Genomic DNA, 55,267 nt, shown 5'->3' on the forward strand with positions numbered 1-55,267 from the left:
GCGGCATCTTGCGCACCATTGGCTGAGCTTTTGATCGCCCGCAAGGCCGTCATCTGCGTTTCGGAGAAGATGAATTTCGCGACATGTAAAAAAAACGGTGACCGCCGTAAGCAAATGTAAGGCTTAATCAATCGTTAAGGATCGCTGGCTATAGTCCTTCTCGTGATTCAACTTCTCCCCTCCCCATTTGCCAAAATGGGTTTGCCCACGGCGCCAACGCGTCGTGGGTTTTTCTTTGTCGGTCGGGTTTATCGTCCGCCGACATCAGCCGAAATCAGCTGCGTTCGGCCAGCGCCGTCAGGCTTTCGCCAGTCACGCGGCAGATGCGCCACTCGGGCATCACGTCCGCACCCATCGCCTTGTAGAAATTGATTGCAGGCTCGTTCCAGTCCAATACCGACCATTCGAAACGCCCGCAGCCGCGCTCGACCGCCAGCTGCGCCAGCCGTTGCAGCATGCGCGTGCCGATGTTCTTGCCGCGATGCGCTTGCTTCACATACAGGTCTTCAAGGTACAAACCTTTCTTGGTCAGGAAGGTCGAGAAGTTATGGAAGAACAGCGCGAAGGTGACGACCTCGCCGTTCTCTTCGCCAACGATGGCTTCACACGACGGGTGTGTGCCGAACAGGCCTTCGTGCAGCAGGGCTTCGGTGGCCACCACCATGTGTTCGAGTTTTTCAAAGACGGCCAGTTCCACGATCATGGCGTGGATGTGGGTGACGTCGTCCGGACGGGCAGGGCGGATGGAAAATGGGGCAGCGGTCATGGCGATTCGATGGGATTGTTCAGGTTAGCGGATTGCACGATTTTTGGTGCGGGCGCACGCACGGCCCAGGCCACGCTCGCCAGGCACACGATCATGCCGAGAAATTCAAGCGCGCCGGGGCGGTAATCTTCGAGCAGCACCGACAGCAGCACCGACAGCACGGGCGTGACGACGGTAACGTACACGGCCTTGTTGGCGCCGATGCGGGCGATCAGCGTGAAGTAGGCAAAGAAGGCGACGACCGAGCCGAAGATCGACAGGTAGAACAGGCCGGCCCAGTAGGTGCCGCTGTCGGGCAGCGTGAAGGCGTCGCCGTTCGCGAGCGACCACAGCGTGACCATCGACGCGCCCCACAGCATCGACCACGCCATCGTCAGCGGCAGGTTCGCGCACTGCTGCTTGACCTTGGTGACGACGACGCTGCCGCCCGCGCTGGCCATGGTCGCGGCCAGCGCCAGCACGACGCCGGCGATGAAGTGACCGTTGCCGCCGGCCTGGATCGCCTGCCAGGCATCGCCAATGGCGTGCCAGAACAGCAGCGCGACGCCCACCATGGCGGCCGCGCCGCAGGTCCAGGTGCGGCGGTTGATCGCTGTGCCAAAGAAGAGGCGGCTCCAGATGGGCGTCCAGAACACCATCAGCGCAAACATCACGGCCACCAGGCCTGAGACGACGTGCTGCTCCGCGTGGTAGGTGCAGATATACGAGATGCCGAAGGTCAGGCCGCCCTGCAGCGCCATCCAGCGGTGCGTGCGCCAAGGCAGGCTCAGGCGTTCGCGGCGTGCGATGCATACGGCGAACAAGGCAGCGGCAGCGAGGAAGAAGCGATAGGCCACCGACACCGCCGGTGCGGTGTGTCCCAGTTGCAGGGTGATGGCCCAGAAGGTCGAGCCCCAGATCAGGGACGCGATGGTAAACAGGATGGGGGAAGACATCGCGGGAGTATAGATGGCCTGCCAGGTTCCTGTCGGCATCACCTCATCGACCAGCATCCCCGATGTAGTAGAAATGCAACATCACCATGCGAGCCGGATACGCCGGTACAGAATGCTCAGCACGAACAGCGGCCCGATCAGCAAGAAGCGCAGATCGTCGAAAAACGAAGGCTTCTTGCCCTCGATATGGTGGCCGATGAACTGGCCGAGCCAGGCCGCCACGAACACGCCGATCGCCGTCGGCAACACGGTCCCGTCCGGCAGCATCGCCAGTACCAGCAGCATCGCGCCGACCATCACGCCCATCCCCAACGCGAAGGCGCGCGATAGCGTGACGTAATACGCCAGCGCCGCTGCCGCCACCAGCAGTGCTACCGCGGGATGGAGCGCCCACAGCATGCCCAGCAGGCTGAACACGATTGCCGGGATGCAGACGATGTGGATCAGTTCATTGACGGGATTGCGGTGGCTTTCGCCATAGCGCGCCAGCAGGACATCGATGGCGCGGGGCGTGGATGCGGTGTACATGGCGGCGTCTCCCTGTATTGTTGTAACGACGATTCTACCGCCGCTGTTCCCCGTGCGGCGGCCTATCGTGGCGGCAGCGCCGGCGTGGGCGCCGTGGTGTCGGCCGGCTGCACGCGCAGATGGGCATGGTTCGCGAACAGCTCGGCGATCCATTCGACGAATACCCGCACCTTGGCGGACAAATGGCGATTCTGCGGATAGACGACGTGGACGGGAATCGGATCGCAGCGCCAATCCGGCAGCAGCCGCACCATCTTGCCGGTCGCGAGCTGCTCGGACAAAAGATAGTCGGTCATATTGATCACACCCAGGCCGGCCAGGCCCGCCTTGATATAGGCGTTCGAATCGTTGAGTGCGATGGCGCCGGGCAGCATGACCTCGATGCGCTCGCCGTCGCGGGTGAAATCCCAGCCGCTGACCTTGCCCGACTTGGACGAGAAATAGTTGACGCAGCGATGGCGCTCCAGATCGTTCGGATGCAGCGGCATGCCGAAGCGCTCGATATATGAGGGCGCCGCGCAGGTGACGAAATTGATCACGCCAACGCGCCGCGCAATCAGGTTGTTGTCGATCAGGTCGCCACCGCGCACGGCACAGTCGACGCCTTCCTCGACCAGGTCGACCGGACGATCGGTGCTGCCCATCTCCAGCGTGATATCGGGATAGCGCGCGAAAAAATCGGGCAGGGCGGGAATCAGGATCTCGCAGGTGAGACCCGTGGGCGCATCCACCCGCAGCCGGCCACTGGGGCTGAAGCGGTGGCGCGTGAGCGATTCTTCGGCGTCGCGCACGTCCGACAGGATCCGCACGCAGCGCTCGTAATAGGCGGCGCCGTCGGATGTCACGGACACGTGGCGGGTCGTGCGATGCAACAGGCGTGAGGCGAGCGACGTTTCGAGCGCCTGGATCAGTGTCGATACCGTCGCCTTGGGCATTTGCAGCGTGTCGGCAGCGCGCGTGAAGCTGCCCGCATCGACGACTTGGACGAACACTTCCATGGCTTGCAGCTTGTTCATCTGGATTCTGACTCAAAAATAGCGCCATTGTTCAGGAATCTGAACAATCAATTCGGTATTGTCATCTTTATCCGATTGAGGATCAAGACTATTATGTGTGCATCGCAACAAAGTATTTACTTGAGAAGACGGAGCAGGACATGAGTATTCGAGATGGCATTTTTACCACGGTTGCAGTCACGCTTAGCGGCGTCGCGCTGGCGGGATTGCTTTGCACGGATGCTTATTCCCGCGCCGCCGGCGCCGAAGCACGCGGTGTGCGGGCGTTGTCGATGCAGATGCAGATGACCTGCGTGGGCGATTGCGCCGTCGTCGACGAGCGCATCGTCGAACTCGAGCTCGGGCAGGCCGCGCGATGAACACCGTGGGCGACATGCCGGACCGCGCGCTGAAAGTACGCGACCTCGAGGTCACGGGCGCTACCGGCCCGCTGCCGGCGCGCCTGTACGCCGCTGGCCCGGCCGCCAAGCGCGACATGCTGGTCGTGTTCTACCACGGCGGCGGCTTTGACAGCGGCGACCTCGACGAAGCGGACGATTTCCTGCGCTCGCTGGCCGAATGCGATCACCTGCCGCTGGTGCTGGCGCCGAGCTACACGCTGGCCACTGTCAGCCCGTTCCCGGCGGCCGTCGAGGATGCCCACGCGGTTCTGCAGTGGGCCAAGAAGAACAAGACCAAGCTTGGCTGGAACGGCAAGCTCCTGGTGACGGCCGGCATCGAAGCCGGCGCCAACCTGGCGGCTGTCTGCGCGCTGATGTCGCGTGATCGTGGTGGTCCGGCACTCGCTGGCCAGATCCTCGTCATGCCGATGCTCGACCCGGCCCTGAGTACCGGTTCGATGCGCCAGCTCACGCAATGCTCCGACCGCGAAAAGGCCGCCACGATCTGCGCCGAAGCCTATCGCGGCTATTTGCCCCACGCAGCCGACCGCTCGCATCCGTACGCGGCGCCGCTGCATTCCAGCCGTCTGAAGAACCTGGCGCCGGCGCTGATCCTGTCGGCCGAAGACGATCCGCTGCGCGACGAAGCCGAGCTGTATGGCGCAAAACTGATCAATGCGGGCATCTGCACCACGGTGCGGCGCATGGCGCCCGCTGATCTGCAAGACCCGAACGGCCGCAATGAATGCGCCTGCAAATGGCAGGCGATGGGGGAGATTGCGAATTTCCTGGCACGGCTGGAGGGGCGGCAGGGGGCTTGACTCTGTCGGGCTGTTCCGACCGTACGCCATCGTTCGTTGGACGCGTGGACGGCGTAGCCGTCCACCCTACGGATCAATACGGGTTTTCGGGTAAGTAAGAGTTCATCACAATAAGAGAGTGCGAATGAATCACAGTGCCCAATCGCAGCATCTGCCTCGCAGATAACGCACAACCACCCGCCGGACTAAGCCACCGGCTCTACATCAGATAACAGAATTTTTTCCACGCCTTGGCGCGGAAGGGGATTCGTTTTGCCTGCGTTTCGTCTGGCCGACATGCCAGCAACGCGGGACGGGGTTCTATTGTCTTTTTTTTCATCGTCGTACTTCATCGTTTCTAATAAAAGGGTTAATCATGAATAACCAATCAGGGATGGGCAAACTGCGCGTCATCATCGCCGCGCTGTCAATCGCAGGTCTCGCGGGCGCCGGTATCACCGGCTGCGCGGACGCCACCAGCGACGACGCACCGGCAGCGGCAGCACCGAGTGCGCCGCCAGTCACGAGCGCGGTCGTCATCCAGCGCGCCGTGACCGAAACGCAGGAATTCTCCGGTCGCCTGGAAGCGATCGAAGTCGTTGCAATCCGCCCCCGCGTGTCGGGCTACATCACTGCGGTGAACTTCAAGCCGGGCGCCGAAGTGAAAAAGGGCGAGGTCCTGTTCGTGATCGACCCACGGCCTTACCAGGCCGAAGCGGACCGCACGAAGGCCGTCGCCGCTGCCGCGCAGGCACGCGCCGGCCTGGCCCGCCTTGAACTGCAGCGCGCCGAACTTCTGTTGGCCGACAAGGCCATCGCCCAGCGCGAGTTCGACGAACGCGCCGCTGGCCAGAAAGAACTGGATGCGAGCGTGCGCGCCGCCCAGGCCGAGCACGAAACGGCGCGCCTGAACCTGGCCTACACCCGCGTCACGTCGCCGATCGATGGACGCGTCTCGAAGGCCGAGATCACCCTGGGCAACCTGGTGGACGCCACCGCAGTCCTGACCTCGGTGGTCTCGCTCGAACGCATCTACGCCAGCTTCGATGGCGATGAATCCACCTACCTGCGCGTGTCGCGCCGCACCAACGCCGGCCAGCCGGTGGAGGTGAAGGTGGGCCTGGCCGGCGAAGAAGGCTTCCCGCACAGCGGCAAGCTCGAATTCGTCGACAACCAGCTCGACAGCCGCAGCGGCAGCGTGCGCATGCGCGCCACGCTGGCCAACGCCGACCGCGCGCTGGCGCCGGGCCTCTTTGCCCGCGTGCAGATCGCCGGCGGTGCGCCGACCCCGCAGATCCTGATCGTCGACCGCGCCATCAACACCGACCAGGACCGCAAGTTCGTCTACGTCGTCGACAAGGACGGCAAGGCCGAATACCGCAGCGTCAAACTGGGCCCGCTGGATGACGGTTTACGCATCGTGCGCGAAGGCCTGAAACCAGGCGAAAAGATCGTCGTGAACGGTCTGCAGCGCGTGCGCCCGGGCGCCCCGATCGCAGCGCAGGTTGTGCCGATGGTGGCCACCGCAGCACCGGCAGCGGCAGCGGCCACCCCAGCGGCTGCAACGGGAGCATAAGTCACCATGAACTTTCCTAAATTCTTTGTCGACAAACCGATCTTCGCGGTCGTGCTGTCGGTGATCATCTTTGTCGCCGGCCTGATCTCGATCTTCATGCTGCCGATTTCCGAGTACCCCGAAGTCACGCCGCCATCGGTGGTGGTACGCGCCCAGTATCCGGGCGCGAACCCGAAGGTCATCGCCGAAACGGTGGCCACGCCGCTGGAAGAGCAGATCAACGGCGTCGAAGACATGCTGTACATGTCGTCGCAAAACACGTCCGACGGCGCGCTGGCGCTGACCGTCACGTTTAAAATCGGCACCGATGTCGAGCAGGCCGAGACTGCGGTGCAGAACCGGGTCCAGCGCGCGCTGCCACGGCTGCCTGAGGAAGTGCGCCAGATCGGCGTGACGACCGTGAAGTCGTCGCCGAACCTGACGATGGTGGTCCACCTGAATTCCCCGGACGGCCGCTACGACGATCTGTATCTGCGCAACTACGCGGTGCTGAACGTGAAGGATCAGCTGGCCCGGATCAAGGGCATGGGCGAAGTCCAGCTGTTCGGCTCGGGCGACTACGCGATGCGTATCTGGCTCGATCCGCAGAAGGTCGCCGCGCGTGGCCTGACTGCCGGCGACGTCATCGATGCGATCCGCGAACAGAACGTGCAGGTCGCGGCCGGCGTGATTGGCCAGGGGCCGGCCAAGGACGCTGACTTCCAGCTGACCGTGAACACGCAAGGGCGCCTGCAAAGCACTGACGAATTCGGCGACATCGTCCTGAAGACCAATGCCGAAGGCGGCACCACGCTGCTCAAGGATGTCGCGCGCATGGAACTCGGTTCGAGCTCGTATGCACTGCGCTCGCTGCTGAACAACAAGTCGGCCGTCGCGATCCCGATCTTCGCTGCCCCAGGCGCGAACGACCTGCAGCTGTCCGCCGATGTGCGCACCACGATGGAAGCGCTGTCGCAGGAATTCCCGGAAGGCGTGAAGTATTCGATCGTGTATGACCCGACCCAGTTCGTGCGCGAGTCGATCAACTCGGTCATCGTGACGCTGTTCGAAGCGGTCGTGCTGGTCGCGCTGGTGGTGATCATCTTCCTGCAGACCTGGCGCGCCTCGATCATTCCGCTGCTGGCCGTGCCGGTGTCGGTGGTCGGTACCTTTGCCGTGATGCTGGCCTTTGGCTTCTCGATCAATACGCTGTCGCTGTTCGGCCTCGTGCTGGCCATCGGTATCGTGGTCGACGATGCGATCGTGGTGGTGGAAAACGTCGAGCGCAATATCGCCGATGGCTTGAATCCGCGCGACGCAACCATCCAGGCCATGAAGGAAGTCAGCGGGCCGATCATCGCCATCGCGCTGGTGCTGTGCGCCGTGTTCGTGCCGATCGCGTTCGTGTCGGGCCTGACCGGCCAGTTCTATCGCCAGTTCGCACTGACGATCGCGATTTCGACCGTGATCTCGGCGTTTGCCTCGCTGACGCTGGCACCGGCCCTGTCGGCTGCCTTGCTGAAACCGCACAATGCACCGAAAGACCGCCTGACGCGCATGATCGACGCCGTGCTGGGTCGCTTCTTCGGCGCGTTCAACCGCTTCTTTGGCCGCTCGTCGGTGCGCTATGAGCACGGTGTGAAGGGTGTCCTGCGTCGCAAGAGCGCTTCGGTTGCTGTCTACCTGGCGCTGGCCGTGGCTGCGGTGTTCATGTTCAAGGCAGTGCCGCCGGGCTTCGTGCCACCGCAGGACAAGGCCTACCTCATCGGCTTCGCACAACTGCCGGACGCTGCATCGCTCGACCGCACCGACGCCGTGATCCGCCAGATGTCGAAGATCGCCCAGGAGATTCCCGGCGTCGAATCGTCGATCGCCTTCCCGGGCCTGTCGATCAACGGCTTTACCAATGCGCCGAACGCCGGCATCGTGTTCGTCGGCCTGAAGTCGTTCGATCAGCGCAAGGACAAGGCGAAAAGCGCCGAAGCCATCGCCGCCGAGATCAACAAGCGCATGGGCGCTGTCGAAGATGCATTCGTGATGGTGCTGTCGCCGCCGCCGGTCAATGGCCTGGGCACGACGGGCGGCTTCAAGATGATGATCGAAGACCGCGGCAACGTGGGCTACGAAGAGCTGAACAAGGCAGTGCAGGCACTGACGGCCAAAGCCGCGCAGACGCCAGAACTGGCCGGCGTGTTCTCGGGCTTCCAGATCAACGTGCCGCAGCTGTACGCGGACATCGATCGGGTGAAGGCCAAGCAGCTGGGCGTGCCGCTGGCGAGCATCAACCAGACCTTGCAGGTCAACCTTGGCTCGCTGTACGTGAACGACTTCAACCAGTTTGGTCGCACCTACCAGGTACGGGTGCAGGCTGATGCGCCGTTCCGTTCGCAGCGCGAGCAGATCGAGCAGTTCAAGGTGCGCAGCAATACGGGCGAAATGATTCCGCTGTCGTCGATGATGCGCGTGAAGGACACGTATGGTCCGGACCGCGTCACGCGCTACAACGGCTATGTCTCGGCCGAGATGAATGGCGGCGCAGCGCCCGGTGTGTCGTCCGGCCAGGCACAGGCGGCGATGGAACGCATCGCAAAAGAAGTGCTGCCGAAGGGTGTGTCGTACGAATGGACCGAGCTGACCTACCAGGACGTCCTGTCGGGTAACACGATGATCTATGTGTTCCCGCTGTGCGTGCTGCTGGTGTTCCTGGTGCTGGCGGCCCAGTACGAAAGCTGGACGCTGCCGCTGTCGGTGATCCTGATCGTGCCGATGTCGATCCTGTGCGCGCTCATCGGCGTTAAGCTCACCGGCGGCGACAACAATGTGTTCACGCAGATCGCGCTGTTCGTGCTGGTCGGCCTGGCGTCGAAGAACGCGATCCTGATCGTCGAATTTGCCCGCGAACTGGAAGACCATGGTCGCAGCGTCGTCGAAGCTGCGCTGGAAGCGAGCCGCCTGCGTCTGCGGCCGATCCTAATGACGTCGATCGCGTTCATCGCCGGCGTGGTGCCGCTGGTGTTCTCGAGCGGCGCGGGTTCCGAAATGCGCCACGCCATCGGTGTCGCCGTGTTCTGGGGCATGCTGGGCGTGACCTTCTTCGGTCTGTTCCTCACGCCGCTGTTCTATGTGTTGTTGCGCTCACTGGCCAAGCGTTTTGAAAAACCCGTGCACACCGCGCCTGCGGTGGCGCACAGCGCAGAAGGAGTGCACTGATGAATACGATGATTGCAAAGGGTGTCGCGCTCCTGCTGGCGGCGTTGCTGCTGACGGCCTGCGCCACGCCCGACTTCGTGCAGCCGCACATGGTCACGCCGGACGCCTTCCGCGAGTCGCAGGCACCAGTGCCGGCGGCCGAAGTGGCAGGGATTGACGGCGCGCGCTGGAAGCCGGCGCAGCCGGCCGAGCAGCAGCCGCGCGGCCAGTGGTGGCTGGCCTTCAACGACCCGGCGCTGACCGCGCTGATCGAGGAAGCCGCCGCCAACAACGCCAACCTGTCGGTCGCAGCCAGCCGCGTCAAGCAGGCGCGCGCGATTGCCGGCATCGCCGAAGCGGATCGTATCCCGCAAGTCGGCGTGGGAATCGGCGCCCAGCGTGCGCGCCTGTCGCCACGCGAATCGAACCTGCCGCAAGGTGTGGGGACCGACGCGTACACCAGCTACAGCGCGCGCCTGTCGGCCAGCTACGAAGTCGACCTGTTCGGCCGCGTGGCAGCCGGCGTGTCGGCAGCGCGGGGCGATGCGGCGACTTCAGAAGCTAACTTCCGCTCGGTGCTGCTGGCGTTGCAGGCCGACGTCGCGCAGACCTATTTCAGGCTGCGCGCGCTCGATGCCGAACTGGTGACGCTGGCCGACACGGTGCGCCTGCGTGAAGAAAGCATCAAGGTCACGCAACGCCGTTTCGACCTGGGCGACATCGGCGAATTCGACCTGTCGCGCGCCCGCACCGAGCTGTCCACGGCGCGCGCCGAAGCCATCGGCGTGCAGCGCCAGCGCGCCACGACAGAGCATGCACTGGCGGTCCTGCTGGGCAAGCCGGCAGCCAACTATGTGGCCGGTCCGAGCCCGTTGCTCGATGCGAGCCTGATGCCGGCAATTCCTGCCGGCCTGCCATCGTCGCTGCTCGAGCGCCGGCCCGACATCGTCGCTGCCCAGCGTGCGATGGAGGCGTCGAACGCCCGCATCGGCGTGGCGCGCGCGGCGATGTTCCCGGCCCTGACCATCAATGCCGATGGCGGCGGCGTGGGCGGCGTGTTCTCGGAAGTGTTCAAGTGGAGCAGCCGTTCGTGGGTGCTCGGGGCCCTTGCCTCGATGCCGATCATCGACGGTGGCCGCAATCGCAACAACATCGTGCGCAGCGAAGCGGTGCTCGAAGAATCGGTGGGCACCTATCGCCAGAGCGTACTGGTGGCGTTTGCCGAGGTCGAGGACAACCTGGCTGGCCTGCGCATCCTGGCAGGGCAGGCCGGTGAAATCGACGCGGCCGTGGTCTCGGCGCGCCGCTCGACCGACCTGGCGCAGAAGCTGTACGACGCGGGCCGCTCGAGCTATCTCGAACTGCTCGACGCCCAGCGCAACCTGGCCGTGGTGGAACGCACGGCGGTGCAGTTGCGCGGTGAGCGCGCGTTGACGACGGTGGCGCTGATTCGCGCACTTGGCGGAGGTTGGGATGCGACGCAGCCGGTGAATACGGCGGTGGCGCAACGTTGATTCCCGTATAAAAGTTGTTTGCCCTTTGCGGCGGTGCGTGTGAACGCACCGCCGCTTTTTTTCGTCGGTGTAGCAAAACTACAAAAATATTCTGATTCAATTGACTCGGTTAGACGACAAGAACAGAATCTGTGGGCCGAAAGTGTCCGCTCAGAGACCGCGGCAACTAGTTACGTAGTTTATCTACGCGACCAACAGTACGTCCGTCGACGTCCTGAAGGACTGAAACACATCAATTACACCGGAGGAGACAAAATGAAGAAAAGCATCATCGCCATGCTTGCCACCAGCGTTGTGGCATTGAGTAACCCGGCCCTGGCCGCCACCCCGCCTGCCCAGGCGGGCAACAGTTCTGCGGTGCTGCTGCAGGGCTTCCACTGGAACTCGTCGAGCGCCAGGAGCCCGAACTGGTACAACACCCTGCAGGGCAATGTGGGGGAGCTGAAGACCATGGGCTTTTCCCATGTCTGGTTTCCGCCGCCATCCGACTCGGCTGCCTCGCAGGGCTATCTGCCGCGCCAGCTGAACAACCTGAATTCCGCCTACGGCAGCTCGGCCGAACTCACCAACGTCGTGCGCGCCTTCACGAACAGTGGCATCAAGGCGGTGGCCGACGTCGTCGTCAACCACCGCGTCGGCACCACCGGCTGGTCGGACTTCACCAATCCCAACTGGACCACGTATTCGATCGTCAACAACGACGAGTGCAACTGCGGCCTGGGCAGCGCCGATACGGCGCTCGGCTTCAACGGTGGGCGCGACCTGGACCACCGCAACGTCGGCGAAGTCCAGAACGGCATCACCACGTGGCTGAACTACACGCTCAAACCCGTGGGCTTCACCGGCATGCGGGTGGACTATGTGCGCGGCTTCAGCCCCAGCTACGTCGGGCAGTATGCGAATGCCTTCAACGCCGAGTTCTGCGTCGGCGAGCTGTGGAACGACCTGAACCTCAACAACGTCGATGCGCACCGCCAGGAAATCATGAACTGGATTAACGGCACCAGCAACAGCTGCGGCGCGTTCGACTTCACCACCAAGGGCCTGCTCAATGACGCGCTGGCCAACGGCAATTACTGGCGCCTGAAGGATGCCGCCGGCAAGCCGCAGGGCGCGATCGGCTGGTGGCCGGCGATGGCAGTGACCTTTGTCGACAACCACGACACCGGTCCATCGGAAAGCTGCGGCAACGGCCAGAACCACTGGGCGGTGCCGTGCGGCTCGGTGATGCAGGGCTACGCCTATGTGCTGAGCCACCCGGGCATTCCGACCGTGTACTACCCGCACATCTACAACTGGGGCCTGAAAACCCCGATTGCTGCGCTGATGGCCGCACGCCGGGCGGCCGGGGTGACGTCGACGTCGCCGGTCGCGATCCAGCAGGCGGCGCAGGGACTGTATGCGGCAGTTGTCACGGGTAATACGCGCCAGCTCGCGATGAAGATCGGGCCGAACGCCTGGAGCCCGGCTGGCACGGGCTGGGTGCTGCAGACGTCGGGCAGCAATTACGCGGTGTGGATGAAGTAAGGACCCGCTGTGTGTGACGTACCGGCTGCCGGCGACGGCGGCCGGTCGTCAGCCTGATACGGGCTGCGCACCGCTACAATGGCGCCATGTCCATCGCATCTGCTTGTGTTCCTGTTCCATCGCTCACCGGCCTCGCGCCCGTCATCGACGCCACTACCCGTATTCTCGTGCTGGGCAGTTTTCCGGGCGGCGCGTCGCTGGCGGCCGGGCAGTATTATGCGCACCCGCGCAATCTGCTGTGGCCGATCCTGTCGCACCTGACGGGCGAAGACCTGGCCGGCTTGCCCTACGACGAGCGCCTGCCGCGCCTGCTGGCGCACGGCATCGGTTTGTGGGATGTGCTGGGTGCGTGCGAGCGCGAAGGCAGTCTCGATTCAGCCATCCGTGCGCCGGCTGCGAACGACTTCGCGCGGCTGCGTGAGCGTTGTCCGCTGCTTGAAACCGTCGGCTTCAACGGCAAGACGGCGGGCAAATTTGCACCGCAATTTGCCGACGCCGGCTATCGGACGGTGCTGCTGCCATCGACTTCGCCGGCGTATGCGGCGATGCCGTTTGCGCAAAAGCTGCTGGCCTGGCAGCGCTTGCTGGCGGAATGACGGCGCTGAGTCGTTCCAGGTCGCAGGGCATGCGACTCGCGCAGCCTATTTGCGCCAGGGTGTCTTGGCAGGTCTGACCACCGACCGATCTGTCAGGCGGCTATGCAGATATGCGCGCACGTCGTCGGGCGCGTAGCCTTGGCCCTGCGCCAACATCTCTGCTCTGGCGTCACGAGCTTGCGCAACGAAGGCTGCACGTTTCTCAACCGCATGGACGGCTTGCCGGATTGCCTCGACCATGAACGCATGCGGGCTGATGCCAAGCACGTGGGCAGCACCGATTGCGCGCTGCTTGAGTTCATCGGGAAGTTTCAGTGAGATCGTTGACATGGGATTGTGCCTCGTTTGTGCGCGCTGTCTTACCGAATATGCGTCCCGGTCCCCGCCGCCATCTTCCGCAGATACGCCAGCTTCGCCGCATACACCTCGCGCATGTCCTGCCGCGTGCTGTGATCGACCGCCAGTGCGATCTGTTCCCGCGCATCGCGCACGTGCCCAAGCTGCAGATGGGCGACGCCCAGCCAGAACCGGAACTCGTCGTTGTACGGCGCACGCCGCACCTCGCGCGCGAAGTGGGTTACCGCATCGTCATACCGGCCGGCCTTGAGTGCGGCGGTGCCCAGATCAAAATAGTGGTACGGCGGCGTCGGGTCGACTGCCGCGATGCGCGCGGCCAGCGCCGCTGCTTCCAGCGGCCGGCCCAGCGCCGCCAGCACCGGTTGCAGGTTGTGCAGCACCGCCAGGTTCTCTGGCTCGCGCACCAGCGCCGCCTGGAACGCGCGCTCGGCCAGTGCCGGTTCGCCATGCCGCTGGTAGATCACGCCCAGCGTGTTGAGCGTGCTCGCCATGCCGGGCCGCGCCAGGACCGCCGCGCGTGCCCACCAGTAGGCGTCGTCGCGCCGGCCCTGCACCAGAGCTTCGGCGGCGCGGTTGTTCAGGAACAGGGCGACGATGTCGTCTTCTTCGAGCTCGCGCGTGCGCAGGCGCGCGGCCTCGTCGCGCGGGATGAAATCGACGACCAGCACGCGCTGCGGGTGGTAGCCGCGCGGCGCGTCGGCCGGGCGTTCGCCCAAGCTGACGTTGATGTGGGAACTGGACAGGTACAGGCCCGCAGTGCGGCTCCAGGCATTGTCGACGTCCACGCTCTGGAACCGGACCGGCATGCCCAGCTCTTTCGCGAAGGCTGCCGTCATGATGACCAGCGACAGGCAGTTGCCCGTGCGCGCGGCGTAGGTCTGGCTGGCGGTGCGCGTGATGGTGGATTCGTACTCGAGCTTGAGGTCGGACTTGCTGTAGAGCGCATCGACCAGACCGTGCTGCATGCCCTTGGTGCGCAGGCGCGACGTGAATGCGCTGCTGTTCAGGTAAGTACGCATCGCGGGGCTGAGCGCGAACAGGTCGTGCGCGCCGATGGGCTCGGAGGGTGGCCCAAAGCGCGCATCGGCAAACAGGGCCGCTGGCGGGGCAGGGGGAGGAGCGAGGCTGGCGCAGCCGGCCAGCAGCATGGACAAAAACAACCAATTGAACAAGACCCAGCGCATGGCGCCTCCTGCAAACAAGCGTACTGACAAGGCAGTATCCGCTCCCTTGCGGGCGAAGTCAAAACTCAGTCTTCGTGAAACGCTTCCAGGAGTTCGTCCATGATCTCGGCGGTTTCTTCGTCCGACAGGCCCAGATACGCGCAGGCCGCGACGCCGCCCTTGTTCCATTCGTTCGACTCGGCGTGGCCCTGGTAGCGGCAGATCGCGTTCTCGGCCAGCAGCGACAGGGCGATCAGCGAGCGCACCGGCCCCGCGGTGGCGGCATCGTCGATCACGGCAAAGTCGTGATGGTGCAGGATGGCCCAGGCGACGTGGTCGGACAGTCCCCAGTTGCGGGCCAGCAGGCAGCCCATGGCGGCGTGGCTGGTGGAGTGGCGTTCATTCTCGAGGTCGGTGAACGGCCGATGGGCTTCCATCGACGCCGCGCCATAGGTGGCTTCGTAATCCTTGAAGCGGTCCATCAGGAGCGGCACGCCGGTGTCGCAGAACAGGCCGAACGTATGCGCCACGTCGGGCTCGCCCATGCGCAGGCGGCGCGTCAGGAACACCATCGCGTGCGCACGGCGGGTCGAGAGGTCCCAGAAGTTGGCCAGCGCGGCGCTGTTGACAGGAATCGCCTGGCGCGCCAGCAGCCCGGTCATCAGGGCCGCAACCTGGTTAATGCCCAGGAACAGGATGGCCTGCTCGATCGACTTGGCCTTGCGCCGGCCGCCGTAGACGGCCGAATTGGCCAGCTTGAGCAGGGCGCCGGACATGCCGACGTCGCTCGCCACGATCCTGCCGATGGCGTCGGGCGATGGATCGTCGGCGCCCAGTTCGCGCTGCAGATCGGCGAGCAGGCTCGGCCGCGGCGGAATGCGGATCGACTTGATCAGGGCATCGACCTGGTCGGTTTGGGGGGCGGACTCGACGACGGTATTCATGAAATGGCGGGGCGCGAGAGGGCATCTCGGACGTTGCGGGGAACGTGTCACTATACCCGAGCCGATAAAATATTGCAGCATGGCAATGTGTAAATCAACTGGTTAATGTGGCAATTCCACCATAGCGCCAGGGCACTGGCGTGCGCGCTAGAATCCCGGCATGGTTATTTCGACAATTGCAGGGATTGATTTTTCAGCCGACGCGGCCACCGTGGCGCGCCAGCTGATCGGGGTGACGGTGCTGCTCGACGGGGTGGGCGGGCGCATCGTCGAGACCGAAGCCTATGACCGCGACGATGCGGCCTCGCACGCGTTTGCCGGCGAGACCGAGCGCAATGCCTCGATGTTCGGGCCGCCCGCGCATGCCTACGTCTACCGCTCGTACGGCATCCACTGGTGCCTGAACTTCGTGTGCCGCGAGGCGGGGCATGGCGCCGGGGTCCTGATCCGCGCGCTGGAGCCGGTGGCGGGGCTGGACGTCATGCGCGCCCGGCGCGATGCGCTCGATGAGCGCGCGCTGTGTTCGGGGCCGGGCAAGTTGTGCCAGGCGCTGGGCGTCACGCGTGCGCACGATGGGATGGCGCTGGCGGGGGCGTCGTTTGCCTTGCTGCCGGCAGAGCCGGGCCTGGTCGTCGTGGAAGGCATCCGCATCGGCATCTCGAAGGCGGTCGACGTGCCGTGGCGCTTCGGGCTGGCCGGCTCGCGCTTCCTGAGCCGGCCAATCCGCGGCGAAGCGCGCAACTAAGCCGATCCACGCCGGCGCGCTGTCGCCGGCGGCAGGGCCGGCACGGGCTTTGCGCGCATCGTGCTGGTGCGGCTGCGGCGGTCGGCCACGCCCTGGAAGCCCACCGCAAGCGCGTCGTCGTGTGCGTCTTCCATCTCCTCTGCTTCTTCGACGTCGCCGTCGCCCGGCGCGATGCGGAAGATCGCCACGGCCCTGGCCAGATTGACGGTCTGCTCGTGCAGGCTCTCGGCCGCCGCTGCGGCCTGTTCGACCAGCGCCGCATTCTGCTGCGTCATGCTGTCCATCTGCCCGACCGCGCGATTGACGTCGGCGATACCGTCGGCCTGCTCGGTGCTGGCGATGCTGATGCGCCCGATGATGTCGTTCACCTGGCGTACCGACGAGACGATGTCGCCCATGCTGGCGCCGGCTTCGCTGACCGACGCGTTGCCCCGTTCGATGATGCTGACCGAGTCCGCGATCAGGCCCTTGATTTCCTTGGCCGCTGCCGCAGAGCGCTGCGCCAGCGTGCGCACTTCGGACGCCACCACGGCAAAGCCGCGCCCCTGTTCGCCGGCGCGCGCTGCTTCCACCGCCGCATTCAGGGCCAGGATATTGGTCTGGAACGAGATGCCGTCGATGACGCCGATGATCTCGACGATCTTGCGCGAGCTGGCCTGGATCGATTCCATCGTCGTCACGGCGCCTTGCACCGCCTGGCCGCCGCGCGCGGCCAGTTGCGCCGCTTCGGCCGCGAGCTCGGACGCCTGGCGCGCATTGGTGGCGTTGTCCTTGACCGCCGTGGTCAAGGTCTCCATCGTGCTGGCCGTCTGCTCGAGCGAGCTGGCCTGCATCTCGGTGCGGCTCGACAGGTCCATATTGCCGGTGGCGATTTCCTGCGATGCCGTGTCGATCGAGCGCACCGCCGTCATCACACTGCGCAGCGCGGCATTCAGGCGCGCGATCGTGTGATCCAGCGCGCGGCCCGTGTCGGCGATTTCGTCGCGGCCCTGCGCGTCCACCGGCGGCGCGTCGAGCCGGCCCTCGGCCAGTTCGCCGACCGTGTGCGCGATCGAATGGATCCCGGCCAGCATCGCGCGCCGCACCAGCATCGTCACCGCCAGCGACAGCGCGATCGACAGCAGCACCAGGCCGGCCATGGTCCAGCCCAGCGTGCGAAATTCGGCCCGGGCGGCGGCGTAGGCTTCCTGGTTCATGGTCTTTTCGATGTGCGCAAGCTGCGTCAGCGCGGTGTCGAGCGCGCCGAACTGCTGCTCGGCCTTCTGCATCGCATTGGTGGCGATTGACTGGTCCACCGCTGCCATCTCGATCGTCTCGCCGATCGCCTTGCGATAGCGCGTCAGCGCCGCCTGCGACGCCTCGACCGGCGCGCGTTCTTCGCGCTCGGCGGCATGCGCGAACTTGCCCAGTTTGTCGCCGATGGCGGCGTGCCGGCGGCCGATGTCGGCCGTCAGCGCGCTCAAGCGGTTCTGGGCGAAGCTGCCGTTGGTCCAGGCCAGCAACTGGTAGGCGTTGGCGTGGGCAAAGCGCGCCTCGCCGGCGACATCGGCCACCGCCTGCAGGCGCGCGGCGCGCACCTGCACCATGTGTTCCAGCGAGGCGTTCTGGCGCACCATGCCGTAGTAGGCGGCGCCCGACAGCATGGTCAGCAGCACGAGCACGAGGCCCGGGGCCAGCAGCAGTTTCTGGCCGATCCGCAGTTTGTTCAGCATGGGTCACTCCACAAAAAAAGCTGCCATCGCGGGCAGGCGACGGCAGCGACAGCAGGGGATGCGCGACGGCAGCGCAGGCTTATTTCTTGTAGATGCCCGCTTCGAGTACCACGCCGTCGACCAGCAGGATGTAGGTCGTCTTGGGTTCGATCTTGCCGGTGGTGGGATTCTTGTACTGGTAGTCGACCCAGCCCTTGCCCTTGGCGGCGGCCAGCTCGATGATTTCGCGCCGGTACTTCTTGCCGTTTGCATCGGGCACGTCGGTCAGGTCCTTGCCGACGATCGACGGGTTATACGGGTGGGCCAGCACGATGCCGGTCTTGACGTCGCGCAGGTCGATGTACAGCTGGCCCTGGACAAAATCCGGGTCCTTGGCATTGATGCGCTTCATCATTTCATCCTTGCCCTTGGCCTTGATCAGGGCGGCGCCGCGCTCGGCCATGGCGATGGCGTCCTTCTCGGTCGGTTCATTGGCCAGGGCGGCGGTCGATGCCAGCCCCAGGCACAGGGCGGCGGCGGTGGCGATCAGTTTCATGGCGGTCCTTTCGCGTTGAATGCATCAGAAATATTGCTTAAGTGCATTCACTACTCTAGCGGCGCGTGCCCTTGCCGGATTGCGCGCGCACAAGGCCGTGGAAATCGTCCTGCCGCCGTTGCGCCGATGCCGCACTTTTTCCTACAGCAGCCTGTGATTGTCCTATTCACGCGGTCAGACACCTTCTCATTGATTGATGGCAATTGCTGTCCATTCGGCCTCCCTAAGATGGGTTCTTTCCGGCAATCCGCCGCCTTCCCATCATCTTCTTCTGGAGATCTTCGTGAACACGACTGCAACGACGCCCACCAAGTTCAAGCCCTTCACGCGCCAGTCGATCATGAGCGCGCGCCAATGGGAGTGGCTCACGCCCGACCTGCAGGAAGCCGTGCAGGTGGTCTCGCACGTGCTGCCGTTTCGCACCAATGCGTATGTGATGGAGACGCTGATCGACTGGTCGCGCGTGCCGGACGATCCGATCTACCGGCTGACGTTCCCGCACCGCGACATGCTCCCGCGCGCCGAATACGAGCAGCTGCGCGACCTGGTGCTGGTCAAAAAAGATGACGCCGCAATCGCGCGCCTGGTGCACGCGATCCGCATGCGCATGAATCCGCACCCGGCCGGCCAGATGACGCACAACGTGCCGCGCGTGAACGATGCGCCGCTCAAGGGCCTGCAGCACAAGTACAAGGAAACGGTGCTGTTCTTCCCGAGCGCCGGCCAGACCTGCCACGCCTATTGCACGTTCTGCTTCCGCTGGCCGCAGTTCGTCGGCATGGATGACCTGAAGTTCGATGCGCGCGAGTGCGGCGAACTGGTGGACTACCTGAAGATGCACACCGAGGTCACCGACGTCCTGATCACCGGGGGCGACCCGATGATCATGAATACGCGCTCGCTGGCCGAATTCCTCGAGCCGCTCCTGATCCCCGAACTGGCCCACATCCAGAACGTCCGCATCGGCACCAAGTCGGTCGCGTACTGGCCGCAGCGCTTCATGTCGGACAAGGACAGCGACGATCTGATGCGCCTGTTCGAGAAGGTGGTCGCCAGCGGCAAGAACCTGGCCATCATGGGCCACTACAACCACGCGGTCGAACTGCGCGCACCGATCGCGCAGCAGGCGGTCAAGCGCATCGTCGGCACCGGTGCCACGCTGCGCATGCAGGGTCCGCTGATCCGCCACATCAACGAAGACCCGAAAAGCTGGGCCGAGCTGTGGACCACGGGCGTGCGCCTGGGCGCGATTCCCTACTATATGTTCGTCGAGCGCGATACCGGCCCGCGCGACTACTTCGCACTGCCGCTGGCGCGCGCCCACGAGATCTTCCAGGAAGCCTATTCGATGGTCTCGGGCCTGTCGCGCACCGTGCGCGGACCGTCGATGAGCGCCTTCCCCGGCAAGGTCGTGATCGACGGCGTCGTCACGATCAATGGCGAAAAGCTGTTCGCGCTGCAGTTTCTGCAGGCCCGCAATCCGGAATGGGTGCGGCGGCCGTTCTTTGCCAAATACGACGCCACGGCGACCTGGCTCGATCACCTGAAACCCGCGTTCGGGCGCGATCATTTCTTCTTCGAGACGGAAAGCGGCGGCCCGCTGCGGGGCGCCGGCGGCCGCGTGATCCCGCTGGTGCCGGCTGGCCAGCGCGGCCATGCCCAGCCCGACGCGGCATAACCGGTCGACGTTCAGCCAGAGCCTGCGCCATGCAACCTGCTGCCACGCTGGTGTCTCCCGCTCCCCCGCGTCTGTCCGGCCTGGCGGTGTTCGTGTACGTGTTCGTGCCGTTCGCGCTGGGGCATTACCTGTCCTCGCTGCTGCGCAACGTGAACGCGGTGCTGGCGTCGCAACTGGCGAGCGCGCTCGCGCTCACGCCGGGCCAACTGGGGCTGCTCACCAGCGCGTTCTTCTTTGCGTTCGCGCTGGTCCAGCTGCCGGTGGGGATGGCGCTGGACCGCTATGGGCCGCGCCGCGTGCAGGTGGCGATGCTGCTGGTGGCATCCTGCGGCGCGGTGCTGTTTGCGCGTGGCGGCGGCTTCTGGAGCCTGCTCGCGGCGCGCGCCGTCATGGGGTGCGGCCTGGGTGGCTGCTTCATGGCGGCGGTCAAGGCCGTGTCGATCTGGATCGCACCCAGCCGGCTGCCATCGGTGCACGGCTACCTGATCGCCGTCGGCGGCATGGGCGCGGCCAGCGCCACGATGCCGGTGCGCGCGATGCTCGAGTACACCGACTGGCGCGGCCTGTTCCTGCTGCTGGCCGGCCTGGTCGCCTGTACGGGCCTGCTGATCGCCCTGCTGTACCCGAAGACGGGCGACGCCGCGCCCGGCCGGAGCCCGTTATCCCCGCTCTTGCCGGCGCTGCGCGAGGTCTGGCGCGCGCCCGGCTTTCGCGCCGTGGTGGCGCTGGTGCTGGTGCCGCACGCGGTGTTCTTCGGCGTGCAGGGCCTGTGGATCGGACGCTGGCTGGCCGACGTGGCGCTGTACCCGGAAGACGCCGTCGCCTACCTGCTGTACCTGGGCATGGCGGCGGTGGTGTTCGGCGCCATCGCGGTGGGCATGATCACCGAATGGGCCGGGCGGCGCGGCATGCCGCCGCTCGATGTGGCGGCCGCCGGCATCACGATGTTCGTGCTGATCCAGGCCGCGTTCGTGATCGGCTACCGGCCCAGCTTCCCGTGGCTGTCGGTGATGTTCACGCTGGCGGGCACGGTCACCGGCATCGACTACGCGATCGTGGCCCAGTCGATGCCGCGCGCGTTGACCGGGCGCGCCGCCACCTTCCTGAACCTCCTGATCTTCATCGGCGCCTTCCTGGTGCAGGCTGGCTTTGGCGTGGTGATCGGGCTGTGGCAGCCCGACCTGCTGGGCCACGCACCCGCAGCCGCCTACCGCTGCGCGTTTGCGCTGCTGGTGCTGATCCAGGTGCCAGGGTTGTGGCAGTACGCGCGGCGCCGCCGGGGGGCACCGTTGCCGGTGACCTGAGATTGCTGCCCCGTAACGTACATGGTGTAATGTTTTGTCAATATAAGATTTCCCCATTCTGTATTTTGGGGGAACACCATGCGACATCATCTGCCGCGCCTGTGCGCCGGCGCCACCCTCCTGTTGCTGGCCGCCTGCGGCGACAAGTCGACACTGCCGCAAGGCGCCGACATCGGGCCGCAGCCCGAGCTCAAGGCGCCCAACAAGACCCTGATCCCGACGGTCAACATCGCCAAGGCCACTGGCTGGCCGGCGGGCGTGATGCCCACGGCGGCGGCGGGCCTGGACGTGAATGCCTTCGCCACGGCGCTCGACCATCCGCGCTGGTTGTATGTGCTGCCCAACGGCGACGTGCTGGTAGCCGAATCGAATGCGCCGGCCAAGCCGGACGCCGGCGGGATCCGCAACTGGATACAGAGCAAGGTGATGGCCCGCGCCGGCGCCGGCGTGCCGAGCGCGAACCGCATCACGCTGCTGCGCGACGCCGACGGCGACGGTGTGGCCGAGCTGAAAACGGTCTTCCTGAAGAACCTGCATTCGCCGTTCGGCATGGCGCTGGTGGGCGACATGCTGTACGTGGCCAATGCCGATGCCATCGTGCGCTTCAACTACAAGGAAGGCGCCACCGAAATCACCGAAGCTGCGCAGCCGGTCGCGCCGCTGCCGGCCGGGCTGAACCACCACTGGACCAAGAACATCATCGCCAGCCAGGATGGCAAGAAGCTGTATGCCACGGTCGGCTCGAACAGTAACGTCGCCGAAAACGGCATGGAGGCCGAGAAGAACCGCGCCGCGATCCTCGAGGTGGACCTGGCCAGCGGCGCCACGCGTGTGTTCGCGTCGGGCCTGCGCAATCCGAACGGCATGGCGTGGAATCCGCAGACGGGCGCGCTGTGGACGGTCGTGAACGAGCGCGACGAAATCGGCAGCGACCTGGTGCCCGATTACCTGACATCGGTGAAAGAGGGCGGTTTCTATGGCTGGCCGTACAGCTACTACGGCAAGAACATCGATGCGCGCGTCAAGCCGCAGCGGCCTGATTTGGTGGACAAGGCGATCGTGCCCGACTACGCGCTGGGCGCGCACGTGGCCGCGCTGGGCCTGACGTTCTATGAAGGCGCGTTGCTGCCGACCCAGTACCGGAACGGCGCGATCATCGGCAACCACGGTTCATGGAACCGCAAACCGCGCTCGGGCTACAACGTCGTGTTCATTCCGTTCCGGGATGGTATGCCGAACGGGAAGCCGGTGGACATCCTCAGCGACTTCGTCAACAAGGATGGCGAGGCGCAGGGCCGGCCGGTGGGCGTTGCCGTGGACAAGAAGGGCGCGGTGCTGGTGGCCGACGATGTCGGCAACGTGATCTGGCGGGTGGTGCCGGACGCCGGATAGCAACTACCCACAACGCTTGCACGTCGTTCCCGCCTCCGTGGGAACGACGTGTTTCAGGCGCAGCCTGTGACCAGCAGCACCGGAATCCCGGTCCACGCCACCGCCACCACGGCCAGCACCGAGCTGGCCGCACCCACATAATCCACGAACTCGTCGGATCCCTGGCGCAGGCGCTTGCCGGCCAGGGCGCCGACCCACACGCACGCCGCCATTGACAGCAGCGTGGCACCGCCCAGCAGCCACGGATTGGGCCCTGCAGCGCGCAGCGCGCCCGGCGTGCACTGGCTCGCCGCGACGATATACGCGAACGCAAAGTGCGCGCCCCAGATCAGCAGGGGCAGTGAAGCGCGTGTGGCACGCGAAAAGAAATGGTCGCTCATCGCATCACTCCATCACCAGCAGCAGCCCGCGGATCACCAGGAATCCGGCGAAGCCCTGCAGCGTCACGTAGTGCCAGATCAGCGCGATATTGTCGCGCGTGGCACGGTTCTCGGGGACGATCATGCCGCGCCAGGCGCGCACGCACAGGTACGGGGCGGCCAGCAGCAGCACGAACAGCATGATGCCCTGGAAGCCGAGCAGGATCGAGATCGATGCACTCCATGTGTCGCGCGTGCCGTCCAGGTTCACGAGGCGCCAGCTGTAGACGTCGATGCCGAAGGCGCCGGCGGTGCACGCCAGTGCCACGATCAGCACCCACGGCGTGAGCTTGTTCGAGACCCGGTCGCTCAGCCACACCAGCGCGGAGCCGCCCAGCAGCAGGGCAGCCGACAGCAGCGTCCACGACCACGCTGGCAGCGATGCGCCAGGCGGTGGGCAGATCTGGAGCCGCATCGACGTGTGGATGTAGACGTAGGCGAACGAGCAGTAGATCAGGAACAGCACGATCAGCATGATGAACGTGCCCCACCACGAGTGCGACGCCGTGCCGCGCGCGCCGATCGGCAGCGTGACGCCGCCGCCGATGTCGGCCTCGCGCATCGGCACCTTCTGGTCCGACTGCCACAGCCAGGCGATGATCGAACCGATGGCGATCAGGCCGCAGATGGTCGCCAGCACGTTGGCCTTGACGGTCAGCAGCAGGAAGAAGCCGGCGGTGCCGAAGGCGCCCAGCACGGTCAGCCAGCTGTCGCCCGGCAGAATCATCAGATAGGTCGGCCTGGCGCTGACCGGGCTGGTGGCGATGGTTTCGCGGCGACCGGTGACGGTGTTCGGCAGGTAGTGACGGCCTTCGGCGACTTCCTTCGACAGCGTCGGCTGGTCCCACAGCGGGTCGTCCGACGTGATGATCGGGATGCTGCGGTTGCCGTAGTCTTCCGACGGCAGCCATTCGAGCGTGGCCGCGTTCCACGGATTGCCCACGTCCTTGGTCGGACGGCGCAGCGTGCGCGTAGCGTCGATGATCATCAAGAGGATGCCCAGCGCGAACAGGAACGAGCCCAGGGTCGAGATCATGTTCAGCGCGTCCCAGCCCATTTCGCTCGAATACGTGTAGACGCGGCGCGGCATGCCGAACAGGCCCGTGATGTGCATCGGGAAGAAGCTGATGTTAAAGCCCCCGAACAGCAGCCAGAAGGTCCACTTCGACAGGCGCTCGGACATCGTGTTGCCGTTGATGAGCGGGATCCAGTAGTAGATCGCGGCAAACACCGGGAACACCATGCCGCCGATGAGCACATAGTGCAGGTGGGCCACGATGAAGTAGGTGTCGTGTACCTGCCAGTCGAACGGGATCACGGCCACCATCACGCCGGTCAGGCCGCCGAGCACGAAGATGAACATGAAGCCGAGCATGAACAGCGTCGGCGCATTCATCCTGATGCGGCCACTCCACAGCGTGGCGATCCAGCCGAATACCTGGATGCCGGTGGGGATCGCCACGGCCATGCTGGCCGCCGAGATCAGGCTCATTTCAATGACGCCCAGGCCGGCCGTGAACATGTGGTGCGCCCACAGGCCGAAGCTGAAGATACCCACGCCGACCAGTGCGACGACGATCGCGCGGCGGCCCACCAGGCGGTTGCCGGCGATGGTCGGAATCATCGTCGAGATCATGCCGGCTGCCGGCAGGAAGATGATGTAGACCTCGGGGTGGCCGAAGAACCAGAACAGGTGCTGCCAGATGATCGGGTCGCCGCCGCGCTCTGGGTCGAAGATCGGCAGGTTCAGCGCGCGCTCGAGTTCGAGCAGCGCCGTGCCGGCAATCACGGCCGGGAAGGCGATGACGATCATCACGCCCACGACCAGCATGGCCCACGCATAGACGGGCATGCGGCGCAGCGTCATGCCCGGCGCGCGGGTAAACAGGATGCCGACGATCAGTTCGATGGCGCCGGCAATGGCGGAAATCTCGATGAAGCCGATCCCCAGCAGCCAGAAGTCGGCGTTCAGGCCGGGCGAATACTTCATGCCCGTCAGCGGCGGGTACATGAACCAGCCGCCGTCCGGCGCCAGGCCCCAGAACAGCGTGCAGAAGAAGGCCAGGCCACCGAAGGCGTAGCACCAGAACGCATACGCCGACAGGCGCGGGAACGGTAAATCGCGCGCGCCCAGCATATTCGGCAGCAGGTAGACGGCAATCGCCTCGACGATCGGAATCGCAAACAGGAACATCATCACGGTGCCATGCATCGTGAAGATCTGGTTGTAGGTGCCGGCCGAGACCAGGTCGTTGTCCGGCACCGACAGCTGCACCCGCATGATCAGGGCCAGGATGCCGGCCAGGATGAAGAACAGGATCGCGGTGCCGATGTACAGCAGGCCGATATTGGTGTTGTTGACCGACTTGAAGAAGCCCAGGCCGGATGGCGTCTTCCACACGGCCTCCAGTTTTTCCAGCTCCTCTGGCGGGCGTGGGGCGGAGTTCGGTAAGGTTGCGTCGCGCGTCATTTCAGGTGCTCAAGGTAAGTGGCCAGTGCGCGCAGGGTCTCGCCGTCCAGGTCCGGGGAGGGCGGCATGAAGACGCCCGTTTTGATGGCTTGCGGGTCGGCGATCCAGCCGGCCAGCGTACCGCGGTGGTTGCGCAGCGTGCCAGCGGCGATGTGCCGGCGGCTGCCGATGTGCGTGAGGTCAGGGCCGAGGCGCGGGGCATCGGCAATCCGGGCATCCAGCTGCGGCGCGACATCGGTCACGCCGCGAATGGTGTGGCAGGTCTGGCACTGCTGCGCGAGGAACGCCTCGCGGCCGCGCTGCAGCACCGTGGTGTCGGCCGGCACGGCCGGCTGGGCCTGGCGCGCGAGCCAGGCGTCGAACTCGGGGCGCGGCAGGGCGATCACGTGGAACGCCATGCGCGCGTGCTGCTCGCCGCAGTATTCGGCGCACTGGCCGCGGTAGGTGCCCGGCTTGTCGGCGCGCAGGTTCAGGCCCGTGACGCGGCCCGGGATCATGTCGCGCTTGCCCGCCAGCGACGGCACCCACAGACTGTGGATCACGTCCGATGCGGTCAGGCCCAGGTACACCGATTCGCCGACCGGAATATAAATCTCGTTGGCGCTGATGATTTCGCGATTGCTGGTCGGGTCGCGGTAGCGCACTTCCCACCACCACATCTTGCCGGTCACGGAGATGCTCAATGCCTTGTGCGAGGTTTGCGGCACCAGTTGCCCGGTGCGCCAGGTGCTCCAGGTGAGCAGCGCGGTGAGCACGATGACCGGAAACGCGATGCCGGCACCGAGGATCCAGACGCCGGGCGTGATCGGGCGCGCCTGGCGCCGCATGGCCAGCGCGAGCAGGCCCATGACGATGGCAAAGATTACCGTGCCGCCGACGAACAGGACCCAGGTGAACTGGTAAATGATGGCCGCGTCGGCGCCGGCCGGATGCATGACGGACTGGATGTCGCTGATTGGCGTCATATTATTTGAGCGAATACATGAAGGCGGCCATGTGGCGCGCCTCGTCGTCGGTAATGCCGAGCGCAGGCATCAGGGTACCGGGTTTCACGGCGGGGGGATTCTGGAGGAAGCGGATCATGTTCTCTGGCTGGTTCGGGATGCTGCCGGCGATATAGCTCAGGCGGCCCATGGACTGCAGTGAAGGACCTGCATCGCCATTCGGACCCTGGACTTCGGGAATGAAATGGCAGGCGGCGCACTGGTACTGCTGCACCAGCAGGCGCCCACGTTCGGGATCGCCACCGGCGACGCGCGAGACGGGTTCTTCTTTTGCGCAGCCGCTCGCCAGGGCTGCGAGGACGAGCAGGGCGCTCGTTGTCGCACGCGTAGTGCGGGATGCCCTCAGCACAGAAGACAGGCGTTGATATTGACGAGATGGGTTGCGCACGGTTGATTTTTCGTGAAAAAGCGATGGCTTTTATAATACAAGGAAAGTAGATGTCATTCTTTCAACTGGACGCCCTAGGCTATGCTATCGAATCGCGCACGACTTATTGTCAAGACCATGGTCCTGACCCTGCTGGGGGCGGGCACAATTGGCGCCGTCGGTGGCCTGATCGTGCTGCGCGGCGGCTTCTATGACCTGAGTGCAATCACGCAGCACTACGCGCTGGTGTACACCGTGCTGGGTGAGGGCATGCAGTACTCGGTCCAGAACCATGCGCGCGAGATCGTGGTTCCACCCAACCTGAACACGCCCGAACGCCTGCAGCGCGGCGCGCTGGTCTACCAGGCCAACTGTGTGCAATGCCACGGCGGCCCGGGCGTCGCGCCCAGCACGATCGGCATGAGCATGCAGCCGGCCCCGGGCCCGCTGGTCGATGCCGATGTCAACTGGAAGACGCGCGAGCTGTACTGGATCACCCGCAACGGCATCAAGATGAGCGGCATGCCCGCCTGGGAATACCACCTGAGTGAGCCGGACATGTGGGCGGTGGTGGCGTTCGTGGGCGCCATGCCGGGCATGACGAGCCAGGACTTCAAACGCATGACGGCAGGCGGTGCCGTTCCGCCGCATGTCGAGCAGACGGCAACGGGCCGCGCACAGCAGGGTCAGGAAGGCCAGCCATGAAATCCACGATCACCATCCTACTTGGCGTGTCCGCGCTGCTGGCCGGCTGCGGCCCGAAACTGGCCCCTGGCCTGGTCGGCGACCCGATGCGCGGCAAGATCGCCGCCGCGCAATACGCCTGCCATTCCTGCCACGTGGTGCCGGGCGTGCCTGGCTCGGACGTGCGCGTGGGCCGGCCGCTCGACGAGCTCGCGCAGCAGCGCTACATCGCCGGCAAACTGCCCAACACCCAGGCCAACCTGGTGCGCTGGATCCGCGATCCGCAGGCGATCGATCCGGGCAATGCGATGCCGAACATGGGCGTGAGCGAGCGCGATGCGATCGACATCAGCGCGTACCTGCTGAGCCACTAAGGCTTGGTTGACACCATTCATTGGTATCATTCGCGTTTTTCTACAGGAATGACATCATGAGACTGGTCCGCTATGGCCGCCCGGGCAAGGAAAAGCCGGGCCTGTTCGATGAAGAGGGCCGCCTGCGCGACCTGTCCGGGATCATCGACGACATCGATCCGTCGCAGCTGTCCGACAAGGCGCTGCGCAAACTCGCCAAACTCGACCAGAAAACGCTGCCGCTCGTGCGCGGCAATCCGCGCCTGGGCGTGCCGGTCAAGGGCATCGGAAAATTCATCGGCATCGGCATGAACTACCTGGACCACGTGCGCGAAACGGGCGCCGAGGTGCCGGCCGAACCGATCTTCTTCACCAAGGCGATCAGCGCCCTGAACGGCCCGGACGATCCGATCCAGCTGCCGAAAGGCTCGAAGAAAACCGACTGGGAAGTCGAACTCGGGGTGATCATCGGCACGCGCGCGCAGTACGTGAGCGAAGAAGAGGCGCTCAAGTTCGTGGCCGGGTATTGCGTCGTCAACGACGTGACCGAGCGCGCCTTCCAGTTCGAGATGGGCTCGCAGTGGGACAAGGGCAAGGGCTGCGATACCTTCGGCCCGGTCGGCCCGTTCCTCGTCACGCGCGACGAGATCCTCGACGTGCAGGACCTCGACCTGTACCTGGAACTGAACGGCAAGCGCATGCAGACCGGGAATACGGCCAGCATGATCTTCAGCGTGGCGCAGCTCGTCAGCTACGTGTCGCGCTTCATGACGCTCGAGCCGGGCGACATCATCACCACCGGCACACCGCCGGGCGTAGGCATGGGCCGCAAGCCACAGCGCTTCCTCAAGAAGGGCGACCAGCTGCGCCTGGGGATCGCCGGTCTCGGCGAGCAGCAGGCCGATGTCGTGGCGTATCCGAAGTAAGTTGTGTCAGGGCGGGCCGCCACGCGGCTCGCCTGTATCCGGTACGGCGGTGCGCGCCGTGTTCATCACCATCGCCAGCAGCGTGTAGTACCCGCAGATCCCCATCAAGTCGACCGCGCCCTGTTCGCCGAACAGCGCCAGCGCGTCCGCATACACGCGGTCCGACACCGCTTTTGTCTCGTGCAGCTCGATGCAGAAGTCGTGCACCACCGCCTCGTCGACCAGCATGTCGGCGGGCCGCTCACGCGCCGCAACCGCCGCGATGACGGCCGGCGGAATCCCTGCTTGCACCGCGATCGGCGCATGGATTGCCCATTCGACGGCCTGGTCCCACTGGCGCGCCGTGACCAGGATTGCCAGCTCCGACAAGCGCACACCGAGCGCGCTGCGGTAGCGCAGGTACTCGCCCATGCGCTGCGCATGCAGCATCAGTTCGGGACTGCGCAGCAGCGGCACGAACGGACCGTAGACGGCGCCGCGCGGGCCGTCGATGATCTCCTGCGCAGCGGCGCGCTGGGCCGTGGTCAAAGCGTGATCGGGGATGGGGCCGAGACGTTCATTCATCGAGCATACCCGCCTGTTGTATCGAAATTGAAGGCAGGAAAATATTCGCACGGCCCGCGCTAAAAATCAAAAGAAGTGCCTCGGAGCACGCTTATCGTCAAGCGTTGCAGTCACCGCCGAGGGAGCCGTCCATGAGCCACATCATCCACCGCAACCTGCGCCAGATGCCGCCCACGGCGGTTGGCGGCGCAGGCATCGTGCTGCGCGACAGCAGCGGCAAGACCTACCTCGACGCCAGCAGCGGCGCGGCCGTGTCCTCGCTCGGCCATGGCCACCCGGACGTGATTGCGGCCATGCACCGCCAGATCGACCGCTGCGCCTACGCCCATACCGCGTTCTTTACCACCGAAGTGGCCGAGCAACTGGCCGACCGCCTGATCGCCGGCGGGCCGCAGGACATGGGCGGCGTGTATTTCGTCTCGGGTGGCTCGGAAGCGATGGAGACCGCGCTCAAGCTGGCGCGCCAGTACTGGGTCGAGGCGGGCGAGCCGCAGCGCACGCAATTCATCGCGCGCCGCCAGAGCTACCATGGCAACACGCTGGGCGCGCTGGGCGTGGGTGGCAACGAGTGGCGCAAGCGCGCCTTTGCGCCGCTGCTGAAAGAGGCGCTGCGGGTCGCGCCCTGTTATGCCTACCGGGGCTGCACCGACGGCATGTCGCTCGACGACTACACGGCCGGCCTGCTCGACGAACTCGAAACGGCCGTCATCAAGGCCGGGCCGGACACCATCATCGCTTTCGTCGCCGAGCCGGTGGTGGGCGCCACCGGCGGCGCGATCCCGCCCACGCCGGGCTACTTCCAGGGCGTGCGCGATATCTGCGACCGGCACCGCATCCTGTTGATCGCCGATGAAGTCATGTGCGGCATGGGCCGCACCGGCAGCATGTATGCGATCGGGCAGGAGGGCGTGGCGCCGGACATCGTGGCCGTGGCCAAGGGGCTGGGCGCCGGCTACCAGCCGATCGGTGCGGTGCTCGCGCACGAGGCGATTGTCGACACGCTGCGCCAGCGCAGCGGCATGTTCCAGCACGGGCACACGTATATCGGTCACCCGGTGGCGGCAGCGGCGGCGCTGGCGGTGCAGCAGGTGATCGAGCGTGACGATCTGCTGGCGCAGGTGCAGCGCCGGGGCGCATTGCTGCGGCAGATGCTGGGGGATGCGTTTGGCACGCACGAACACGTGGGCGATATCCGCGGGCGCGGGCTGTTCATGGCGCTGGAATTGGTGCGGGACCGCGAGACCAAGGCGCCGTTCGCGCCGGAGGTCAAACTGCACGCGGCGATCAAGGCCGAGGCGATGGCGCGCGGCTTGCTGGTGTATCCGATGGGCGGGACGATCGATGGTCAGCTGGGTGACCACGTGTTGCTGGCGCCGCCGTTTATCGTGACGCCGGGGGAGTTGTCGGAGATCGTGTCGCGGCTGGACGCGGCGGTCAAGGCTGCGTTGGCGACGGCCCTCATGGGGTGAGGGCCGCCGTTGCCGATGTTACGCGACGACCTTGCGAATCCACTTTGAAATGTCCTGCACCTCTTCGAGGCACAGCGTGTGCTGCATCGGATACGCATGCCACTCGACCTGGTAGCCGAGCGCCTCGACGACCTTGCGCGACTCTTCGGCGCGGGCAAACGGCACCACCGGATCCTGCACGCCATGCGCCATGAAGATCGGCGTGCCCAGGCTCGCTTCGCTGCGCTCGGTGCCGGCGACGCTGGACAGCGGCAGGTAGCCCGACAGGCACAGCATGCCCGCCAGTTTCTCGGGGTGGCGCAAGCCCGTCTGCAGCGTCATCGCGCAGCCCTGCGAGAAGCCGGCCAGGATGATGCGCGAGGCCGGGATGCCGCGCGCTTTTTCGCGGGCGATCAGCGCTTCGACCTGCAACTGCGATGCGCGCAAGCCGCCTTCGTCTTCGCGCCGTGTGAGGTCGGTGGCGACGATGTCGTACCACGAGCGCATCACGTAGCCGCCGTTGATCGTCACCGGCATCGTGTTCGCATGCGGGAACACAAAGCGGATGCCCGGCAGGCCGGTCAGGTCCAGTTCGCGCACGAGCGGCACGAAGTCATTGCCATCGGCGCCCAGGCCGTGCAGCCAGACGACGGCGATGGTCGGATTCGGGGCGGTCTCGATTTCGATATTGTCCAGCAGCTGGGTCATGGTGTCTTTCGCAATGCCGATTTGGGGCGGAAGGTCTGGCTGACCGCCGGATTGGTTTCCATGTACGGGCCACCGATCAGGTCGACGCAGTAGGGGACGGCCGCGAAGATGCCGCCGACGATCGTGGCGCCGGCGTCGTCCCGGAGGCCTTCGAGCGTTTCCTTGATCGACTTGGGCTGGCCCGGCAGGTTCATGATCAGGGCCGCGTGGTCTGCGGTTTCACGGATCACGGCCGTCTGGCGCGACAGGATCGCGGTCGGCACGAAGCGCAGGCTGATCTGGCGCATCTGCTCGCCGAAGCCCGGCATCTCTTTGGTGGCAACCGCCAGCGTGGCCTCGGGCGTGACGTCGCGCCGCGACGGGCCGGTGCCGCCGGTGGTGAGCACCAAGTGGCAGCGCGCCGTGTCGACCAGCTCGATCAGCGTGGCCTCGATGGCCGCGCGCTCGTCCGGGATCAGGCGCGTCTCGATGCGATACGGCGTCGTGAGCGCGCTGGCCAGCCAGTCGGTCAGCGCCGGGATGCCCTTGTCTTCGTAGACCCCGCCGCTGGCGCGGTCGGAAACGGAGACAAGGCCGATCACCAGCGCATCGTTACCGACAGCGTTACTCGTCGTCGGACTCGTCATCGTTCGCTTCTTCGTCGTCGGCAGCGGCAGCCGCATCGGCTTTCTTCTTCTTTTGCAGGTCCTTGAGGATCTGGAAGATTTCGCGGAAGGCTTTTGGCGGCTTGGACTCGGCCACTTCCTTGCGCGCGTTGCGAATCAGGGTACGCAGGTGCTGGACGTCGAGCTCGGGGTTTTCTTCGAGCAGCACGGTCAGCGCCGTGTCGTCCGACAGCAGCTTGTCGCGGCGGCGTTCGAGCGCGTGCAGGGATGCTGTTTCGGCCTTCGACGCGCCTTTCCAGCTGTCGATCGTGCGCTGGATGACGGCGACTTCTTCTTCGTTCAGCGTGCGCATTTTCTTGCCCACGAATTGCAGCGCGCGGCGCCGGCCTTCGTGGTTGGTAATCGTCTGGCACGTGAGGATGGCATCGCGCACGTCCTCGGGCATCTCGACGCGCTTGACGCGGTCGCGCGCCGCTTCGACGAGCTGCTCGCCGAGCTTCTGCAACTCGTTCGACTGGCGCTTGAGCTCAGATTTGGAAGGACGGTCGTACTCTGGTTCGAACTCGTTGGACTGGAAGCCCACCGAGCCGCGATTTGGATTAGGCATGATTTGGATGATTTGATTGGCGCTGGGCCGATCAGTGAAAACAGTAAACGGCTGCTATGATAACTGTTTTAGGGACGGCCACGAAAAACACACATGAACGACACCCCTTTTACCCACACCCAGGATCAGCTGAAACAGCTGGCGCGCGACATGCTGGCGCTTGCGCGCGAGCAGGGTGCGTCCGATGCAGCGGTCGAAATCAGTGAAGGGAGCGGGCTGTCGGTTTCTGTGCGTAAAGGCAATATCGAGACAATCGAGCAGAACAAGGACAAGGGCCTGGGCATCACCGTGTATTTCGGCCAGCGCCGCGGCAACGCGAGCACGTCCGACTTTTCCGCCGATTCGCTCAAGGCCACGGTCGAAGCCGCGTCCAATATCGCGCGCTTCACGGCCGAGGATGACTGCGCCGGCCTGCCCGACGCCGACCTGATCGAAACCGCGCCGCGCGACCTGCGCCTGTTCTACCCGTGGCCCATCTCCACCGAACAAGCCGTCGAGCTGGGCCAGCGCTGCGAAGCCGCCGCGTTCGCCGTCGACAAGCGCATCACCAATAGCGAAGGCGCCAGCGTCTACGTGCAGCAGTCGCACTTCGTCGCCGCCAATTCGCGTGGTTTTCTCGGCGGCTATCCGTTTTCGCGCCACACGATCTCGGTTGCGCCCATTGCCGGCAAGGGCAACGGGATGCAGCGCGACGACTGGTACACGTCGTCGCGCGATCCCAAGCAACTCGCCGCACCTGAACAAGTCGGCCGCTACGCCGCCGAGCGCGCGCTGGCGCGTCTGAATGCCCGCAAGCTCAACACCCGCACCTGCCCGGTGCTGTTCGAAGCGCCGCTCGCTGCCGGCCTCCTGGGCGCGTTCGTGCAAGCGGTCTCCGGTGGCGCGCTGTACCGCAAGTCCACGTTCCTGCTCGACATGCTTGGCAAGCCGGTGTTTCCATCGCATATCCAGGTGGTCGAAGACCCGCACCTGATCGGCGGCGTCGGCTCGGCCCCGTTCGATGACGAAGGCGTCAAGACGGTGCGCCGCAAGGTAGTCAGCGATGGCGTGCTGCAAGGCTATTTCTTGTCGTCATATACGGCGCGCAAGATGGGCATGCCGACGACCGGCAACGCCGGCGGCGCACACAACCTCGAGATCGTCTCGACGGCCACGCGCCGCACCGATGACTTCGAAGGCATGCTGCGCAAACTCGGTACGGGCCTCCTGGTTACCGAACTGATGGGGCAGGGCGTCAACTACGTCACCGGCGACTATTCGCGCGGTGCCTCCGGTTACTGGGTCGAGCAGGGCGTGATCCAGTATCCGGTCGAAGAAATCACGATCGCCGGCAATATGCGCGATATGTTCCAGCAGATCGTTGCCGTCGGCACCGACACGCTGGTTCGCGGCAACAAGACCACGGGCTCGATTCTGATCGAGAACATGGTCATTGCCGGCAACTAAGGAAAACGCATGACCCGCTTCGTTCGCATCGACAAGGAAAGCAGCCCCAAGACGGTGCTGCTGAACCTCGACCTGGTAGCCACCGTGGAGCTCGCTCCCCAATCCGATCTGCTCAGCTCGAGCGGGGACGGCCGCAAGGTGTATGCCACTTTCCTGGCGCCGGATAAAACCGCGATCGCCACCCTGCATTTCGACAGCAGCAGCGACGCCAACGCCTGGGTAAAGGCACATTTGGGCGTCGATCTGTAATCCACCGAAAGGATCGCGCATGGCCACTATCGAGCTGTATCGAGCATTCGACTTCCGTACTGCCCAGGACTGGGAGTGGACCATCGCCGAGGCGATCCAGAATCGCATCACGATTGAGGGTGGGGGCAGCAAGCAGACCTTCAGCGGTGCTTTCTCGTATCTCGGCATCGACCGGGTGGCCGGCACGGTCACTGGCACGTCTTATTTCCAGAACAATGTCGAAGTCTACCGGGTCTCGGATGCACAGCTCGATGCCGCCCGGATCGCGCAGTTCGCGCGCAACGAACTCGATACGCAGTTGACCTACGCCTATGTGCTCTCGGGCGCCGACACGGTCATCGGCAGCGCCGGCAATGACTTCCTCAATGGCTATGGTGGCATCGACACCGCCGTCTATCGCGGCACCGCCGCCAGCTACGCGCTGCGTGCCAGCGACAGCTCGTTCGCGGTGACCGGCGCCGCCGGCAGCGACACCCTGATCAATGTCGAGCGCCTGGCCTTCACCGACAAGCACATCGCCATCGACGTCGGCGCCTTCGACAATGGCGGCACCATCTACCGCCTGTACGAGGCCGCGCTGGACCGGGCGCCCGACGTGGTCGGCCTCGGGTACTGGATGAACCGCCTCGACGATGGCGCGGACATCGTCGACATCGCCGCCGGCTTCATCGGCAGCGCCGAATACGCCAAAATGTACAGCGGCGTGACCAGCAATACCGACCTGGTGACGAAATACTACACGAACATCCTGGAGCGCACGCCCGACGCAGGCGGCCTGGCCTACTGGTCCGGGTTGCTCGACAGCGGCAAGGCAACCACCGCGCAGGTGCTCGACGCGATCAGCGACAGCCCTGAAAACATCGCGGCCGTCGCGCCGCTCATCGCCAACGGCTTCGAGTACGTGCCGTACGGCTGACGCTCTACTGCAGCAGGCATCAAAAAAGCGCCGTCGCCCCGACGGCGCTTTGCATTGCACAGCCTGCAGCTACCCGCGCGCTCTAAATGAAAAGCCGGGGTCAGGTCTGACATTCGAAAAGCCGGGGTCAGGTCTGACATTCGGACACGATCTCGACAGTCGGGCAGTCGAAACTAGCTGGCACCAGGCCACGCTGATACTGCGCAGACACCATTGGACGTGGCTAATGAAAAGCCGGGGTCAGAAAAGCCGGGGTCAGGTCTGACATTCGGACACGATCTCGACAGTCGGGCAGTCGAAACTAGCTGATACCAGGCCACGCTAGTGCTGGACAAGACACCACTGGACGTGGCTAAGGCTGAGGTCGTGTCCGAATGTCAGACCTGACCCCAGCTGTCCCAGCTGTGGACCCCAGCTGTGTTGGGATGGGTGACGCTGGCTTATTTGCTTATTTGCGCGCGCGGATCGCCTTGAGCACTGGCTGCAGCACCGCTGCGCCCAGGCGCGCGCTGCGTGCGCCGTCCCAGCCGACGAGCGGATCCGGGTCGTTCGCGTTGTCCTTGAACGGCAGTTCCAGTGTCAGCGACAGGGCGCCGAAGGTGTGCGTGATGTGCGGCGAGCCCATGGTCAGGGTCTGGTCGGTGTAGGGCGTCTTGCCGTAGCCGTGTACGTCCTGGAAGTCCGGGCTGGCGACCTTGAAGTCGGCGATGAAGCTGGCCTGCGCCGCGCCCTGCTCGGCGGTGAAGTTCGGGAGCGACTCGCTGCCGGCCACGAACACGTACGGCAAGCCTTCGTCGCCGTGCACGTCGAGGCACACGTCCACGCCCGTCTCGTGCATCTTCTGGCGCACCAGGAAGACTTCAGGGCTGCGCTCCATGCTCGGATTGAGCCACTCGCGGTTCAGGTTGGCGCCGGCGGCATTGGTGCGCAGGTTGCCGCGCACCGAGCCGTCCGGGTTCATGTTCGGCACCACGTAGAACACCGACTCTTTCAGCAGCTGGCGGCCGAACGGATTGGCTGGGTCGAGCAGCGCGTCGAGCATGCCTTCGACGAACCATTCGGCCATCGTCTCGCCCGGGTGCTGGCGCGCGATGACCCAGACCTTCTTCTTGCCCTCGGCCGGCTCGCCGATCACCAGCATGTTCAGGTCGCGGCCATCGACGGTCGAACCCAGGTCGAGCATGCGCACGTTCTCGGCCATCTGCGCGCGGTCGAGCAGCTCGAGGTGGCGTTCGAACGAATACGGCTCGAAGTAGGCGTAATACACGCTGTCCATGCCGGGCGTGTGCTCGATGGCCAGCACGCTGCCGTCGAACGACGTCGGCACGCGGAACCAGTTCACGCGGTCGTAGCTCGCCATCGCCTGGTAGTTTTCCCAGCCGGCCGGATAGGCGGCCTTGCCGGCATTGAGCAGGCGGATGGTGCAGGCTTGCCCTTGCGCGCCCTGCAGGCGGAAGTAGAACCACTGGATGATGTCGGCGTGCGAATCCTTGCGGATGTTCAGGTCGATGGCGTTCGCGCTCGTGGCGTTCACGACCTCGATGGCGCCAGCGTCGAATTGGCTGCTGATCTTGATAGACATGGTGTTGTCCTGTGTTGAGAAGGTGCGTAGAACGATGATGATACCCGTTTTCAGCAAGCGTTCGCTAGGCTGGCCGGGTTCCCGGCAGGGCCGTGAAGTGGCGTCGCAGCGCCTCCAGCGCCACGCGCACCTTGGCCGGATCGCCGTCGCGCCGCGGCGTCATGGCCGATACCAGCAGCGGTGCCGACTGCCATTGCGGCAGCACGCGCACCAGCGCGCCGCGCTCGATCGCGGCGTGTGCGTCAGCATGGCCAAGACGCGCCAGGCCCATGCCCTGTTCGCACATCTGGTGCAGCGACAGCTGGTTGTTGCTGACGATGCGCGCCTCGACCTGCAGCTGCACGTCGGCGTCGGCCCGGTGCAGATCGAGCGCCATCGTGGCGGGACCATCGGCAGTGTCGACGCCGTCGCGCGTGGAAGTGAGCCAGGCGTGATCTGCAAGCGCCTGCGGCGTTTCGGGCACGCCGTGCCGCGCAAGGTAGGCCGGCGCCGCGCACACGATCATCTCGAACTGGCACAGGGGCCGCGCGATCCAGCGCGAGTCCGGCAGGCGGCCGGCGCGGATCGCCAGGTCAATGCGCTCGCCAATCAGGTCGATCATGGCGTCGTCCACCAGCAGGCGTAGCCGCAGTTGCGGCCATGCCGCCAGCACGGGCGCGAGCGCCGGCGCGATATGGGCGCCAAAGCCCACCGGCGCGGCCACCCGCAATTCGCCGCTGGGCGCATCGCGCGCCTGCAGCAGAGAATCGTTGGCCGCACTTGCCGCTTCCAGCAGGCGCAGGCAATGCGGGTAGCAGCGCGCGCCCGCCTCGGTCAGCGTGAGCTTGCGGGTCGAGCGGTGCAGCAGCGTCACGCCGGCCTGCGCCTCGAGCGCGCGGATGGTCTGGCTGACGGCCGATGGACTCATGCCGAGGCGGCGCGCGGCGCCGCTCATCGAGCCGGCGGCGACGGTTTCGGCAAACACGGCGTACGGTCTGAGATCGTTCATCTGTTAATCCAGCTTCAAGGTGATAGTGAATCTGCCTATCTTATCGCCTCGTCGTGAAGCCGGTATCGTAAGTAGCTCATTCACGCATTCAGGAGTCACCATGCACATCGCCCTCATTGGCGCAACCGGCTTCGTCGGCGCCGCCGTCCTTTCCACCCTGCTGCAACGCGGCCACCAGGTCACCGCCGTGGTGCGCGACGCTGCGCGCCTGCCCGCGCAGCCTAGACTGACCGTGGCGTTGGCCGACGCCTATGACTCACACGCCGTCGCTCGTGCCGTGGAAGGCGCGGACGCCGTCGTCTCTGCCTTCAATCCTGGCTGGAACGATCCCGCCCTGTACGACAACTTCACGCGCGGCTTCGATGCGATCGTGCGGGGTGTCGAGGCCAGTAGCGTGCGACGCCTGCTGGTGGTGGGCGGCGCCGGCAGCCTGTTCGTCGCGCCTGGCGTGCAACTGATCGACACGCCGCAGTTTCTGGATCACGTGCCGCCGAACGTGGTGCCCGGCGCACGCGCCGCGCGCGACGCCTTGACGGCACTGCGCGCCAACACGGTGCTCGACTGGACCTATCTGAGCCCGCCGGCGATGCTGGGGCAGGGCGAGCCGACCGGTGCCTATCGTCTGGGCGGCGACGACCTGCTGATGGATGGCGCGCAGCCGGCCGGCATCGCCGTGGCCGACCTGGCGCTCGCCATCGTCGACGAAATCGAGCAGCCGCGCCATGTGCGCGCGCGTTTTACGGTCGCGACAAGGTAGCGGGCGCCAGCCCGCCGAAGCGGCCGCGAAACGCCGCATCCGCTTCAAGCGTGGCCGCATCCTCGACACGCAACATGGCCAGCACGTGTTCCTCGGCGCGTTCGTGGCTCAGTTGATAAATGGTGCGCGCCAGCGCATATGCGTCGGCGCCCGGCCACGGGTCGGGCAGCAGCGGCAGCGGCAGCATCGGGTCGTGCAGCTGCACGCGGCGGTAAGCGTGGATCAGCAAGGTGCGGATCGCGAATGCGTGGGCCGGGCTGACGTCGCCGCGTGCCAGCAAGGCCGGCAGCGGGGCAAACGTCTCGATGAAGCCGCGGTACCCGAGCACCACCGCATCGAGGTTCCAGCAGTCGCCCACCAGTTCGGGCAGCGGGCGCGAACCGGCATCCGGCACCTCGTCGGCCTGGCACACGAACACGCGGCCTTCAGCGCCCGTGCGCGCGAGGATATCGCGCAACAGGTCGCGGTCGGGCGCCGGATGCGCCATCACGCCGCTGGCCAGCATCGCAAAGCCTTCCCATTCGAGTTCCTTGCGCACCAGCGCGCGCAGGTCGCTGTCGATGCTGCCGTTGGTGGCCAGCACGAACGTCCAGCGGCCATCCCAGTCCTGTCCGGGCGCGGCGTAGATGCGGCGGTTGGCGCGCTCGAAGCGCGGCAGCGCCGTCGGCGCCAGCGCATAGCGGCTGCGCCGGCCTTCGCGGCTGGCGGTCAGCCAGCCTTCCTGCACCAGCCGGAATACGCTGGTGCGCACCAGCCGGTCGTTCACGCCGAAGGGCGCGAGCAGCTCGATCATGCTGCCGAGCCAGAAGGCGCCGCCATGGGGCGCGATCGCGTCGCCGCAGATCGTCATCACCAGCGACTTGTGGCGCGGCGGATCGGTGGCCAGGCTGAGTGCAATCCACTGGGTGCTGGTCATGTCATTCACGATCGGGCTCGATATGATTCAAAATTATTGTGTACTTCCGTTTTTTTGTATCGTATTATGATTAGCACAGATTTTGCAACGGGAGAGATCCATGTACGCACAAATGGTGGAGACAGGCCTCAATAAAGTCCGCACAGAACAGGACATGAGCGCCGACGAGCAGGCATTCCAGGCGCGCATCGACGCCGGGATCAAGATCGAACCGAAGGACTGGATGCCGGAAGCATACCGCAAGACGCTGATCCGGCAGATCTCGCAGCATGCCCATTCCGAGATCGTCGGCCAGCTCCCGGAAGGCAACTGGGTCACGCGCGCACCGACCCTGCAGCGCAAGTCGGTCCTGCTGGCCAAGATCCAGGACGAGGCCGGCCACGGCCTGTACCTGTACAGCGCCGCCGAGACCCTGGGCGTCTCGCGCGACGAGCTGCTGGCGGCCCTGCATGCCGGTAAGGCCAAGTATTCGAGCATCTTCAACTACCCGACCCTGAGCTGGGCCGACATGGGCGCGATCGGCTGGCTGGTCGACGGCTCGGCGATCATCAACCAGATCCCGCTGTGCCGCTGCTCGTACGGGCCGTATGCGCGCGCCATGGTCCGCGTCTGCAAGGAAGAATCGTTCCATGCGCGCCAGGGCTACGACATCATGATGGCGCTGGCCAAGGGCACGCCCGAGCAGAAGGCGATGGCGCAGGATGCACTCAATCGCTGGTGGTGGCCGTCGCTGATGATGTTCGGCCCGTCCGATGCCGAGTCGGTCAACAGCGCACAGTCGAGCGCCTGGCGCATCAAGCTGTTCTCCAACGACGAACTGCGCCAGCGCATGGTCGACCAGACCGTGCCGCAAGCCGAGTACCTGGGCCTGACGGTGCCGGATCCCGACCTCAAATGGAATGCCGAGCGCGGCTCGTACGATTTCGGCGCGATCGACTGGGCCGAGTTCTACGACGTTTTGAAGGGCAACGGCCCGTGCAACCGCGAGCGCCTGCGCACGCGCGTCAAAGCCTGGGACGACGGCGAATGGTTCCGCGACGCGCTGGTGGCGCACGCCGACAAGCAGGCTGCAAAAAAAGTGGCCGCCTGATTCCAACGCAGATTCGCACATTCGCACACTCACACGATGCGATGGCAATACGGAGACAACAATGAGCAAAGAATGGCCCCTGTGGGAAGTCTTCATCCGCAGCCAGCACGGCCTCGCCCACAAACACGTCGGCAGCCTGCACGCCCCTGACGCCGAGATGGCCGTCAACAACGCGCGCGACGTCTACACGCGCCGTAACGAAGGCGTCTCGATCTGGGTCGTGCGCGCCGCCGACATCGTCGCCAGCAGCCCGCACGACAAGGCCTCGCTGTTCGAGCCGGCCAACAGCAAGGTGTATCGCCACCCGACGTTCTTCCCGATGCCGGAAGAAGTCAAGAATCTGTGAGTGCGCCGGAGACCAATCCCATGGATGCAAAAATCGACTACCTGCTGCGCCAGGGCGACAACGCCCTGATCCTGTCGCAGCAACTGTGCCAGTTGTGCGGCAAGGGGCCGGCACTCGAAGAAGACATGGCGCTGTCGAACGTGGCGCTCGACCTGTTGGGCCAGACCCGGATGTGGCTGTCGTACGCCGCCGAACTCGAAGGCCAGGGCCGCGACGAAGACCGCCTCGCTTTTTTGCGCGACAGCGGCGAGTATCGCAACTGCATCCTGCTCGAACAGCCCAATGGCAGTTATGCCGATGTCGTCATGCGCCAGTTCCTGTTCGATGCGTGGCATTACTTTTTGATGGATGGCCTGACCCGCTCGAGCGACCCGCGCATCGTCGAGATCGCGGCCAAGTCGCTCAAGGAAGTGACGTACCACCTGCGCCGCAGCGGCGACCTGGTGGTGCGCCTGGGCGACGGCACGGCCACCAGCCACGCGATGATGCAGACCGCGCTGGACGACCTGTGGATGTACAGCGGCGAGATGTTCCTGTACGACGCGGTCGACGAGGCGATGGTGGCGCAGGGCGTCGCGCCAGCCGCCGGGCCGCTGCGCGAAGCCTACCTGAGCCACCTGGCCGACATATTCGCCGAAGCCACCTTGACCATGCCATCGCCTGACGCCTGGATGCAACGCGGCGGCAAACAGGGCCGGCACAGCGAGCGCCTCGGCTTCATCCTGGCCGAGATGCAGTTCCTGCAGCGCGCCTATCCAGGCGCGGCCTGGTGATGAATGCGCTGGCCGTGTCGGTCGAGCAGGTCTGGGCCTGGCTGGGCGAAGTCGCTGATCCGGAAATCCCCGTCATCTCGATCGTCGACCTGGGCATCGTGCGTGACGTGGCCCTGGACGACGACACGTGGGTGGTCACGATCACGCCCACGTATTCGGGCTGTCCGGCCATGACCGTGATTGCCGACAGCGTGGGCGACGCATTGCGCGCGCATGGCCTCGAGCGCGTGCGCATCGCCACGCGCCTGGCGCCCGCCTGGACCACCGACTGGATGAGCGCTGCCGGCAAGGCCGCGCTCACCGGCTACGGCATTGCGCCGCCCGTGCAGCAGGCGATCGACATCAGCGGCCTGCACGCCGGCATCCGCCGCCGCGCCGCGCCGGCCGTGAGCTGCCCGCACTGCGGTTCGGCCAGCACCCAGCTGACCAGCGAATTCGGCTCGACCCCGTGCAAGGCGCTCTACAAGTGCCTCGATTGCCGCGAGCCGTTCGATTACTTCAAGTGTCATTAGAGCCCAGCATGAGCCAATTCCATCCACTCACCGTCAGCAAGGTGAAACACGAAACGCGCGACGCCGTGTGCGTGACATTCGACGTGCCGCCGGCATTGAAAGAGACCTTCGCCTTCCGCCAGGGCCAGTACCTGACGCTGCGCGCCACGATCGATGGCGACGAGGTGCGCCGCTCGTACTCGATCTGTTCGGCGGTGCAGGACGACCAGCTGCGCGTGGCGATCAAGCGCACGCCCGGCGGCCAGTTCTCCAGCTGGGCCAACGACAGCCTGCAACCGGGCGCGCAGCTGGACGTCATGCCCCCGAGTGGCAACTTCAACGTGCCGCTCGACGCGGCCAGCGCCCGCCACTACCTGGCGTTTGCTGCCGGCAGCGGGATCACGCCGATCCTGTCGATCGTCAAGACCACGCTGCTGGCCGAGCCGGGCAGCCGCTTCACGATCGTCTACGGCAACCGCGCCTCGTCGAGCGTGCTGTTTCGCGACGAACTCACGGACCTCAAGGACCAGTACATGGACCGCCTGCGCCTGGTCTACGTGATGAGCCGCGAGCAGCAGGACATTGAACTCTTCAACGGCCGGATCACCGAAGACAAGTGCACGCAGTTCCTGCGCCAGTGGATCGACATCAAGGCCATCGACGTCGCCTTCATCTGCGGCCCCGAAGACATGATGCATGGCGTCTCGCGCGCGCTGCAGGCGGCCGGGCTGGCCAAGGAGCAGATCCGCATCGAGCTGTTTGCCGCGAGCGCGCCAACCCGCGAGCGCACGCCGCGCGCGGTTGCCGCCAGCGCGCGCCAGCACACCGAAGTGACCGTGATCATGGACGGCAGCGCCGCCAGCTTCACGATGGACCGGGACACCGAATCGCTGCTGGACGCGGGCCTGCGCGCCGGCATCGACATGCGCTATTCGTGCAAGGGCGGCGTGTGCTCGACCTGCCGCTGCAAGGTGCTTGATGGCGAAGTGGAGATGGACGTGAACTACGCGCTGGAAGACTATGAAGTCGCGCGCGGGTTCGTGCTCAGCTGCCAGAGTTTCCCGGTGACCGACAAGGTGGTGGTGGATTTCGATATCGCCGAATAACCGCGCGCAACCAGAACAAAAACGGAGACCACGATGAACTACGACAGCATCCAGTTCAAGGCAGATGGCGGCGTCGCCGTCCTGACCCTGAACCGCCCCGATCGCCTCAACAGCTTCACCCGTGCCATGCACCTCGAAGTGCGTGATGCGCTCACGTGCGTGCAGGCCGACCAGTCCGTGCGCGTGCTGGTGCTGACCGGCGCCGGCCGTGGCTTTTGCGCGGGCCAGGATCTGGCCGACCGCGCGGTCGACCCGGGCGCGCCGGGTGTCGATCTGGGCGCGTCGGTCGAAGAGTTCTATGCGCCGCTCGTGCTGACGCTGAAGAATCTGCCGATGCCCGTCATCTGCGCCGTCAACGGCGTGGCCGCCGGCGCAGGCGCCAACCTGGCGCTGGCCTGCGACATCGTGCTGGCCGCGCAATCGGCCAGCTTCATCGAAGCGTTCAGCAAACTGGGCCTGATCCCCGACACCGGCGGCACCTGGCATTTGCCGCGCCTGATCGGCCCTGCGCGCGCGATGGGCCTGGCCATGCTGGGCGAAAAGCTCAGCGCCGAAAAAGCCGAAGCCTGGGGCCTGATCTGGCGCTGCGTGCCGGACGACGTGCTGATGGACGAAGCGCTGGCCATGGCGAAACACTTTGCCGCCGCGCCGACCAAGGGCCTGGCATTCACCAAGCGCGCCTTCCAGGCCAGCTACGCCAACACCTTGGAGCAGCAATTGCAGCTCGAAGCCGACATGATGCGCGAACTCGGTAACAGCCACGACTACCGCGAAGGCGTCGCCGCATTCCTGGCAAAGCGCGCGCCGCAGTTCAAGGGGGAGTGAGGATGCAGTCACTGCCACCGCATTCGACGGTTGCCGTCATCGGCAGCGGCGCAATGGGCGCGGGCATCGCTCAGGTCGCGGCCACGGCCGGCCATCAGGTGCTGCTGTTCGATACCCGGACCGGCGCCGCCGACAAGGCGATCGCGGAGATCGGCGCCACCTATGCGCGCCTGGTCGCGAAGGGCCGCATGGGCGCCGTCGAATCCGATCTCGCGCGCGAGCGTCTGCGCCGCATCGATGCCTTGCACGAAGCGTCCGGTGCGGTGCTCGTCATCGAGGCCATTGTCGAAGACCTGCAAATCAAGCGCGCGCTGTTTGCCGCACTCGAAGCCGTCGTCGCCAGTGACTGCATCCTGGCGACCAACACGTCGTCGATCTCGGTCACGGCCATCGGCGCGCAACTGGCGCATCCCGAACGCCTGGTCGGCATGCACTTCTTTAATCCGGCGCCGCTGATGGCGCTGGTGGAAGTGGTCAGCGGCCTGGCGACCGGACGCGAGGTCGCGCAGGTCGTGTATGCCACCGCCGAAAAATGGGGCAAGAGCCCCGTGCATGCGAAATCGACGCCCGGTTTCATCGTCAACCGCGTGGCGCGCCCGTTCTATGGCGAAGCCCTGCGCCTGCTGCTCGAACAGGCGGCCGACGTGGCCACGCTCGATGCCGTCATGCGCGAATGCGGCGGTTTCCGCATGGGGCCCTTCGAATTGATGGACCTGATCGGTCACGACGTCAACTTCTCGGTCACGAATTCCGTGTTCGCGGCGTACTTTGGCGATCCGCGCTTCACGCCATCCGTGCTGCAGCAGGAGCTGGTCAATGCGGGTTATTTGGGCCGCAAGACGGGGCGCGGGTTCTATCGCTATGGCGACGGGGTGGACATGCCAGTCGTGCCGTCCGAAGCTGCCTGCGACCGGCCGGCGGCGGTCAAGTACGCGGGTGCTCCCGGCAGCGTCGATGCGCTCGTCGCGCGGCTGCAGGCTTCCGGCATCGAGCTGACCGAGATCGAAGCGGCACCCGGCCTGTACTGCGGCGGCGCGGCGATCCATCTTACTGACGGGCGCAGTGCCACCGAGCGCGCGCAGGCGGATAACCAGCGTGACACGATCGTGTTCGACCTGCTGTTCGACGCTGCCATGGCGCCGCGCATCGCGCTCGCACGCGCTGACGGGTGCAGCGATGACGCTTGGCGCGCGGCAGTCGGCCTGTTCCAGGCTGCCGGCTTCGTCGTCACGCGCCTGGACGACGTCCCGGGCCTGGCCGTGATGCGCACGGTGGCGATGCTGGCCAACGAAGCGGCCGACGCTGTCCACCAGGGCGTGTGCAGCGCGCGCGCCGTGGACATCGCGATGCAGAAGGGCGTGAGTTATCCGCGTGGGCCGCTGGCCTGGTTGGATGCGATTGGCATGGGGCAGGTCGTGACCGTGCTGTCGAATCTGGCCGCCACGTATGGCGAAGACCGGTATCGCGTCTCGCCGCTGTTGCGCCGCAAACTGGCCGCCGATCCGCAGGGAGCGCGCTTTCATGCATGAAAACCCTCAGGCGCTGGCCGAGCTGGCCGGACGCACGATGTTCGAACGCGACCCGGCCAGCCAGGCGCTGGGCATGGTGCTGGCCGAGATCCGGCCCGGCTACGCGCGCATGACGATGACCGTGCGCGCCGACATGCTCAACGGGCACGCGACCTGCCACGGCGGCTATATCTTCATGCTGGCCGACAGCGCCTTTGCTTTCGCCTGCAACTCGCACAACCTCAGCACGGTGGGCGCCGGCTGCACGATCGACTATCTCGCGCCAGGGCGCGCGGGCGACGTGCTGGTTGCCGACGCCACCGAGCAGGCGTTGCAGGGTAAAACCGGCGTCTACGACGTCACGGTGAAGACCGCGGACGGGCGCACCATCGCGCTGTTTCGCGGCAAGTCGCATCGCATCGGCGGCACCGTGGCGCCCGTGGACGCCTGAACCACAAGGAGTCGACAGATGGTCCAACACCTTCCCGCACCGGGCGACCTGGAACCGATCGAGCGCGCCAGCCGCGACGAATTGCAGGCGCTGCAACTGCAACGCCTGCGATGGACGCTGCAGCACGCGTATGACAACGTGCCGCATTACCGTGCCGCGTTCGACGCGGCCGGCGTGCACCCGGCCGATCTCAAGTCTTTGGCCGACCTGGCGAAATTTCCGTTCACCGAAAAGAAAGCCCTGCGCGACAACTACCCGTTCGGCATGTTCGCCGTGCCGCGCGAGCAGGTGGTACGCGTGCATGCCTCGTCCGGCACCACCGGCAAGCCCACCGTGGTCGGCTACACGCAGAACGATATCGACACCTGGGCCAACATCGTGGCGCGTTCGATCCGCGCCGCCGGCGGGCGCCGGGGCGACCTGGTGCACATCGCCTACGGCTACGGGCTGTTCACCGGCGGCCTGGGTGCGCACTACGGCGCCGAGCGTCTCGGTTGCACGGTGGTGCCGATGTCGGGCGGGCAGACCGAAAAACAGGTGCAGCTGATCTGCGACTTCAAGCCATCGATCATCATGGTCACGCCGTCATACATGCTCAACATCGTCGAGGAATTCACGCGCCAGGGGCTCGACCCGGCAGCGTCGTCGCTACAGGTCGGCATCTTCGGCGCCGAACCGTGGACCGACGCGATGCGGCGAGAGATCGAGACGCGCGCCGGCATCGATGCGGTCGACATCTACGGCCTGTCGGAGGTGATGGGCCCCGGCGTGGCGAGCGAATGCATCGAGAGCAAGGATGGCCCGGTGATCTGGGAAGACCATTTCTACCCCGAGATCATCGACCCCGATACGGGCGAGGTGCTGCCCGACGGCGAGGAAGGCGAGCTGGTATTCACGTCGCTGACCAAGGAAGCGCTGCCGATCATCCGCTACCGCACGCGTGACCTGACACGCCTGCTGCCACCGACCTCGCGCGCGATGCGCCGCATGGGCCGCATCACGGGGCGCTCGGACGACATGCTGATCATCCGCGGCGTGAACGTGTTCCCCAGCCAGATCGAAGAACTGGTGCTGCGCATGCCCGCACTGGCGCCGCACTACCAGCTGGTCGTGGCGCGCGACGGCCATCTCGACACGCTCGAGGTGCTGTGCGAACTGCGCGATACGCTGCTTGCGCCTGACGCCATCGAGGCGCAGGCGCGTGAACTGCAGCACTGCATCAAGACCTATGTCGGCGTGACCACGCGCGTGCGCCTGCTGCCGCCGCAAGGCATCGAGCGCACGCTGACGGGCAAGGCCCGGCGCGTGGTCGATGGCCGTCCCAAACAATGAACAAGGAAACCAGCATGCTTGACGCTTTCATCTGCGACGCCATCCGCACACCCTTCGGCCGCTATGGCGGGCTGCTCTCGACCGTGCGCGCCGACGACCTGGCCGCGCTGCCCATCGCCGCGCTGATGGCCCGCAATCCCGGCGTGGACTGGACCCAGGTCGACGACCTGTTTTACGGCTGCGCGAACCAGGCGGGCGAAGACAACCGCAACGTCGGCCGCATGGCCGCGCTGCTGGCCGGACTGCCGCAGGACGTGCCGGCCAACACGATCAACCGCTTGTGCGGCTCCGGCATGGACGCCATCGGCACCGCCGCGCGCGCGATCAAGGCCGGTGAAGCGCACCTGGTGATCGCGGGTGGCGTCGAGAGCATGACACGCGCGCCGTTCGTCATGGGCAAGGCCGACAGCGCGTTTTCGCGCGCGGCGAAAATCGAGGACACGACGCTCGGCTGGCGCTTTGTCAATCCGCGCATGAAGGCGCAGTACGGCATCGACTCGATGCCCGAGACGGCCGAAAACGTGGCGCGCGAATTCAATGTGAGCCGCGCCGACCAGGACGCGTTCGCGCTGCGCAGCCAGCAACGCTGGGCGCAGGCGCATGCCGCCGGCGTCTTCAAGGACGAGATCGTGCCGGTCACGCTCCAGGGCAAGAAAGAAACGCGCATCGTCGACACCGACGAACAGCCGCGCGCCGATTCCAGCATCGAGGCGCTGGCGAAGCTGAAGGGTGTGGTGAGCCCGGACGGCTCGGTCACCGCCGGCAATGCATCGAGCCTGAACGACGGCGCCTGCGCGCTGCTGCTGGCCTCTGGCGAGGCTGCAGCGCGCCACGGCTTGACCCCACGCGCCCGCGTGATCGGCATGGCCACCGTCGGCCTGGCGCCGCGCATCATGGGCTTCGGCCCGGCGCCGGCTGTCAGGAAGCTGCTGGTGCAGACGGGCTTGAGGCTGGACCAGATGGACGTGATCGAATTGAACGAAGCGTTTGCCGCGCAGGGCCTGGCCGTGCTGCGCGACCTGGGCCTGCCGGACGATGCGGCGCACGTGAACCCGAACGGCGGCGCGATCGCGCTGGGCCATCCGCTGGGCGCGTCCGGTGCGCGCCTCGTCATGACCGCAGTGAACCAGCTGCACCGCACGGGCGGACGCTACGCGCTGTGCACGATGTGCATCGGCGTCGGCCAGGGCATCGCCCTGATCGTCGAGCGGGTCTAGCACGATGGTCAAAGTCTACGAAATCGATGGCGTGCGGCCCGTCGTGCATCCGAGCGCCTACGTGCATCCTTCTGCCGTGCTGATCGGCGACGTGATCGTCGGCCCGCGCTGCTATATCGGCCCGTGCGCGAGCCTGCGCGGCGACTTCGGGCGCCTGATCCTCGAAGAAGGCGCCAACCTGCAGGATGCGTGCGTCATGCACGGCTTTCCGCTGGAAGACACCGTGGTCGAAGTCGATGGCCACATCGGCCACGGCGCCGTGCTGCATGGCTGCCGCGTGGGGCGCAATGCGATGGTCGGCATGAACGCGGTGGTGATGGACAAGGCGGTCGTCGGCGCGGAGTCGATCGTCGCCGCGATGAGTTTCGTGAAAGCGGGGATGGTGATCCCGCCGCGCTCGATGGTCATGGGCACGCCGGCCAAGGTGGTGCGCGCCTTGAGCGACGAGGACGTCGCGTGGAAGAGTTTCGGCACGCGCCAGTACCACGAACTGGCCGTGCGCTCGCTGCAGACGATGCGCGAAGTCGATGCCGACACTGCCGTGGCGCCGGACCGGGGCCGCATTGCATTCGACACGAGCGCGCTGCACACGCCGAAGTCCTGAACCTACTGGAGATTACATGGGCCACATCCCGACACTGCAAAGCCTGATCGCCGGCCGCTGGCACGGCGCCGCATCGCACACGCCGCTGCACAGCGCGCTCGACAGCACCCTGATCTATCACACGCACGCCGAGAAGATCGACTTCGACGAAGCGCTCACCTTCGCGCGCAAGACGGGCGTCAAGACGTTGATGCGCCAGACGTTCCAGGAGCGCGCCGCCGTGCTGAAGGCGCTCGCGCTGTACCTGATGGAGCGCAAGGAAGAACTGTATGCGATCTCGCACCTGACCGGCGCGACGCGCCAGGACAGCTGGGTCGACGTCGAAGGCGGCATCGGCACGCTGTTTGCCTACGCCAGCATGGGCTCGCGCGAGCTGCCGTCGTCGAATGTGCTGCACGAAGGCCCGGCCATCGCGCTGGGCAAGCAGGGCGGCTTTGCCGGCACCCACATCCTGGTGCCGCGCGGCGGCGTGGCGGTGCACATCAACGCCTTCAACTTCCCGATCTGGGGCTTGCTCGAAAAATTTGCGCCAAGCTTCCTGGCTGCGATGCCGTGCATCGCCAAACCGGCCACCGCCACCAGCTATCTGACCCACGCAGTGGTCAAGATGATGGTGGACTCGGACCTGCTGCCCGACGGCGCGCTGCAGCTCGTGATCGGCAGCACGGGTGACCTGCTTGATCGCCTCGGTGGCTTTGACGCCGTCACGTTCACCGGGTCGGCCGACACGGCCGCGATGCTGCGCGCGAACGGGAACCTGATTCGCGCCTCGGTGCCGTTCACCGCCGAAGCCGACTCGCTCAATTGCGCCGTGCTGGCGCCCGACGTGACACCGTCCGATCCCGAGTTCGACCTGTTCGTCAAGGAAGTCGCGCGCGAGATGAGCGGCAAGGCGGGCCAGAAGTGCACGGCGATCCGGCGCGTGATCGTGCCGGAAGCGCTGGTCGACGCGGTCGGTGAGCGGCTGCGCGAGCGGCTGGCGAAGATCACGGTAGGCAATCCGAATGTGGAGGGCGTGCGCATGGGCGCACTGGCGTCGATGGACCAGCACCGCGACGTGAGCGCACGGGTCGAACTGCTCGCGCGCGGCAACGAGGTGCTGTTCGGTGCAGGCGACGGGTTCAAGCCGGTCGGCGAGAACGTCGCCAGCGGCGCGTTCTTCTCGCCCACGCTGCTGTTATGCCGCAATGCGATGGACAACGATGCCGTGCACGACGTGGAAGCGTTCGGCCCGGTCAGCACCTTGATGACCTACACCGACATCGACGAAGCGCTCGAACTGGCGGCACGCGGCAAGGGCAGCCTGGTGACCACCTTTGCGACCAAAGACCCGGCGCTGGCTGCGTACGCGGTGCCGATCGTGGCGGCATCGCACGGCCGCGTGCTGATCCTCGACCGCGAAGCGGCCGTGGACAGTACCGGCCACGGCTCGCCGCTGCCGCAACTCAAGCACGGTGGGCCAGGGCGCGCCGGTGGCGGCGAAGAGCTGGGCGGCATCCGGGCCGTGAAGCATTTCCTGCAGCGCGCTGCGGTGCAGGGCTCGCCCACGATGCTCGGCGCCGTCACGGGCGAATACGTGCGCGGCGGCGCGGTCAAGGAAAGTGACCTGCATCCGTTCCGCCGGCATTTCGAGGACCTGGAAGTTGGTCACTCGCTGCTGACGCACCGGCGCACGGTGAGCGAAGCCGACATCGTCAACTTCGGCGGTGTTTCGGGGGACTACTTCTACATGCACTTCGACGCCATCGCGGCCAAGGACACGCAGTTCGGGCAGCGCATCGCGCACGGTTACTTCGTGCTGTCGGCGGCGGCGGGCCTGTTTGTCTCGCCTGCGCCGGGGCCGGTGCTGGCCAATTATGGCCTGGACAACCTGCGCTTCGTGGCACCGGTGGCGATCGGCGACACGATCCGCGCGCGCCTGACGTGCAAGCGCAAGGTCGATCGCAACCGGACGGACGAACAGGGCCGGGGGCAGGGCGTGGTGGCGTGGGATGTGCAGGTGACCAACCAGCGCGATGAGCTGGTGGCCAGTTATGACATTTTGACGTTGGTGCAGAAGCGCACGTGATGGCGTTTTACGAGCGCGTGCGCTGCAGGCGCAGCAAGCCTTCACCCGTGCGGATCGCCCGCAAATCGTCGTAATCCGGCACGCCCGTCACGTCGGTCTCGACCGGATGCTTGTGCGTCGCGGTGACCATCACACTGTCCATGCCGGCAGCGGCGGCCGATTGCAGGCCGGCCAGCGTGTCTTCGAACACGAGGCATTCTTCCGGGCGCATGCCCAGCTTTTCGGCGCCGAGCAGGAACGGGTCCGGCGCCGGCTTGCCGTGCTTGACGTCTTCGGCTGCGACCAGCACCGGCGGCAGCGGCAGGCCGGCTGCAGCAATGCGCGCCTGCGCCAGCGCGCGTGGCGCCGACGTCACGATCGCCCAGCGCTCCGCTGGCAGCGTGGCCAGGAAAGCAGCCACGCCGGCAATCGCTTCGATGCCGTCAACGTCCTCGATCTCGGCCAGCGTGATGCGGTGCGCTTCTTCTTCGGCGTCGATGTCGGGCAGGCCCAGGCCGCGCACGGTGTCGACGCTGCGCTTGCCGTGGATCGTCGGCAGGAACACGTCGACGTCCAGTCCGTGGCTGCGGGCCCAGTCGGCCCAGACGCGCTCGGCGGCGATGATGGATGTCAGGATGGTGCCGTCCATGTCGAACAGGAAGGCGGCGTAGTCGCGTGCGGGCAATGCGGTCATGGCGTCATCAATCTAAAAAGGCATGGAAAAGCGGGCCGGCGCTGGATCAGCGCCGGTCCGCTCCAGGGATGTGAAATTACTCGGCCAGCTGCTTGCGCACGCGCTCGATGGCGATACGCACCTGGTTCGGCGCGGTGCCGCCCACGTGGTCGCGCGCGGCCACCGAACCCTCGAGCGTGAGCACCGCGAACACGTCCTCTTCGATCAGCGGCGAGAACGTCTGCAGCGTCTCGAGCGACATCTCGGACAGGTCGCAACCGGCCACGTCGCAGGCGCGCACGGCATGCGCCACCGCTTCGTGGGCGTCGCGGAACGGCAGGCCGCGCTTGACCAGGTAGTCGGCCAGGTCGGTTGCCGTGGCATAGCCCTGCAGCGCTGCCGAACGCATGTTGTCGGCCTTGACCGTGATACCCGAGGCCATGTCGGTGAAGATGCGCAGCGTGTCCATCACGGTGTCGATCGTGTCGAACAGCGGCTCCTTGTCTTCCTGGTTGTCCTTGTTGTAGGCCAGCGGCTGGCCTTTCATCAGGGTCAGGAGGCCAATCAGGTGGCCATACACGCGGCCGGTCTTGCCACGGGCGAGCTCCGGCACGTCCGGATTCTTCTTTTGCGGCATGATCGACGAGCCGGTGCAGAAGCGGTCGGCGATGTCGATGAAGCCGATGCGCGGGCTGATCCACATGACGAGTTCTTCGGACATGCGCGAGATGTGCATCATCAGAATCGATGCGGCGGCCGTGAACTCGATGGCGAAGTCGCGGTCTGACACTGCATCGAGGGAGTTGTGGCACACGTCGTCAAAGCCGAGCGTTTTGGCCACGCGCAGGCGGTCGATCGGGAAGGTGGTGCCGGCCAGTGCGGCGGCGCCCAGCGGCAGGCGGTTCACGCGGCGGCGCGCGTCGAGCATGCGCTCGGCATCGCGGCCGAACATTTCGACGTAGGCCAGCATGTGGTGGCCAAAGGTGATCGGTTGGGCCACCTGCAGGTGCGTGAAGCCCGGCATGATCGTGTCGGCGTGGCGTTCGGCCAGGTCGGTCAGGGCGCCGCGCAGGCTGGCGAGCAGCGTGACGATGTCGTCGATCGCGGCGCGCACGTACAGGCGGATGTCGGTTGCGACCTGGTCGTTGCGCGAGCGGCCCGTGTGCAGGCGCTTGCCGGCGTCGCCCACCAGTTCGGTCAGGCGTTTTTCGATGTTCAGGTGCACGTCCTCGAGGTCGAGCAGCCATTCGAAGCTGCCGGCGTCGATCTCGGCCCGGATCTGCGTCATGCCACGTTCGATTTCAGCACGGTCGTGTTCGCTGATGATGCCTTGTGCGGCCAGCATCTCGGCGTGCGCGAGCGAGCCTTCGATATCGTGCGGGGCCAGGCGTTTGTCGAAGAAGACCGATGCGGTGTAGCGCTTGACGAGATCCGATACAGGTTCGGAGAAGCGGGCAGACCAGGCTTCGGCTTTTTTGGAGAATTGTTCGGTCATGGTGGGATTCCGGTTGGGGATCCCTTGATTATAAACTGCGCTGCCTGTGTGCCATGCGGCATGGCTGGCCGGGCTCGCAGGCAGGCTTGCAGACGGGGGGCTGGCGAAATCCGGTGCGGCACGTCACATCGCCGCTTGCGTTGGTACCAATCGGCGCTAGAATGACTTTTTGTCACCTTGTCCAGGCCATGATGACGAACGATTCCAGCTTCGAGGTCAGCACCGACCAGACCCGTCTCGACATTCCAATGATCTACCGCTTCCTCAGCGAGCAGTCCACCTGGGCCGTGGGCATTTCGCGGCCCGTCGTCGAGCGCGCCATTGAGAACTCGTTGTGTTTTGGCGGCTACCTCGATGGGCGCCAGATCGCGTTCGCGCGCGTGATCACCGATTTTTCTACCTTCGCCAACCTGGTGGATGTGTTCGTCGTGCCGGAATCGCGTGGCTGTGGTTATGGAAAACAATTGATCGGTGTTGTGATGCGGCATCCCAGCCTGCAGCAACTGCGCCGCTTTACGCTGGCCACGTCGGATTGCCACAGCCTGTACGAGCGTTTCGGGTTCACGCCACCGTTGCGCCCAGAGACATTGATGGAGCGTTACTTTCCCAACATCTACTTATCCTGAGCGCACTCAACACGGCGACGTGAAACTGGAATCAGGCTTACGCTGATGACTTATCGGGGGAAGCCGCATGTTCCAATCTGTCGTCCGTGTTGTTGTCTATGCCACGCTCGCACTGGGCGTCGTCACCAGCATCAGTAGCCGCGCCGCTGAGTTGCCGTCCACGCCATCGCCATCGTCAATGCAGCCCAAGGGCTCGCTCGTCATCATCGGTGGCGCGCTGCGCGATGACAACGATGCCGTCTGGACGCGCATCGTGCAGCTTGCCGGCGGCAAGAATGCCCGCATCGCGGTGTTCGCTTCGGCCTCGGCCAGCCCCGAACGGGCCGGCAACTATCTCATCGAACGCCTGAACCAGCACGGCGCCAGCGCCTTCTTCGTCCCTGTTGCCGAACACCTCGACGGTTCTGACGTGCGCGCCGCAGCCGAAGATCCGGCGCTGGTCGAGGCGGTGCGTTCGGCCGGCGGCGCCTACTTCTCGGGCGGCGACCAGGCGCGCATCACGAACGCCCTGCGCCGGCCCGACGGCAGCAACACACAATTGCTCGATGCGCTGTGGGACATGTACCGGCGCGGCGGCGTCATCGCCGGCTCGAGCGCCGGCGCTGCCATCATGAGCGCCACGATGTTCGGCCATCCGCGCTCGGTGCTGGGCACGCTCCAGCACGGCGTGGCCGATGGCCGCCAGATCACGCGCGGCCTGGGCTTCATCGGCGACGACGTCTTCATCGACCAGCACCTCCTGGTGCGCGGGCGCTTTGCGCGCATGCTGCCGGCGATGCTGGCCAAGGGCTACAACATCGGCCTGGGCATCGACGAGAACACGGCGATGGTCGTGGGCCCGAAGCGCGACGTCGAGGTGCTCGGCTATCGCGGCGCGCTGCTGGTCGACCTGAGCAACGCCGCCACGCGCGACGGCACTTTCAACCTCAGCAATGGCCGCCTGAGCTATCTCGATAACGGCGACCGCTTCAACCTGGACAGCAAGGTGTTCACGCCGGCGCCCGAGAAAGTGCGCGGCAAGCTCGATGCGAACAAGCC

The 55,267-nt window shown here is 65.6% G+C and carries 56 protein-coding genes (2 of these 56 only partly in view); 34 read left to right on the forward strand and 22 right to left on the reverse strand.

The genetic code is table 11. The features are described 5' to 3' along the window. Positions 1–26, forward strand: the end of a protein-coding gene (locus IFU00_01580; GenBank protein ID MBD8540968.1) for an imidazolonepropionase. Its footprint begins 1,177 nt before the window's first position; the window shows 26 of its 1,203 coding nt (coding positions 1,178–1,203); the start codon falls outside the window, past its left edge; it ends in the stop codon at positions 24–26. A gap of 248 nt (positions 27–274) precedes the next feature. Here the strand turns inward: IFU00_01580 and IFU00_01585 are convergent, their stop codons facing one another. From IFU00_01585 to IFU00_01600, 4 genes are all read right to left on the reverse strand, one after another. Continuing rightward, positions 275–766 (reverse strand): GNAT family N-acetyltransferase, encoded by a 492-nt coding sequence (locus tag IFU00_01585; protein MBD8540969.1) that lies wholly within the window; start codon positions 764–766, stop codon positions 275–277. After that, positions 763–1,701, reverse strand: a complete 939-nt coding sequence (locus IFU00_01590; GenBank protein MBD8540970.1) for an EamA family transporter — start codon at positions 1,699–1,701, stop codon at positions 763–765. Before IFU00_01590 ends, IFU00_01585 begins: the two co-directional genes overlap by 4 nt. 81 nt (positions 1,702–1,782) lie before the next feature. Beyond that, positions 1,783–2,229, reverse strand: a complete 447-nt coding sequence (locus tag IFU00_01595) for a DUF962 domain-containing protein (protein ID MBD8540971.1) — start codon at positions 2,227–2,229, stop codon at positions 1,783–1,785. Positions 2,230–2,291: 62 nt separating this feature from the next. Next, the gene (locus IFU00_01600) at positions 2,292–3,245 is read right to left on the reverse strand and encodes a LysR family transcriptional regulator (protein ID MBD8540972.1); all 954 of its coding nucleotides are present in this window, start codon (positions 3,243–3,245) and stop codon (positions 2,292–2,294) included. A 140-nt stretch (positions 3,246–3,385) separates the two neighbouring features. Between IFU00_01600 and IFU00_01605 the strand changes: the two genes are divergently transcribed. From IFU00_01605 to IFU00_01635, 7 genes are all read left to right on the forward strand, one after another. Beyond that, a complete protein-coding gene (locus IFU00_01605) occupies positions 3,386–3,604 on the forward strand; it encodes a hypothetical protein (protein MBD8540973.1) in 219 nt (72 codons plus the stop codon). Beyond that, positions 3,601–4,446, forward strand: coding sequence for an alpha/beta hydrolase (locus IFU00_01610; protein MBD8540974.1), 846 nt, complete (start codon positions 3,601–3,603; stop codon positions 4,444–4,446). Before IFU00_01605 ends, IFU00_01610 begins: the two co-directional genes overlap by 4 nt. Before the next feature lie 355 nt (positions 4,447–4,801). Next, positions 4,802–6,001, forward strand: a complete 1,200-nt coding sequence (locus IFU00_01615) for an efflux RND transporter periplasmic adaptor subunit (protein ID MBD8540975.1) — start codon at positions 4,802–4,804, stop codon at positions 5,999–6,001. A 6-nt stretch (positions 6,002–6,007) separates the two neighbouring features. Next, a complete protein-coding gene (locus tag IFU00_01620) occupies positions 6,008–9,190 on the forward strand; it encodes an efflux RND transporter permease subunit (GenBank protein MBD8540976.1) in 3,183 nt (1,060 codons plus the stop codon). Continuing rightward, positions 9,190–10,683, forward strand: a complete 1,494-nt coding sequence (locus IFU00_01625; GenBank protein ID MBD8540977.1) for an efflux transporter outer membrane subunit — start codon at positions 9,190–9,192, stop codon at positions 10,681–10,683. The genes IFU00_01620 and IFU00_01625 overlap by 1 nt, the downstream gene beginning before the upstream one ends. A 255-nt stretch (positions 10,684–10,938) precedes the next feature. Further along, positions 10,939–12,210 (forward strand): alpha-amylase, encoded by a 1,272-nt coding sequence (locus IFU00_01630; GenBank protein MBD8540978.1) that lies wholly within the window; start codon positions 10,939–10,941, stop codon positions 12,208–12,210. Positions 12,211–12,296: 86 nt separating this feature from the next. Beyond that, positions 12,297–12,806, forward strand: a complete 510-nt coding sequence (locus tag IFU00_01635; protein ID MBD8540979.1) for a DNA-deoxyinosine glycosylase — start codon at positions 12,297–12,299, stop codon at positions 12,804–12,806. A gap of 45 nt (positions 12,807–12,851) precedes the next feature. On the opposite strand, the gene IFU00_01640 is transcribed toward IFU00_01635, so the two are convergent. From IFU00_01640 to IFU00_01650, 3 genes are all read right to left on the reverse strand, one after another. Beyond that, a complete protein-coding gene (locus IFU00_01640) occupies positions 12,852–13,136 on the reverse strand; it encodes a CopG family transcriptional regulator (GenBank protein ID MBD8540980.1) in 285 nt (94 codons plus the stop codon). A gap of 29 nt (positions 13,137–13,165) precedes the next feature. Then, positions 13,166–14,347 carry a tetratricopeptide repeat protein gene (locus IFU00_01645; GenBank protein ID MBD8540981.1) on the reverse strand — a complete coding sequence of 394 codons (1,182 nt, stop codon included), beginning with the start codon at positions 14,345–14,347 and terminating at the stop codon, positions 13,166–13,168. A 65-nt stretch (positions 14,348–14,412) separates the two neighbouring features. Beyond that, positions 14,413–15,270, reverse strand: coding sequence for an HDOD domain-containing protein (locus IFU00_01650; protein MBD8540982.1), 858 nt, complete (start codon positions 15,268–15,270; stop codon positions 14,413–14,415). Positions 15,271–15,430: 160 nt separating this feature from the next. On the opposite strand from IFU00_01650, the gene IFU00_01655 reads away from it, so the two are divergent. Next, entirely contained in the window at positions 15,431–16,015 is a 585-nt protein-coding gene (locus IFU00_01655) for a DNA-3-methyladenine glycosylase (GenBank protein ID MBD8540983.1), read from the forward strand. Here the strand turns inward: IFU00_01655 and IFU00_01660 are convergent. Both IFU00_01660 and IFU00_01665 read right to left on the reverse strand, forming a co-directional pair. Further along, positions 16,012–17,727 (reverse strand): MCP four helix bundle domain-containing protein, encoded by a 1,716-nt coding sequence (locus IFU00_01660; protein ID MBD8540984.1) that lies wholly within the window; start codon positions 17,725–17,727, stop codon positions 16,012–16,014. The two genes, IFU00_01655 and IFU00_01660, sit on opposite strands and share 4 nt — an antisense overlap. A gap of 79 nt (positions 17,728–17,806) precedes the next feature. After that, positions 17,807–18,262: a cache domain-containing protein gene (locus IFU00_01665; protein ID MBD8540985.1), complete on the reverse strand. Its 456-nt coding sequence runs from the start codon at positions 18,260–18,262 to the stop codon at positions 17,807–17,809. A 283-nt stretch (positions 18,263–18,545) separates the two neighbouring features. Here IFU00_01665 and IFU00_01670 point away from each other — a divergent pair, with 283 nt between their 5' ends. The 3 genes from IFU00_01670 to IFU00_01680 all read left to right on the forward strand — a co-directional run bounded on the left by IFU00_01670 (position 18,546) and on the right by IFU00_01680 (position 22,636). After that, positions 18,546–19,940 (forward strand): lysine 2,3-aminomutase, encoded by a 1,395-nt coding sequence (locus IFU00_01670; protein ID MBD8540986.1) that lies wholly within the window; start codon positions 18,546–18,548, stop codon positions 19,938–19,940. Between the two features lie 29 nt (positions 19,941–19,969). Continuing rightward, entirely contained in the window at positions 19,970–21,244 is a 1,275-nt protein-coding gene (locus IFU00_01675) for an MFS transporter (GenBank protein MBD8540987.1), read from the forward strand. 78 nt (positions 21,245–21,322) lie between these two features. Then, entirely contained in the window at positions 21,323–22,636 is a 1,314-nt protein-coding gene (locus IFU00_01680; GenBank protein MBD8540988.1) for a sorbosone dehydrogenase family protein, read from the forward strand. Between the two features lie 53 nt (positions 22,637–22,689). Here IFU00_01680 and IFU00_01685 read toward each other — a convergent pair whose 3' ends face one another. From IFU00_01685 to IFU00_01700, 4 genes are read right to left on the reverse strand one after another with little or no spacing between them, the layout of a single operon-like run. Continuing rightward, positions 22,690–23,016, reverse strand: coding sequence for a hypothetical protein (locus IFU00_01685; protein MBD8540989.1), 327 nt, complete (start codon positions 23,014–23,016; stop codon positions 22,690–22,692). Between the two features lie 4 nt (positions 23,017–23,020). After that, the gene (gene ctaD / locus IFU00_01690) at positions 23,021–25,525 is read right to left on the reverse strand and encodes a cytochrome c oxidase subunit I (protein ID MBD8540990.1); all 2,505 of its coding nucleotides are present in this window, start codon (positions 25,523–25,525) and stop codon (positions 23,021–23,023) included. Beyond that, positions 25,522–26,481, reverse strand: coding sequence for a cytochrome c oxidase subunit II (coxB, locus tag IFU00_01695; protein ID MBD8540991.1), 960 nt, complete (start codon positions 26,479–26,481; stop codon positions 25,522–25,524). The genes ctaD and coxB overlap by 4 nt, the downstream gene beginning before the upstream one ends. A gap of 10 nt (positions 26,482–26,491) precedes the next feature. Then, positions 26,492–26,878, reverse strand: a complete 387-nt coding sequence (locus tag IFU00_01700) for a c-type cytochrome (GenBank protein ID MBD8540992.1) — start codon at positions 26,876–26,878, stop codon at positions 26,492–26,494. Between the two features lie 156 nt (positions 26,879–27,034). Here IFU00_01700 and IFU00_01705 point away from each other — a divergent pair, with 156 nt between their 5' ends. The 3 genes from IFU00_01705 to IFU00_01715 are packed head-to-tail and all read left to right on the forward strand — an operon-like array spanning position 27,035 to position 28,859. Beyond that, positions 27,035–27,601, forward strand: coding sequence for a cytochrome c (locus IFU00_01705; protein MBD8540993.1), 567 nt, complete (start codon positions 27,035–27,037; stop codon positions 27,599–27,601). Next, positions 27,598–27,954, forward strand: a complete 357-nt coding sequence (locus IFU00_01710) for a cytochrome c (protein ID MBD8540994.1) — start codon at positions 27,598–27,600, stop codon at positions 27,952–27,954. Before IFU00_01705 ends, IFU00_01710 begins: the two co-directional genes overlap by 4 nt. Before the next feature lie 56 nt (positions 27,955–28,010). Next, positions 28,011–28,859, forward strand: coding sequence for a fumarylacetoacetate hydrolase family protein (locus IFU00_01715; GenBank protein MBD8540995.1), 849 nt, complete (start codon positions 28,011–28,013; stop codon positions 28,857–28,859). Positions 28,860–28,865: 6 nt separating this feature from the next. Here IFU00_01715 and IFU00_01720 read toward each other — a convergent pair whose 3' ends face one another. After that, the gene (locus tag IFU00_01720; GenBank protein MBD8540996.1) at positions 28,866–29,423 is read right to left on the reverse strand and encodes a carboxymuconolactone decarboxylase family protein; all 558 of its coding nucleotides are present in this window, start codon (positions 29,421–29,423) and stop codon (positions 28,866–28,868) included. Positions 29,424–29,554: 131 nt separating this feature from the next. Between IFU00_01720 and IFU00_01725 the strand changes: the two genes are divergently transcribed. Beyond that, positions 29,555–30,892 carry an aspartate aminotransferase family protein gene (locus IFU00_01725; protein MBD8540997.1) on the forward strand — a complete coding sequence of 446 codons (1,338 nt, stop codon included), beginning with the start codon at positions 29,555–29,557 and terminating at the stop codon, positions 30,890–30,892. Between the two features lie 18 nt (positions 30,893–30,910). On the opposite strand, the gene IFU00_01730 is transcribed toward IFU00_01725, so the two are convergent. The 3 genes from IFU00_01730 to IFU00_01740 are packed head-to-tail and all read right to left on the reverse strand — an operon-like array spanning position 30,911 to position 32,791. Beyond that, positions 30,911–31,579, reverse strand: coding sequence for an alpha/beta hydrolase (locus tag IFU00_01730; GenBank protein MBD8540998.1), 669 nt, complete (start codon positions 31,577–31,579; stop codon positions 30,911–30,913). Beyond that, positions 31,576–32,205 carry a molybdopterin adenylyltransferase gene (gene mog / locus IFU00_01735; GenBank protein MBD8540999.1) on the reverse strand — a complete coding sequence of 210 codons (630 nt, stop codon included), beginning with the start codon at positions 32,203–32,205 and terminating at the stop codon, positions 31,576–31,578. The genes IFU00_01730 and mog overlap by 4 nt, the downstream gene beginning before the upstream one ends. Continuing rightward, entirely contained in the window at positions 32,183–32,791 is a 609-nt protein-coding gene (locus IFU00_01740; GenBank protein MBD8541000.1) for a DUF615 domain-containing protein, read from the reverse strand. Before IFU00_01740 ends, mog begins: the two co-directional genes overlap by 23 nt. Positions 32,792–32,884: 93 nt before the next feature. On the opposite strand from IFU00_01740, the gene pmbA reads away from it, so the two are divergent. The 3 genes from pmbA to IFU00_01755 are packed head-to-tail and all read left to right on the forward strand — an operon-like array spanning position 32,885 to position 35,402. Continuing rightward, complete coding sequence (gene pmbA / locus IFU00_01745) at positions 32,885–34,237, forward strand: metalloprotease PmbA (protein MBD8541001.1); 1,353 nt, start codon at positions 32,885–32,887, stop codon at positions 34,235–34,237. Positions 34,238–34,246: 9 nt separating this feature from the next. Next, a complete protein-coding gene (locus tag IFU00_01750; GenBank protein MBD8541002.1) occupies positions 34,247–34,486 on the forward strand; it encodes a hypothetical protein in 240 nt (79 codons plus the stop codon). Positions 34,487–34,505: 19 nt separating this feature from the next. Continuing rightward, entirely contained in the window at positions 34,506–35,402 is an 897-nt protein-coding gene (locus IFU00_01755; GenBank protein MBD8541003.1) for a DUF4214 domain-containing protein, read from the forward strand. 448 nt (positions 35,403–35,850) lie between these two features. Here IFU00_01755 and IFU00_01760 read toward each other — a convergent pair whose 3' ends face one another. Beyond that, the gene (locus IFU00_01760; protein MBD8541004.1) at positions 35,851–36,984 is read right to left on the reverse strand and encodes a hypothetical protein; all 1,134 of its coding nucleotides are present in this window, start codon (positions 36,982–36,984) and stop codon (positions 35,851–35,853) included. 64 nt (positions 36,985–37,048) lie between these two features. Continuing rightward, the gene (locus tag IFU00_01765; protein ID MBD8541005.1) at positions 37,049–37,972 is read right to left on the reverse strand and encodes a LysR family transcriptional regulator; all 924 of its coding nucleotides are present in this window, start codon (positions 37,970–37,972) and stop codon (positions 37,049–37,051) included. Between the two features lie 100 nt (positions 37,973–38,072). Between IFU00_01765 and IFU00_01770 the strand changes: the two genes are divergently transcribed. Further along, complete coding sequence (locus tag IFU00_01770; protein MBD8541006.1) at positions 38,073–38,729, forward strand: NAD(P)H-binding protein; 657 nt, start codon at positions 38,073–38,075, stop codon at positions 38,727–38,729. On the opposite strand, the gene paaX is transcribed toward IFU00_01770, so the two are convergent. Next, on the reverse strand, positions 38,710–39,654 hold the full coding sequence (gene paaX, locus IFU00_01775) for a phenylacetic acid degradation operon negative regulatory protein PaaX (protein ID MBD8541007.1): 945 nt from the start codon (positions 39,652–39,654) through the stop codon (positions 38,710–38,712). The genes IFU00_01770 and paaX overlap by 20 nt on opposite strands. A gap of 91 nt (positions 39,655–39,745) precedes the next feature. On the opposite strand from paaX, the gene paaA reads away from it, so the two are divergent. From paaA to paaZ, 12 genes are all read left to right on the forward strand, one after another. After that, a complete protein-coding gene (gene paaA / locus IFU00_01780) occupies positions 39,746–40,735 on the forward strand; it encodes a 1,2-phenylacetyl-CoA epoxidase subunit A (protein MBD8541008.1) in 990 nt (329 codons plus the stop codon). Positions 40,736–40,796: 61 nt separating this feature from the next. Further along, the gene (paaB, locus tag IFU00_01785; protein ID MBD8541009.1) at positions 40,797–41,081 is read left to right on the forward strand and encodes a 1,2-phenylacetyl-CoA epoxidase subunit B; all 285 of its coding nucleotides are present in this window, start codon (positions 40,797–40,799) and stop codon (positions 41,079–41,081) included. 20 nt (positions 41,082–41,101) lie between these two features. Beyond that, positions 41,102–41,854 carry a phenylacetate-CoA oxygenase subunit PaaC gene (paaC, locus tag IFU00_01790; GenBank protein MBD8541010.1) on the forward strand — a complete coding sequence of 251 codons (753 nt, stop codon included), beginning with the start codon at positions 41,102–41,104 and terminating at the stop codon, positions 41,852–41,854. After that, positions 41,854–42,366: a phenylacetate-CoA oxygenase subunit PaaJ gene (gene paaJ, locus IFU00_01795; protein MBD8541011.1), complete on the forward strand. Its 513-nt coding sequence runs from the start codon at positions 41,854–41,856 to the stop codon at positions 42,364–42,366. Before paaC (IFU00_01790) ends, paaJ begins: the two co-directional genes overlap by 1 nt. Before the next feature lie 8 nt (positions 42,367–42,374). After that, on the forward strand, positions 42,375–43,451 hold the full coding sequence (paaK, locus tag IFU00_01800; GenBank protein ID MBD8541012.1) for a phenylacetate-CoA oxygenase/reductase subunit PaaK: 1,077 nt from the start codon (positions 42,375–42,377) through the stop codon (positions 43,449–43,451). A gap of 33 nt (positions 43,452–43,484) precedes the next feature. Further along, entirely contained in the window at positions 43,485–44,276 is a 792-nt protein-coding gene (locus IFU00_01805) for a 2-(1,2-epoxy-1,2-dihydrophenyl)acetyl-CoA isomerase (GenBank protein MBD8541013.1), read from the forward strand. A 2-nt stretch (positions 44,277–44,278) separates the two neighbouring features. Continuing rightward, entirely contained in the window at positions 44,279–45,805 is a 1,527-nt protein-coding gene (gene paaC / locus IFU00_01810) for a 3-hydroxyacyl-CoA dehydrogenase PaaC (GenBank protein ID MBD8541014.1), read from the forward strand. After that, positions 45,798–46,235 carry a hydroxyphenylacetyl-CoA thioesterase PaaI gene (gene paaI / locus IFU00_01815; protein ID MBD8541015.1) on the forward strand — a complete coding sequence of 146 codons (438 nt, stop codon included), beginning with the start codon at positions 45,798–45,800 and terminating at the stop codon, positions 46,233–46,235. Before paaC (IFU00_01810) ends, paaI begins: the two co-directional genes overlap by 8 nt. Positions 46,236–46,253: 18 nt before the next feature. After that, positions 46,254–47,567 (forward strand): phenylacetate--CoA ligase, encoded by a 1,314-nt coding sequence (gene paaF / locus IFU00_01820; protein MBD8541016.1) that lies wholly within the window; start codon positions 46,254–46,256, stop codon positions 47,565–47,567. Positions 47,568–47,581: 14 nt separating this feature from the next. Beyond that, a complete protein-coding gene (gene pcaF, locus IFU00_01825) occupies positions 47,582–48,784 on the forward strand; it encodes a 3-oxoadipyl-CoA thiolase (GenBank protein ID MBD8541017.1) in 1,203 nt (400 codons plus the stop codon). Between the two features lie 4 nt (positions 48,785–48,788). Then, positions 48,789–49,388 (forward strand): phenylacetic acid degradation protein PaaY, encoded by a 600-nt coding sequence (locus IFU00_01830; GenBank protein MBD8541018.1) that lies wholly within the window; start codon positions 48,789–48,791, stop codon positions 49,386–49,388. Between the two features lie 16 nt (positions 49,389–49,404). Further along, positions 49,405–51,456, forward strand: a complete 2,052-nt coding sequence (paaZ, locus tag IFU00_01835; protein ID MBD8541019.1) for a phenylacetic acid degradation bifunctional protein PaaZ — start codon at positions 49,405–49,407, stop codon at positions 51,454–51,456. Between the two features lie 7 nt (positions 51,457–51,463). Here the strand turns inward: paaZ and IFU00_01840 are convergent, their stop codons facing one another. Together IFU00_01840 and argH are read right to left on the reverse strand one after the other, a co-directional pair. Beyond that, complete coding sequence (locus tag IFU00_01840; protein ID MBD8541020.1) at positions 51,464–52,129, reverse strand: HAD-IA family hydrolase; 666 nt, start codon at positions 52,127–52,129, stop codon at positions 51,464–51,466. Positions 52,130–52,205: 76 nt separating this feature from the next. Further along, on the reverse strand, positions 52,206–53,603 hold the full coding sequence (gene argH, locus IFU00_01845; GenBank protein MBD8541021.1) for an argininosuccinate lyase: 1,398 nt from the start codon (positions 53,601–53,603) through the stop codon (positions 52,206–52,208). 188 nt (positions 53,604–53,791) lie between these two features. Here argH and IFU00_01850 point away from each other — a divergent pair, with 188 nt between their 5' ends. Both IFU00_01850 and IFU00_01855 read left to right on the forward strand, forming a co-directional pair. After that, a complete protein-coding gene (locus IFU00_01850; protein MBD8541022.1) occupies positions 53,792–54,229 on the forward strand; it encodes a GNAT family N-acetyltransferase in 438 nt (145 codons plus the stop codon). A 67-nt stretch (positions 54,230–54,296) separates the two neighbouring features. Beyond that, a protein-coding gene (locus IFU00_01855) for a cyanophycinase (GenBank protein ID MBD8541023.1) crosses the window boundary here: on the forward strand, positions 54,297–55,267 show its 5' portion. The gene runs 280 nt beyond the window's last position; 971 of the gene's 1,251 nt are visible here — the first part of the coding sequence; its start codon is at positions 54,297–54,299; the stop codon falls past the right edge of the window.

It is taken from the genome of Oxalobacteraceae sp. CFBP 8761 (genome assembly GCA_014841595.1).
Lineage (GTDB): Bacteria > Pseudomonadota > Gammaproteobacteria > Burkholderiales > Burkholderiaceae_D > Telluria.

What these genes read in the sequence shown, in the direction of transcription:
- IFU00_01585 (MBD8540969.1), bottom strand. Translation starts at nt 766, where the DNA reads ATGACCGCTGCCCCATTTTCCATCCGCCCTGCCCGTCCGGACGACGTC.
- IFU00_01590 (MBD8540970.1), bottom strand. Translation starts at nt 1,701, where the DNA reads ATGTCTTCCCCCATCCTGTTTACCATCGCGTCCCTGATCTGGGGCTCG.
- IFU00_01595 (MBD8540971.1), bottom strand. Translation starts at nt 2,229, where the DNA reads ATGTACACCGCATCCACGCCCCGCGCCATCGATGTCCTGCTGGCGCGC.
- IFU00_01600 (MBD8540972.1), bottom strand. Translation starts at nt 3,245, where the DNA reads ATGAACAAGCTGCAAGCCATGGAAGTGTTCGTCCAAGTCGTCGATGCG.
- IFU00_01605 (MBD8540973.1), top strand. Translation starts at nt 3,386, where the DNA reads ATGAGTATTCGAGATGGCATTTTTACCACGGTTGCAGTCACGCTTAGC.
- IFU00_01610 (MBD8540974.1), top strand. Translation starts at nt 3,601, where the DNA reads ATGAACACCGTGGGCGACATGCCGGACCGCGCGCTGAAAGTACGCGAC.
- IFU00_01615 (MBD8540975.1), top strand. Translation starts at nt 4,802, where the DNA reads ATGAATAACCAATCAGGGATGGGCAAACTGCGCGTCATCATCGCCGCG.
- IFU00_01620 (MBD8540976.1), top strand. Translation starts at nt 6,008, where the DNA reads ATGAACTTTCCTAAATTCTTTGTCGACAAACCGATCTTCGCGGTCGTG.
- IFU00_01625 (MBD8540977.1), top strand. Translation starts at nt 9,190, where the DNA reads ATGAATACGATGATTGCAAAGGGTGTCGCGCTCCTGCTGGCGGCGTTG.
- IFU00_01630 (MBD8540978.1), top strand. Translation starts at nt 10,939, where the DNA reads ATGAAGAAAAGCATCATCGCCATGCTTGCCACCAGCGTTGTGGCATTG.
- IFU00_01635 (MBD8540979.1), top strand. Translation starts at nt 12,297, where the DNA reads ATGTCCATCGCATCTGCTTGTGTTCCTGTTCCATCGCTCACCGGCCTC.
- IFU00_01640 (MBD8540980.1), bottom strand. Translation starts at nt 13,136, where the DNA reads ATGTCAACGATCTCACTGAAACTTCCCGATGAACTCAAGCAGCGCGCA.
- IFU00_01645 (MBD8540981.1), bottom strand. Translation starts at nt 14,347, where the DNA reads ATGCGCTGGGTCTTGTTCAATTGGTTGTTTTTGTCCATGCTGCTGGCC.
- IFU00_01650 (MBD8540982.1), bottom strand. Translation starts at nt 15,270, where the DNA reads ATGAATACCGTCGTCGAGTCCGCCCCCCAAACCGACCAGGTCGATGCC.
- IFU00_01655 (MBD8540983.1), top strand. Translation starts at nt 15,431, where the DNA reads ATGGTTATTTCGACAATTGCAGGGATTGATTTTTCAGCCGACGCGGCC.
- IFU00_01660 (MBD8540984.1), bottom strand. Translation starts at nt 17,727, where the DNA reads ATGCTGAACAAACTGCGGATCGGCCAGAAACTGCTGCTGGCCCCGGGC.
- IFU00_01665 (MBD8540985.1), bottom strand. Translation starts at nt 18,262, where the DNA reads ATGAAACTGATCGCCACCGCCGCCGCCCTGTGCCTGGGGCTGGCATCG.
- IFU00_01675 (MBD8540987.1), top strand. Translation starts at nt 19,970, where the DNA reads ATGCAACCTGCTGCCACGCTGGTGTCTCCCGCTCCCCCGCGTCTGTCC.
- IFU00_01680 (MBD8540988.1), top strand. Translation starts at nt 21,323, where the DNA reads ATGCGACATCATCTGCCGCGCCTGTGCGCCGGCGCCACCCTCCTGTTG.
- IFU00_01685 (MBD8540989.1), bottom strand. Translation starts at nt 23,016, where the DNA reads ATGAGCGACCATTTCTTTTCGCGTGCCACACGCGCTTCACTGCCCCTG.
- ctaD (MBD8540990.1), bottom strand. Translation starts at nt 25,525, where the DNA reads ATGACGCGCGACGCAACCTTACCGAACTCCGCCCCACGCCCGCCAGAG.
- IFU00_01705 (MBD8540993.1), top strand. Translation starts at nt 27,035, where the DNA reads ATGGTCCTGACCCTGCTGGGGGCGGGCACAATTGGCGCCGTCGGTGGC.
- IFU00_01710 (MBD8540994.1), top strand. Translation starts at nt 27,598, where the DNA reads ATGAAATCCACGATCACCATCCTACTTGGCGTGTCCGCGCTGCTGGCC.
- IFU00_01715 (MBD8540995.1), top strand. Translation starts at nt 28,011, where the DNA reads ATGAGACTGGTCCGCTATGGCCGCCCGGGCAAGGAAAAGCCGGGCCTG.
- IFU00_01720 (MBD8540996.1), bottom strand. Translation starts at nt 29,423, where the DNA reads ATGAATGAACGTCTCGGCCCCATCCCCGATCACGCTTTGACCACGGCC.
- IFU00_01725 (MBD8540997.1), top strand. Translation starts at nt 29,555, where the DNA reads ATGAGCCACATCATCCACCGCAACCTGCGCCAGATGCCGCCCACGGCG.
- IFU00_01730 (MBD8540998.1), bottom strand. Translation starts at nt 31,579, where the DNA reads ATGACCCAGCTGCTGGACAATATCGAAATCGAGACCGCCCCGAATCCG.
- mog (MBD8540999.1), bottom strand. Translation starts at nt 32,205, where the DNA reads ATGACGAGTCCGACGACGAGTAACGCTGTCGGTAACGATGCGCTGGTG.
- IFU00_01740 (MBD8541000.1), bottom strand. Translation starts at nt 32,791, where the DNA reads ATGCCTAATCCAAATCGCGGCTCGGTGGGCTTCCAGTCCAACGAGTTC.
- pmbA (MBD8541001.1), top strand. Translation starts at nt 32,885, where the DNA reads ATGAACGACACCCCTTTTACCCACACCCAGGATCAGCTGAAACAGCTG.
- IFU00_01750 (MBD8541002.1), top strand. Translation starts at nt 34,247, where the DNA reads ATGACCCGCTTCGTTCGCATCGACAAGGAAAGCAGCCCCAAGACGGTG.
- IFU00_01755 (MBD8541003.1), top strand. Translation starts at nt 34,506, where the DNA reads ATGGCCACTATCGAGCTGTATCGAGCATTCGACTTCCGTACTGCCCAG.
- IFU00_01760 (MBD8541004.1), bottom strand. Translation starts at nt 36,984, where the DNA reads ATGTCTATCAAGATCAGCAGCCAATTCGACGCTGGCGCCATCGAGGTC.
- IFU00_01765 (MBD8541005.1), bottom strand. Translation starts at nt 37,972, where the DNA reads ATGAACGATCTCAGACCGTACGCCGTGTTTGCCGAAACCGTCGCCGCC.
- IFU00_01770 (MBD8541006.1), top strand. Translation starts at nt 38,073, where the DNA reads ATGCACATCGCCCTCATTGGCGCAACCGGCTTCGTCGGCGCCGCCGTC.
- paaA (MBD8541008.1), top strand. Translation starts at nt 39,746, where the DNA reads ATGTACGCACAAATGGTGGAGACAGGCCTCAATAAAGTCCGCACAGAA.
- paaB (MBD8541009.1), top strand. Translation starts at nt 40,797, where the DNA reads ATGAGCAAAGAATGGCCCCTGTGGGAAGTCTTCATCCGCAGCCAGCAC.
- paaC (MBD8541010.1), top strand. Translation starts at nt 41,102, where the DNA reads ATGGATGCAAAAATCGACTACCTGCTGCGCCAGGGCGACAACGCCCTG.
- paaJ (MBD8541011.1), top strand. Translation starts at nt 41,854, where the DNA reads ATGAATGCGCTGGCCGTGTCGGTCGAGCAGGTCTGGGCCTGGCTGGGC.
- paaK (MBD8541012.1), top strand. Translation starts at nt 42,375, where the DNA reads ATGAGCCAATTCCATCCACTCACCGTCAGCAAGGTGAAACACGAAACG.
- IFU00_01805 (MBD8541013.1), top strand. Translation starts at nt 43,485, where the DNA reads ATGAACTACGACAGCATCCAGTTCAAGGCAGATGGCGGCGTCGCCGTC.
- paaC (MBD8541014.1), top strand. Translation starts at nt 44,279, where the DNA reads ATGCAGTCACTGCCACCGCATTCGACGGTTGCCGTCATCGGCAGCGGC.
- paaI (MBD8541015.1), top strand. Translation starts at nt 45,798, where the DNA reads ATGCATGAAAACCCTCAGGCGCTGGCCGAGCTGGCCGGACGCACGATG.
- paaF (MBD8541016.1), top strand. Translation starts at nt 46,254, where the DNA reads ATGGTCCAACACCTTCCCGCACCGGGCGACCTGGAACCGATCGAGCGC.
- pcaF (MBD8541017.1), top strand. Translation starts at nt 47,582, where the DNA reads ATGCTTGACGCTTTCATCTGCGACGCCATCCGCACACCCTTCGGCCGC.
- IFU00_01830 (MBD8541018.1), top strand. Translation starts at nt 48,789, where the DNA reads ATGGTCAAAGTCTACGAAATCGATGGCGTGCGGCCCGTCGTGCATCCG.
- paaZ (MBD8541019.1), top strand. Translation starts at nt 49,405, where the DNA reads ATGGGCCACATCCCGACACTGCAAAGCCTGATCGCCGGCCGCTGGCAC.
- IFU00_01840 (MBD8541020.1), bottom strand. Translation starts at nt 52,129, where the DNA reads ATGACCGCATTGCCCGCACGCGACTACGCCGCCTTCCTGTTCGACATG.
- argH (MBD8541021.1), bottom strand. Translation starts at nt 53,603, where the DNA reads ATGACCGAACAATTCTCCAAAAAAGCCGAAGCCTGGTCTGCCCGCTTC.
- IFU00_01850 (MBD8541022.1), top strand. Translation starts at nt 53,792, where the DNA reads ATGATGACGAACGATTCCAGCTTCGAGGTCAGCACCGACCAGACCCGT.